The 57,671-nt window shown below is 50.4% G+C and carries 45 protein-coding genes (1 of these 45 running past the window's edge); 24 read left to right on the top strand and 21 right to left on the bottom strand.

Annotated elements, in window-relative coordinates; genetic code table 11:
- A protein-coding gene (locus tag JKP77_RS18035) for a Gfo/Idh/MocA family protein (RefSeq protein ID WP_218312563.1) crosses the window boundary here: on the top strand, positions 1–90 show its end. It extends 990 nt beyond the left edge of the window; 90 of the gene's 1,080 nt are visible here — the last part of the coding sequence; its start codon lies beyond the left edge, outside the window; its stop codon occupies positions 88–90.
- Between the two features lie 596 nt (positions 91–686).
- Entirely contained in the window at positions 687–2,594 is a 1,908-nt protein-coding gene (locus JKP77_RS18030; protein ID WP_218312562.1) for an extracellular catalytic domain type 1 short-chain-length polyhydroxyalkanoate depolymerase, read from the top strand.
- A gap of 252 nt (positions 2,595–2,846) precedes the next feature.
- Here the strand turns inward: JKP77_RS18030 and JKP77_RS18025 are convergent, their stop codons facing one another.
- Entirely contained in the window at positions 2,847–3,731 is an 885-nt protein-coding gene (locus JKP77_RS18025) for a LysR family transcriptional regulator (protein ID WP_218312561.1), read from the bottom strand.
- A 226-nt stretch (positions 3,732–3,957) separates the two neighbouring features.
- Between JKP77_RS18025 and JKP77_RS18020 the strand changes: the two genes are divergently transcribed.
- The 5 genes from JKP77_RS18020 (at position 3,958) to JKP77_RS18000 (ending at position 10,020) form a co-directional block, all read left to right on the top strand.
- Positions 3,958–4,983, top strand: a complete 1,026-nt coding sequence (locus JKP77_RS18020; RefSeq protein WP_218312560.1) for a PepSY-associated TM helix domain-containing protein — start codon at positions 3,958–3,960, stop codon at positions 4,981–4,983.
- Positions 4,980–5,801, top strand: coding sequence for a DUF4198 domain-containing protein (locus tag JKP77_RS18015; RefSeq protein ID WP_218312559.1), 822 nt, complete (start codon positions 4,980–4,982; stop codon positions 5,799–5,801). The genes JKP77_RS18020 and JKP77_RS18015 overlap by 4 nt, the downstream gene beginning before the upstream one ends.
- 126 nt (positions 5,802–5,927) lie before the next feature.
- On the top strand, positions 5,928–6,725 hold the full coding sequence (locus tag JKP77_RS18010; protein WP_218312558.1) for a tetratricopeptide repeat protein: 798 nt from the start codon (positions 5,928–5,930) through the stop codon (positions 6,723–6,725).
- A 394-nt stretch (positions 6,726–7,119) separates the two neighbouring features.
- Positions 7,120–7,734 carry a flavin reductase family protein gene (locus JKP77_RS18005; RefSeq protein WP_338024889.1) on the top strand — a complete coding sequence of 205 codons (615 nt, stop codon included), beginning with the start codon at positions 7,120–7,122 and terminating at the stop codon, positions 7,732–7,734.
- A gap of 411 nt (positions 7,735–8,145) precedes the next feature.
- Positions 8,146–10,020 carry a sugar phosphate isomerase/epimerase and 4-hydroxyphenylpyruvate domain-containing protein gene (locus JKP77_RS18000; RefSeq protein WP_218312556.1) on the top strand — a complete coding sequence of 625 codons (1,875 nt, stop codon included), beginning with the start codon at positions 8,146–8,148 and terminating at the stop codon, positions 10,018–10,020.
- A 175-nt stretch (positions 10,021–10,195) separates the two neighbouring features.
- Here JKP77_RS18000 and JKP77_RS17995 read toward each other — a convergent pair whose 3' ends face one another.
- The 5 genes from JKP77_RS17995 to pedF form a co-directional block, all read right to left on the bottom strand.
- Positions 10,196–10,642, bottom strand: a complete 447-nt coding sequence (locus JKP77_RS17995) for a DUF2721 domain-containing protein (protein ID WP_218312555.1) — start codon at positions 10,640–10,642, stop codon at positions 10,196–10,198.
- A 239-nt stretch (positions 10,643–10,881) separates the two neighbouring features.
- Positions 10,882–12,969: a NosR/NirI family protein gene (locus tag JKP77_RS17990; RefSeq protein ID WP_218312554.1), complete on the bottom strand. Its 2,088-nt coding sequence runs from the start codon at positions 12,967–12,969 to the stop codon at positions 10,882–10,884.
- A 108-nt stretch (positions 12,970–13,077) separates the two neighbouring features.
- A complete protein-coding gene (locus JKP77_RS17985; RefSeq protein WP_218312553.1) occupies positions 13,078–14,844 on the bottom strand; it encodes a PQQ-dependent methanol/ethanol family dehydrogenase in 1,767 nt (588 codons plus the stop codon).
- A 497-nt stretch (positions 14,845–15,341) separates the two neighbouring features.
- Positions 15,342–16,214: a substrate-binding periplasmic protein gene (locus JKP77_RS17980; RefSeq protein ID WP_246601270.1), complete on the bottom strand. Its 873-nt coding sequence runs from the start codon at positions 16,212–16,214 to the stop codon at positions 15,342–15,344.
- Positions 16,215–16,239: 25 nt separating this feature from the next.
- Positions 16,240–16,686 carry a cytochrome c-550 PedF gene (gene pedF / locus JKP77_RS17975; protein WP_218312551.1) on the bottom strand — a complete coding sequence of 149 codons (447 nt, stop codon included), beginning with the start codon at positions 16,684–16,686 and terminating at the stop codon, positions 16,240–16,242.
- A 234-nt stretch (positions 16,687–16,920) separates the two neighbouring features.
- Here pedF and JKP77_RS17970 point away from each other — a divergent pair, with 234 nt between their 5' ends.
- The 5 genes from JKP77_RS17970 (at position 16,921) to JKP77_RS17950 (ending at position 21,405) form a co-directional block, all read left to right on the top strand.
- Positions 16,921–18,159 (top strand): ABC transporter substrate-binding protein, encoded by a 1,239-nt coding sequence (locus JKP77_RS17970; protein ID WP_218312550.1) that lies wholly within the window; start codon positions 16,921–16,923, stop codon positions 18,157–18,159.
- Complete coding sequence (locus JKP77_RS17965; RefSeq protein WP_218312549.1) at positions 18,156–19,115, top strand: YVTN family beta-propeller repeat protein; 960 nt, start codon at positions 18,156–18,158, stop codon at positions 19,113–19,115. Before JKP77_RS17970 ends, JKP77_RS17965 begins: the two co-directional genes overlap by 4 nt.
- Positions 19,112–19,858: an ATP-binding cassette domain-containing protein gene (locus JKP77_RS17960; RefSeq protein ID WP_218312548.1), complete on the top strand. Its 747-nt coding sequence runs from the start codon at positions 19,112–19,114 to the stop codon at positions 19,856–19,858. The genes JKP77_RS17965 and JKP77_RS17960 overlap by 4 nt, the downstream gene beginning before the upstream one ends.
- Positions 19,855–20,655, top strand: a complete 801-nt coding sequence (locus JKP77_RS17955) for an ABC transporter permease (RefSeq protein WP_218312547.1) — start codon at positions 19,855–19,857, stop codon at positions 20,653–20,655. Before JKP77_RS17960 ends, JKP77_RS17955 begins: the two co-directional genes overlap by 4 nt.
- 84 nt (positions 20,656–20,739) lie before the next feature.
- The gene (locus JKP77_RS17950; protein ID WP_218312546.1) at positions 20,740–21,405 is read left to right on the top strand and encodes a response regulator; all 666 of its coding nucleotides are present in this window, start codon (positions 20,740–20,742) and stop codon (positions 21,403–21,405) included.
- 157 nt (positions 21,406–21,562) lie between these two features.
- On the opposite strand, the gene JKP77_RS17945 is transcribed toward JKP77_RS17950, so the two are convergent.
- The 8 genes from JKP77_RS17945 to JKP77_RS17910 all read right to left on the bottom strand — a co-directional run bounded on the left by JKP77_RS17945 (position 21,563) and on the right by JKP77_RS17910 (position 31,161).
- On the bottom strand, positions 21,563–24,256 hold the full coding sequence (locus tag JKP77_RS17945; RefSeq protein WP_218312545.1) for a NahK/ErcS family hybrid sensor histidine kinase/response regulator: 2,694 nt from the start codon (positions 24,254–24,256) through the stop codon (positions 21,563–21,565).
- Positions 24,222–25,433, bottom strand: a complete 1,212-nt coding sequence (nosP, locus tag JKP77_RS17940) for a nitric oxide-sensing protein NosP (RefSeq protein ID WP_218312544.1) — start codon at positions 25,431–25,433, stop codon at positions 24,222–24,224. Before nosP ends, JKP77_RS17945 begins: the two co-directional genes overlap by 35 nt.
- 61 nt (positions 25,434–25,494) lie before the next feature.
- Positions 25,495–26,241, bottom strand: coding sequence for an ABC transporter ATP-binding protein (locus tag JKP77_RS17935; protein WP_218312543.1), 747 nt, complete (start codon positions 26,239–26,241; stop codon positions 25,495–25,497).
- Complete coding sequence (locus tag JKP77_RS17930; protein ID WP_246601266.1) at positions 26,235–27,053, bottom strand: ABC transporter permease; 819 nt, start codon at positions 27,051–27,053, stop codon at positions 26,235–26,237. Before JKP77_RS17930 ends, JKP77_RS17935 begins: the two co-directional genes overlap by 7 nt.
- The gene (locus JKP77_RS17925; protein ID WP_218312542.1) at positions 27,019–27,993 is read right to left on the bottom strand and encodes an ABC transporter substrate-binding protein; all 975 of its coding nucleotides are present in this window, start codon (positions 27,991–27,993) and stop codon (positions 27,019–27,021) included. The genes JKP77_RS17930 and JKP77_RS17925 overlap by 35 nt, the downstream gene beginning before the upstream one ends.
- 6 nt (positions 27,994–27,999) lie before the next feature.
- Complete coding sequence (locus tag JKP77_RS17920; RefSeq protein ID WP_218312541.1) at positions 28,000–28,272, bottom strand: DUF4242 domain-containing protein; 273 nt, start codon at positions 28,270–28,272, stop codon at positions 28,000–28,002.
- A gap of 76 nt (positions 28,273–28,348) precedes the next feature.
- Positions 28,349–29,866 (bottom strand): acetaldehyde dehydrogenase ExaC, encoded by a 1,518-nt coding sequence (gene exaC, locus JKP77_RS17915; RefSeq protein WP_218312540.1) that lies wholly within the window; start codon positions 29,864–29,866, stop codon positions 28,349–28,351.
- 113 nt (positions 29,867–29,979) lie between these two features.
- Positions 29,980–31,161, bottom strand: coding sequence for a porin (locus tag JKP77_RS17910; RefSeq protein ID WP_218312539.1), 1,182 nt, complete (start codon positions 31,159–31,161; stop codon positions 29,980–29,982).
- A gap of 390 nt (positions 31,162–31,551) precedes the next feature.
- On the opposite strand from JKP77_RS17910, the gene JKP77_RS17905 reads away from it, so the two are divergent.
- From JKP77_RS17905 to JKP77_RS17895, 3 genes are all read left to right on the top strand, one after another.
- Entirely contained in the window at positions 31,552–33,666 is a 2,115-nt protein-coding gene (locus JKP77_RS17905; protein ID WP_218312538.1) for a TonB-dependent receptor family protein, read from the top strand.
- Between the two features lie 259 nt (positions 33,667–33,925).
- On the top strand, positions 33,926–35,218 hold the full coding sequence (locus JKP77_RS17900; RefSeq protein ID WP_218312537.1) for an NAD(P)/FAD-dependent oxidoreductase: 1,293 nt from the start codon (positions 33,926–33,928) through the stop codon (positions 35,216–35,218).
- Between the two features lie 164 nt (positions 35,219–35,382).
- Complete coding sequence (locus JKP77_RS17895; protein WP_476726941.1) at positions 35,383–35,793, top strand: DMT family transporter; 411 nt, start codon at positions 35,383–35,385, stop codon at positions 35,791–35,793.
- 160 nt (positions 35,794–35,953) lie between these two features.
- On the opposite strand, the gene JKP77_RS17890 is transcribed toward JKP77_RS17895, so the two are convergent.
- The gene (locus tag JKP77_RS17890; RefSeq protein WP_246601265.1) at positions 35,954–38,317 is read right to left on the bottom strand and encodes a TonB-dependent receptor; all 2,364 of its coding nucleotides are present in this window, start codon (positions 38,315–38,317) and stop codon (positions 35,954–35,956) included.
- Positions 38,318–38,614: 297 nt separating this feature from the next.
- Here JKP77_RS17890 and JKP77_RS17885 point away from each other — a divergent pair, with 297 nt between their 5' ends.
- The 7 genes from JKP77_RS17885 (at position 38,615) to JKP77_RS17855 (ending at position 48,022) form a co-directional block, all read left to right on the top strand.
- A complete protein-coding gene (locus JKP77_RS17885) occupies positions 38,615–38,920 on the top strand; it encodes a hypothetical protein (RefSeq protein ID WP_218312535.1) in 306 nt (101 codons plus the stop codon).
- Between the two features lie 58 nt (positions 38,921–38,978).
- Positions 38,979–39,542, top strand: coding sequence for a CBS domain-containing protein (locus JKP77_RS17880; protein ID WP_218312534.1), 564 nt, complete (start codon positions 38,979–38,981; stop codon positions 39,540–39,542).
- A 263-nt stretch (positions 39,543–39,805) separates the two neighbouring features.
- Positions 39,806–40,243 carry a hypothetical protein gene (locus tag JKP77_RS17875; protein WP_218312533.1) on the top strand — a complete coding sequence of 146 codons (438 nt, stop codon included), beginning with the start codon at positions 39,806–39,808 and terminating at the stop codon, positions 40,241–40,243.
- 150 nt (positions 40,244–40,393) lie between these two features.
- Positions 40,394–40,807 carry an antitoxin Xre/MbcA/ParS toxin-binding domain-containing protein gene (locus JKP77_RS17870; RefSeq protein WP_218312532.1) on the top strand — a complete coding sequence of 138 codons (414 nt, stop codon included), beginning with the start codon at positions 40,394–40,396 and terminating at the stop codon, positions 40,805–40,807.
- A gap of 137 nt (positions 40,808–40,944) precedes the next feature.
- Entirely contained in the window at positions 40,945–41,613 is a 669-nt protein-coding gene (locus JKP77_RS17865) for a cold shock and DUF1294 domain-containing protein (protein ID WP_218312531.1), read from the top strand.
- Between the two features lie 721 nt (positions 41,614–42,334).
- Positions 42,335–44,983, top strand: a complete 2,649-nt coding sequence (locus JKP77_RS17860) for a glycoside hydrolase family 16 protein (protein ID WP_218312530.1) — start codon at positions 42,335–42,337, stop codon at positions 44,981–44,983.
- A 75-nt stretch (positions 44,984–45,058) separates the two neighbouring features.
- Complete coding sequence (locus JKP77_RS17855; protein WP_218312529.1) at positions 45,059–48,022, top strand: TonB-dependent receptor; 2,964 nt, start codon at positions 45,059–45,061, stop codon at positions 48,020–48,022.
- A gap of 230 nt (positions 48,023–48,252) precedes the next feature.
- Here JKP77_RS17855 and JKP77_RS17850 read toward each other — a convergent pair whose 3' ends face one another.
- Positions 48,253–49,017, bottom strand: coding sequence for a hypothetical protein (locus JKP77_RS17850; protein WP_218312528.1), 765 nt, complete (start codon positions 49,015–49,017; stop codon positions 48,253–48,255).
- Between the two features lie 205 nt (positions 49,018–49,222).
- Positions 49,223–49,453 (bottom strand): hypothetical protein, encoded by a 231-nt coding sequence (locus tag JKP77_RS22785; protein WP_420840076.1) that lies wholly within the window; start codon positions 49,451–49,453, stop codon positions 49,223–49,225.
- A 480-nt stretch (positions 49,454–49,933) separates the two neighbouring features.
- Here JKP77_RS22785 and JKP77_RS17840 point away from each other — a divergent pair, with 480 nt between their 5' ends.
- Positions 49,934–51,910: an alpha/beta hydrolase family protein gene (locus tag JKP77_RS17840; RefSeq protein ID WP_218312527.1), complete on the top strand. Its 1,977-nt coding sequence runs from the start codon at positions 49,934–49,936 to the stop codon at positions 51,908–51,910.
- Positions 51,911–52,152: 242 nt separating this feature from the next.
- On the opposite strand, the gene JKP77_RS17835 is transcribed toward JKP77_RS17840, so the two are convergent.
- The 4 genes from JKP77_RS17835 to JKP77_RS17820 form a co-directional block, all read right to left on the bottom strand.
- Positions 52,153–53,226: a hypothetical protein gene (locus JKP77_RS17835; RefSeq protein WP_218312526.1), complete on the bottom strand. Its 1,074-nt coding sequence runs from the start codon at positions 53,224–53,226 to the stop codon at positions 52,153–52,155.
- Between the two features lie 344 nt (positions 53,227–53,570).
- Positions 53,571–54,383, bottom strand: a complete 813-nt coding sequence (locus JKP77_RS17830; RefSeq protein ID WP_218312525.1) for an SDR family NAD(P)-dependent oxidoreductase — start codon at positions 54,381–54,383, stop codon at positions 53,571–53,573.
- Positions 54,373–55,290, bottom strand: a complete 918-nt coding sequence (locus tag JKP77_RS17825) for an alpha/beta fold hydrolase (RefSeq protein ID WP_218312524.1) — start codon at positions 55,288–55,290, stop codon at positions 54,373–54,375. The genes JKP77_RS17830 and JKP77_RS17825 overlap by 11 nt, the downstream gene beginning before the upstream one ends.
- Positions 55,287–56,780: a flavin-containing monooxygenase gene (locus tag JKP77_RS17820; RefSeq protein WP_218312523.1), complete on the bottom strand. Its 1,494-nt coding sequence runs from the start codon at positions 56,778–56,780 to the stop codon at positions 55,287–55,289. Before JKP77_RS17820 ends, JKP77_RS17825 begins: the two co-directional genes overlap by 4 nt.
- Before the next feature lie 68 nt (positions 56,781–56,848).
- Here JKP77_RS17820 and JKP77_RS17815 point away from each other — a divergent pair, with 68 nt between their 5' ends.
- On the top strand, positions 56,849–57,520 hold the full coding sequence (locus tag JKP77_RS17815; RefSeq protein WP_218312522.1) for a TetR/AcrR family transcriptional regulator: 672 nt from the start codon (positions 56,849–56,851) through the stop codon (positions 57,518–57,520).
- Positions 57,521–57,671 lie beyond the last annotated feature (151 nt).

The raw sequence follows: 57,671 nt of genomic DNA, 5'->3' as shown, positions 1-57,671 counted from the left end.
CTGGTATCCGGTGAAGAAGGCATGCGAGATATTCGTATCGTAACGGCAATTTTCGATGCGGCAGCATCTGGTAAAACGGTAACGCTATAGAGAAGTTGAAAAGAAGTACAGGACCACTCAGCGAGTATTGACGCTGTCAGTATCGGCGTTAGTCTTTGCCAGACAACGCCAGCTAAGCGGCGTATTTCACTATATCCTGCGATACGGATGCTGTGATCACATGCCTAACATTAAACTTTATCGTGGCAGAATCTGATTAAAATTTGGTGGCGTAGAAAATAGCAGACTTTATCTGCGCAACAGGAACGCCACATGACCTATTCTACCCCCGTAACTCCCTCAAGCTATCGAAGGCGGCGACATGTTGAGGTGCGAAGGCCTTATCCACCGGCTACTGTGTCAGGGGCAAAAGAAGAACAGCCGCCTCAGGCGCGCAAGGAGTATCGCACCAAACCCAGGGGCAGACGCTCCGGTGCACTGGTTAAAAAAGTGATCGCCCCATTTTGCTGGTCGAGCGTCAGAGCCTGATCTACGCGCTGAGCTAAGCATGCTTTCTATTGGTCAGATCAGTGTTGCTAACTCGCGCGCAGCATGCCCTTAAGCGCTACATAGTACGATAGTACTAGAGCCAGAGTTGAACAAAAATACAACAATTCATTCACGTTTAATTAACGCGAGGGCGTGCAATGAAAAATGTAGTTCGAATGATCTCCCTGCTGTGGCTGGGCCTGATGGCACAGTCAACTTACGCAGGAAGCTGGCAGAATAATCAGTCTGTCGGCGGCTTCAACAACGTACATATCTATACCCCGGATGGCGTATCGTCAGTAGGAAACGGACGAGCTTTGCTGGTGGTGTTGCATGGATGCACTCAGTCGATTGATGCCTACCTTACGGCAAACCTGGAAGATGCTGCAGACGCTTATGGCATGGTAGTCGCGGTGCCGGACGCGATGAACAAAGCCGGGTTCAGCTGCTGGTCATACTGGCAGGGCACCAAATCCCGCAACAGCGGCGATTACCAAAACCTCATCTCTCTGGCCAACACCCTGAGTGCCGATTCAGCCTATAACATTGATTCTGACCAGGTATACATTGCCGGACTGTCATCCGGAGCCGCCTTTGCTAACACTACCGCGTGCATTGCGCCGGATGTATTTGCCGGTGTCGGTGTCAGCGCAGGTCCGAGTATCGGTACCAGCTCAAGCGGCGCTATCGGAAGTTGTGAATATGCAAATGTCGCCCAGCGATGTCAGCAGTACGCCGGCAGCTACAGTAGTGCGTTGAATACGCAAATAGCGTCGATCGCGCATGGCGACGCCGATACGACTGTGGATCAGTGCTACAACCGGCAAAACGCCGAAGGTATGGCTGCTGTTTATGGTGTGAATGAGCTGCCGGGCTCTACGGTAATTGGCAGTGGTAGCCGCACCGCTGATGAGTATCTTTGGGAAGACGGCCGGGTATCTATGATCTGGCTAAATGGAATTGATCATGCCTGGTCGGGAGGTCAGGGCGCGTCTGGCTCTTATATCAATGGTAATGGCATCAACTATGCGATGTATCTGGGTCAGTATTTTCTTGAAAATAATGCGAGAGTGAACAGAAATAACCCGCCGGAGGTTACAACATTATCGCTGTCTGAGACGAACAGTCAGGTCACTGTCTCCGGCCAGGTAAGTGACAGTGATGGTAGCGTGGATACGGTGTTTGTTCAGTTTCGCGATGATGCCGACAACCTGTATCAATACGATACCCAGAGCCTGAATAATGGTGCCTTTAGCCTGACCACGGCAACGCTGCCTGATGCGCTGTATTTTGTCAGCGTTAACGCGACTGACAATGAGGGTGCTACTTCAGAAACAGCAACGGACAGTATCCGGATCGGACCTCCACCGCCGGACACCGCGCCAACACTCAGCAACGTGCAGATAGTGGTGTCGGCACAATGTGCAGAGGTGAATGGTGAAGTTGTCGACATCAATCAAAACCTGTCATCTGTTACCGTGGCGTTCGCGACAGAAACGGTTAGCGGATTAGTCTCCGGAACCTTTTTTACCGCGTCGGCCTGCGGCCTGGCTGGCGGACAACAAAGCGTAACTGTTACCGCAACTGACGCTACGAACCTGTCTGCCTCAGAAACGCTGACGTTCACGGTAGATGCGGGTGTGACAGCCAACCTGGATGCCCATATTGCAGCTGGACGGCTTGATTATGTTAACTATTCCAACTGCTACCTTGAATATGCGTCGGACCCCTTCAAACTGAATGAAGTTGAGACTGGCTCCGGGCAATGTCAGTGGCAGGACAATGACAACAGCTGTGCAGGGCCCGTTCAGGCTTGCAGCGGATCAGCCGGTTCCGGCGGAGAACCAGGTAGTGGCGGCGATGATGGTGACAGCGATGATTGCGCCAGCTACACCACGGCCAATTACTACCATAAGGTAGCGGGGCGCGCGTACAGTACCGGGAATTACTATTTTCCTGATTACTTTGCGCAAGGCTCTGACGATCCGCTAAGTGGCTCAACGTGGGGTAACAGCACGTTGTCATCGCTTGACGGCGAAGTCTGGTTTGCAGGCAGTTGCCCCTGAATCAGCCGATAAGAAATGACTTTCGTTGAAATAAAAAAGCCCTGAGTGATCACTCAGGGCTTTATTTTTACGCTTTTCTGATGGCTGCAGTGAGTAAAGAGAGAGCCGCACCGGTCTATCGTCATTCGATTGGGTCTGAAGAGTTGCTATACCGGTTTAGCAGAAACTGCCGCTTCGCGCGCTACCTCATCTTCGTGGCTGGCCTTGCAATACCCTGCCTTAAGACTTTTAGCGAGTAGCGGATACCTACAATTAAATGGTCGAGAACCAGTCCTGCAGACAGCCAATCGCGGTCTGAATTTTTGCTGGAACGGAATCCTGTTTCGGCGTCACCGCATAAACGTTGTAGTTGGGCAGTTCCCACTCAGACAAAATCTGCACAAGGCTACCGTCCTCCAGACAATGTCTGATTTCCGGCTCTGGTAAAACAGCGTAACCGATACCGTCTTTGGTAAGCTGGATCATCGTCTGCATCGAATTCACGTCCAGGCGGGTTTTTGGCAGCGGCACTTCCCGCTTTTCCGGACCGCGAACCACATAGTCTTCAATGTGACGGTGCACGATATGGCAATGCGGATCTAAATCTTCAGGACTGTTTAGCTCAGCATCTGCCAACGGGTGACCTTTAGCCACGCACAGAACCCGCTCCCATGTTGCCAGATGCCAGGTTGTGTAGTTGGAATCAGACATGGGCTCAAAACAAATCAGCAAATCGGTACCCGACGCGATGATATCTGTAGGTTCGTCGGTGACAGTAAGTGAAATAGAGATTTTTGGAAAGTCGCGGGTCAGGGTTTGCAAAGGCTGGCTGAGCAAGCCGCCCCCGAACCCTTCAGGGGCAATGATTTTCAGCTCGCCGGTAGGCACCAGCTGAAGTTGCTCAATTTCTCTGTGCGCACGTTCGGCAGTGTTCAGCAGTTCGACGCTGGTACGGTAATAAATGCCACCGGCCTCGGTCAGACTGAGATTGCGGGTGTTTCTGTTAAACAAACTCAGGCCAATATCCTGCTCAAGCTTCCTTAACTGTTGAGAGATCGCCGACACAGTCATGTGTAACGATTTTGCCGCTACGCTCATATTGCCGGTGTCTGCGACTTTGACGAAAACCTGTAACGAGCGCAGTAATTTAACATTCATAATTATAAAGCCTGTTTGAATGTAATCTTAAGTAAAAAGCGTTTGTCCCTTCGCTCACTTAAGATTATCCTTAATAATAATTATTCGCATTTATTCTGTAATACTTTTCAGCCGCCTGTAAACCTCTTTCTATATTTTTCTCTCAGTTCGTACTGTGAAGGTGAAGATGAATACAGCGCGCGAAACACGGTGCAACCAGGTTATGCCCTCATTCAAAAGACACGTAATGAACATTCGAAACTGGCACTGGGTCAGTTCTGCCATCTGCCTGGCCGGCATGCTTCTTTTTGCCGCTACCGGGATTACTCTAAACCATGCGGAAAAAATTCCCAGTGAACCCGTCGTAAAAGAATGGGCATTGGTAGTACCTGACGACATACGGGCAACAGTGTTTGCGAATCAGGGGTTTACCCCAGCGTTTCGAGATTGGTATCAGGCCAGTACCGGACAATCTCTTCCCTCCCGCATGTCGGTAGAATGGAGCGAGTATGAGCTTTATGTGGCCATGCCTGGCCCTGGCGTTGACCGCTGGTTTTCGATAGATGCTGAGACCGGTGACTTTTTTATGGAGCGCGCCAACCGCGGCATGGTTGCGTATTTTAATGATCTTCACAAAGGGCGAAATACGCCGTTTTCCTGGAGCCTGTTTATGGATGTATTTTCTGTGGCCTGTATTGTTTTCAGCATTACCGGCTTTTTATTGCTTAAACGCTACGCAAAGGGGCGTAAGTCTACCTGGCCTCTGATTGCGCTGGGTATTGTGCTTCCGGTGTTGTTTATTTTACCTGCACATGCCAACGCCGCTACAACCCTTGAGATCAAACTGCCCCGCCTTGCCGTTGCGGAATATCACCCACCCTACGTGGCGGTGTGGATAGCGGATGAAAACCGGCAGCGGGTGAAAGATATTGCGCTGTGGTATGACACCGATTTGAAAAACAATGAAGGCGAGAAATGGCTTAAGGATTTGCGGACATGGTGGCGCAAAGGCGGGCGTAGGCTGTCGTTTCCGATAGATGGTGTCAGTGGCGCAACCCGACGCCCGGGAACCGAACTGCTGGATATCACGAACGCGCTGGCGTCGCTCGCACCTGGTACTTACCAACTGAATGTTGAAGCAGCCAGAGAACTGGGGGGACGTGAAGTGGTTCAGGTTGAATTTTCAATTCCTTTTACCGGTACACAAAACCTTAAAGTCCAGGGTACGTCAGAGATCAGTTTTGTAGCTTTAAACACGGAGACAGATAAATGAAAAAGATAATGATTCCGGCAATAGCGCTGGCGTTGATGACAAGTACCGCAAGTCATGCCCACAGAATGTGGATAAAGCCCTCTGTCACGGCAGTCTCGGGGCAGGACGAAACGGTCACGTTTGATGCGGCGATTGCGAATCAAATGTTTGTACCCGATCATTTCGCGATGCCGCTCTCGCGCATATCCGCCACAGCGCCCGACGGTACTGAGATGGAGCTTGAGTCAGCGCATAAGCTACGTTACCGCTCGGTGTTCGATTTGACACTGGCACAGAGTGGCACCTACCGGGTCGGGATGCAGTCGGCCTCGCTGCGGGCAAGCTGGAAAACCCCTGATGGTGAGTCGCATCGCTGGCCAGGACGAGGTGAAACGGGGGATGCTGCGTCCCTGAAAGCGGCACTGCCAGACAATGCTACCGATGTTGAGGTGGTTGATTATTACTCTCAGGCCAATGTGTTCGTGACATCGGGAGCGCCCAGTTTCGAACTGCTGCATACCAAAGGTAAAGGCCTGGTGTTGTCTGGTGGCACTCATCCGAACGATGTGTACACGGGCGAGCCTGCCACGTTTACCTTTACCATGGGCGACGATGTGGCGGCAGGTGCGACAGCCACGCTGGTGAAAGGGGGTGAACGCTATCGCGATACAGCGTCAGGAGACACTATGACAACCGATGCGGATGGGTCACTGACACTAACCTTTGACGATGCCGGCATGTACTTTCTGGAAGTCGAATACGAAGACAGCAATGCGGCGGCCCCAGCGCAACAGCGCCGGGGAAGTTACGTGCTGGTGTTTGAAGTATTGCCAGGCTAGTACGGCGGGCAGAGCCGGCGTGATACGCCGGCAATACATTGCAAGTCACATGGCGATCACGGTATTCAGTTGTGGTTAAGTTTCCATCTGCTAGGCTATCAATATTGAGTCAACCTATGGATGGCAATGATGATCTCAAAATCACTTATTTTCGCTTCTTTGATGCTTATTGCAGGTGCGGTCAGCGCTGCACCACAACTGGATTTTAAACCCTGTGATACGCAGGCGTGCAGAGATTACTTCATGGAATATAAGAAGTATGCCCGCAACCACTCCAACGCCGCCGGCATTTTAGGCACCATGTACCTGGTGGGCTATGGCACCGAAGTGAATAAAGAAGAAGCACTGCGTTATTTTAAATTCGGCGCCACATTTGACGATTCGGAATCGGCCCTGAAGGCTGGCCTTTTGCTCAGAGAAGCCGATCCTGAGCGCTCGCTGGAATACCTTAAGCAGGCCGCCTACCTTGATTCTGCCAATGCAGCGTATTTTCTCGCACGTCACTTCAGCGGATCTGACACGTCTTCAGCATCAATAGCGGATACCGATAAGTGGCTGGCAAAAGTAGTTGAACTGGAACACCCTCACGTTGATTCGCTGATTGAAAAGATTGCGGCAACAATGCCTGTCACACCAGAGTCCTTCCCTTCGACCTGGGAAGCGATGGAGGAAAATAAGTCTACGGTGCTGGCAGCGGAGAAGGACAATACCGTAACGCTGATAAAAGAGCGTGGTCCTGCGGAGATTGAACGTATCACCGTTACAGGAATGAGTCTGGCTGAGGCGATGGATGTAGGTATTTATAGTATGTACGGCAAGAACGGTGATACCTATGGCCGCGGTGGCAGAGCGCAGTGTCGCAGAAACGATCCTGGCTGTCGTAGTATCAGAGTGACTTCCACGGCGGACATCTCTTTTAATTAAACGCCAACAGACCCAGGTCGTCCCACCAAATGCGCGAACGACTTTAATGGGGTTCGCCTTTTCCCTGAACATCATAGTTTTGGCGTACACTTATCATCGCTTTGTCTCTTTATCTTTCTGACCGGCGTGGCAATCATGCTGGCTTTATCGTGTGCAGCGAGCACTCAGGCGACCTCTACAGCTGATCGCAAGTCCGTTCCATTCGGTATCTATTCACGAATAATCGATGAAGCCGAACAGGCCTTACGCAGCCCTGAGCTGCTTAACGCAGGAAGGCAAGGCAACTGGCTGCGTAATTAGCGTCTGTGAAAAAATCCGGGTAGACCTAGTCGGGGCGCGCCATTGGCGATGTGCCTCAACCGCCTGGCAAGCCCCTATATTTGAAGGAAAAGCTGTGAAATATCATTTTTATCAACCGGCGACTGGCCATAATTTACCGCACGATCCGTTTAACGCGATTATCGCCCCACGCCCGATTGGCTGGATATCGTCACAGGATGAACAAGGCAATGTGAACCTTGCACCCTACAGTTTTTTTAACGCATTCAATTACACGCCTCCTATCATTGGCTTTTCCAGCGTGGGCTACAAAGACAGCCTGAAAAATATCGAGCAAACCGGTGAGTTTTGCTGGAATCTGGTTACGGTGCCTTTGGCTGACGCCATGAATAAGACCAGCGCGATGGTCGAGGCGGGTGAAGACGAATTTACTCTTGCCGGACTGGAAAAACGCACCTCGTCGACCGTCAAGGTGCCACACGTGGCCAAAAGTCCGGTCGTGATGGAGTGCCGGAAGACGCAAATACTGCGGCTAACGGACAAAAACGGAAATGACTGTGATACCTGGATGGTGTTCGGTGAGGTAACCGGCGTGCACATCGATAAGGCGATGCTAAAAGAGGGTATCTATCAGACCGCGCAGGCTAAGCCACTGCTACGCGGCGGCGGTCCCGGAGATTATTTTACCGTCACGGAGGCGCAAAAATCGGTCATGATGCGCCCCGACTAACCGGTAGCTGGCAGGCATTTTCCGGCGTCATTTCACCGGTTGTTTACTATTTAAACATTGACAATGCCTGCATCACTGGCTTATTTTTGAACAGTGGAAGAGCTGATTCCCGCTCTTCTCACCGGCAGAGTTTAAGGACACAACGACTCTGCCAATCCCTTATCAGCCCGAAGTCCGACTGTTGGCGAGTAATTGGATAATACGACATATCAGGACAGACTCGGTTCAGGCGCTGGCGACAATAACATAACGTAAATCCGTTGCCTTGCATTCAACCTGTCTGAACGACAACAACACTACTAACACGTCGTCTGCCCTTTTCGTTTTAATTTTGACTACTACGTTTCAGGCGTGCGTGAAGCCACGATGTTATGCCTGATATACGACAGTTTTTTTAACAGGGTTGTTAATGTGAAACGGTCTATTGCGACGGTCTCCTTGTCTGAAAATTTGGAGAAAAAACTGGCGGCCATCGCCAGTGCAGGGTTTGAAGGTGTTGAGATTTTTGAAAATGACTTGCTGCTGTCGGGGTATTCGCCTGCGCAGGTCGGAAAAATTGCGCGGGATCTTCATCTGAAAATTATTGCGTTACAGCCGTTTCGCGATTTTGAAGCGATGCCTGTTTCACACCGCGAAAAAAACCTGGAGCGCGCCAAACGCAAGTTTGAGACCATGGCAGAGCTGGGAACCGATACGCTTCTGGTATGCTCCAATGTGTCTGAGTTAACTATTGATTCTCCCCGTCAGTCTGCAGACGATCTTGCGTCGCTGGCGGACATGGCAAGTCAGCAAGGCTTTAAGGTAGGTTATGAGGCGTTATCCTGGGGAAAACACGTTAATGATTACCAGGCCTCATGGGACATTGTTAAGCTTGCTGACCATCCTGCATTAGGCGTGGTACTGGACACGTTTCATATTCTTGCCTGTAAGAGCGAACTCAATACACTGCGTACCATTCCTAAAGAGAAGATCACGCTGGTTCAGCTGGCGGATGCACCATGGATGCAGATGGATCTGATTCAGTGGAGCCGTCATTACCGGTGTTTTCCCGGACAGGGGCAGTTGCCACTGAACGCATTTTTCGATGCACTGATGGCAACAGGCTACGATCAGTATGCATCGCTGGAAATATTTAATGATGAAATGCGCAACGCGTCCTGTGATCTGATTGCCTCTGATGGAGGCCGTTCGTTATTGTGGCTTGATGAGCAGCGGGTAGAAAGCCGCCCTGATGCATTGCCGCTATGGGACGATTCTCATCTGAGCATTTTGCCCAAACCCTGCGTGGAAGACATTGGCTTTATTGAGCTGGCTGTCGACCCCAGAGACACACGATTTTTACCGCTGCTGCGTGCGGTCGGATTCAGAAAAACCTTTCAGCATGTATCCAAAGACGTGGATGTTTATCAGCTCGATGGCATGTCGTTTGTTGTGAACAGCGAGCCAGACAGCTTTGCGCAGGCGTCCCATGTGACAACCGGTAATGACAGCTGTGCCATTGGCTATTTCTGTCGTGAACCCGAAGAGATGGTAGTGCGCGCCCGTCAGTATGGCTTCGTGCCGTATCAGGCCAATTTGCACGCTGGTGAGTTGCCGCTACCGGCAATAAAGAGTAATCGTGGCAAGCTGGTGTATTTTTCATCGAAAGATGAGTTTTTCAGTCTGCTCCATCGCTACTTTACACCGGTCCAGCCGCTAACCAGCAAGGTATCTTCTGGCGGTAAGCTGCATATCGATCATATGGCAGATTATGTGCCTTTCAGTGAGTTTCTTTCCACCAACCTGTTTTACAGAACGTTGCTGGGTTTTACGATTTCTGCGATGCCGGATATTAATGATCCAATGGGGATTGTGGTAGCCCGCACAGCGCAAAATGAAAACGGGCGGGTGACACATAACATTGTACTAAGTAAGTCAGTTCCTTCAGGATTTCCCGGTCTTTTTGGTGCGCAGCGCATTGCCGGTATGCAACACCTGGCTATTCTTTGTGATGATATTTTTGCCGTTGCGGGCGCGCTGGATAAGGATGTGATTTTACCTATTCCTGCTACCTATTACGAGAGTATCCGACGCCACGGCGACGTAGAGGAAGGCCTGCTGAATAAGCTGGAATCCGCAAATATACTTGTCGACCGAATGCGCGACGGTGTGTATTTTCACTGTTACACCCGCGAGGTAGATGGCGTATTTTTTGAATTTGTTCAGCGTAAGAATTATCACGGTTTTGGTGAAGTGAATGCGGCAACCCGACATCAGGCACAGCTCCTGTTACAAAATGTCGGATAACTGCGCTGATTTACAGAGAGAGCTGCTAAGCCCGTTTCCGATGGCGAAGTCTGACGCGATGGAGCCATCGCCGCGAAGGCAAGACATTACGTAGCCGACAGATGTCGGGCTCCCTGATTGAAGAGCCCGATGTTCTATGGTCTGACTATTGCGCGCGTTTCACGCAAACGTGACATTATCGAATGGTGCGAACGATATTGATAGTTCGCGTGGCCAGACGAACTTCTGCCAGAAATACCAGCAGGCTCATAATTAGCAGGCCCATTGCCAGAACAAAAAGTGTGACCACCAGTAAGCGCAGGTTTATGTGCCACAGTTCACCTGCAAAAAGGCTCATAATCACACTACATACCATCAGCCCTGATGATACGCACAATCCGATAGCCCAGTTAATGGCTTTCACCCGACGCCACAGCACCAGGATCTCTTCGCGACGCATTCGCTTTGCTTCATCATCATCAGTCAGCGTGTGAACATGACGCTCTGCTACCCGTACACGGTCTGATATGCGGCCCAGACGACCTGACATAACATTCAAAAATCCGGCGATACCAGCCAGCAAAAATACCGGCGCGACGGAAAGCTCTATCAGTGCAGACAGTGAAGTAATTAGTGACGACATGAGAAAACCAAAAACGCTTTTTTGGTTACAGTAATCCATTGGCAGTAAAAACGCATCTTATACCTGCCGGATTTTCCTACTAAAAACATCAGAGGTGGATACCGCTCACAGTGACAGTATGCTTTTCGTGAAAGACCGGTTCAGTGATATCTTCGTGGCCGAGTCTGACGCATTAACACAGGCTCGGCGGCCTCGTTATGTTGTGGATATACATGAACCGGACTGATGGATACCCGCCTTCAGGGGGCAGCATTTACCGGTATCACCTGCTGTTTGCGTCCGGTCTTTTTGGCCTTCTTAAGCGGCGGGCATAAATTGTCATTGTTGTAATAAACAATACATTCCAGGCACTGCACACATTCTGTGTAATTCACGTTTCCTTGCGGGGTGATCGCCTTGATGTCGCACTTGTGGTAGCACATCGTGCACGGCGAGCCACAGGCTTTGCGGCGGGTGAGCCATTCGCCAATGTGAAAATACCCCAGGATGCCAAGTCCCGCGCCCAGCGGACATACATAACGGCAGTAAAATTTATTCATATACAGGCCGGCAGCCAGCAACAGAACGGCGTAAACAACGAAAGGCCAGGTGCGAACAAATTGCAGAGTGATGGCTGTTTTGAACGGCTCTACTTCTGAGGCGACTTCGGCCAGTTGCAGGGAAAACACCGAGGTGATAGCCAGCCCGATCAGTATGGCGTACTTTATCCACCAAAGCCGGGAGTGTGTTTTATAGGATATTTTCAGTTGCCGGATACGCAGCTTTTTCGCCACCCAACCTACCATTTCCTGCATCGCGCCGAAGGGACAAAGCCAGCCACAGAACACACCTCTTCCAACGATAAACAGGCTGATAAAGACATAGCTCCACAGAATAAAAAGAATGGGATCCATCAAATACATGGTTAAATCGAAGCCATCTATGAGGCTTTGCAGAATAGGATAGATATTGACGACAGAAAGCTGCCCCTGCGCGTACCACCCTACAAAGAAGAGCGTATAGAACATCATGGCCCAGCGCAGGCTGTGAAACAGCTTTGTACGGGCTGACAGCGGATGCTGGAAAATAAAAATCAGGGTAATAACGACAAGACCCATGCTGAGAATGACAATCTCTGCTATTCGGGCTTTCCACACCCGAACCCAGGCAGGTTCAGGTATCATCTCTGCTATTGGCTCAGCTATGTCGAAAAGAGACTCCGGCAGTTGGTATTTATCAGAGAACGTTACCTGAACCTGAGACAAATGGTTCTTTGCAATATTCAGAGACAATGTGAACGTCATGGGCTGACCGGGGTTAAAGCCTGACTGCGTATTCACGACAAACAGCTGTGGGTTATCGAAGGATGGCATGTCAGGGGCCAGGGTTTGCTCGGCGTAGCTGAAAAAGTTCAGATCGCGCATAGAAAACGGCAGTGCGTCTTGAGTCAGGCTTATGGTGTCAGCAACGGTTCCGGGTTTGAAGTCGCTGCTGAGATACTGCATAAATCCGTCGGACATGACCAAAAAAGCCTGCTCGTTGGTTTTCAGCGTGTCCATTAACCGTTGATATTCTGACTCGCCAAGCAGGTTGCGGCCAATAGACGGCGCATTCAGGTACGCATAGTAAAGCGTCAGCTCGTCGTCTCGGGACGTGTCGAAAACACTACCGGGGAAGGTGTCTAAATCGCCGCCTAACGCCGACTCCATATCAGTGCGGGAAATCGTAAATTTGCTTACCAGCTGCTCAGATAACAACGTATCCCAGGTTTTTTCTGTAAAAATGTCTTTAGGCGTTGCCTGCGGCGCGACTGAAAAACCAGATAAGAGTTTACGCGCAACCTGCAGTGATGAAAGTAATATGGTATCGCTGATCACGATGACAGATACGGTCGCTTTGGTCACACCGTCAACGTGATAGACGTTGTCATCAGGGTTGGTGTCGTTAGCCGCATTATCGACAATCACCCTGCTGCTGACATTTTTGCCGGGGTACTGATCGATAAAAGCCTGCATAGGCGCCGGGCCCAAGCCATGCAAAAATATCGGCTCGTGGTGGTTTAACACGCTGATGCCGCGGATATTGCCGCTGGTATCAAGGCCAATTAAGAGGTTTACGCGCTCCCCTGAAAAGCCGGGGAAATCGACAAGATCGTTACTTTCGAAGACATAGCCAAGCAGCTCGTGCAACTGATACACCGGTGTCACTGGGTAGTTCGCATCAGGCGGACCAATCACAGTAGCCTTTGGGAAAATAGCTTTGATTTCGTCTTCACTGGCGCTGTTGGCGTCAGCGCTGACAAGCAGAGAAAGGGAGATGAGAATAAGTAACGTGCGTGTTAGAAGCATAATGAGCACACCGGCTTCATGGAAGCAGACGGGCCGGTATGGCCTCGTCTGTATGAATAAAAAAAACGCAGCAGGACGGCGGGACGGTCACCCTGCTGCGCTGCCACGTTAAGACCGGGGCAATTTGAAGGTCCAGACTGTGCCGCCCTGATTAAAGTCTTTTACCGTTTTGGCCACTTCACCACCCCAAAGCGGTACCGCGCCACCCCAGCCTGAAACCACGCTAAGGTATTGTTCGCCATCTTTTTCCCAGGTTATGGGTGAACCGACGATGCCCGAACCGGTATTGAATTTGTAAACCACTTCACCTGTTTTGGCGTCAAAGCCCATCAAATAGCCTTCCGGCGTACCGGTAAATACCAGGTTACCGGCTGTTGCCAGCACCCCACCCCAAAGCGGTGATTTGTTTTTGTATTCCCACACCGTTTCACCGGTTTTCGGATCGACCGCTTTCAGTGAACCAATGTGATCGTCAAAAATGGGTTTGATGGTGAAGCCCGATCCCAGATAAGCTGCGCCTTTTTTGTAACTGACAGGCTCATTCCATATATCCATGCCCCACTCATTTGAGGGAACATAGAACAGGCCGGTATCTTCACTGTACGCCATCGGCATCCAGTTTTTGCCCCCAAGGAAAGACGGGACAGAGAACACGGTCTCGCCTTTGTCGCCCCCTTCCGCTTCCGCCGGGTTACCGGGGCGTCCATTTGGTGCGAAAATAGGACGGCCGTTTTCATCCAGGCCTTCTGCCCAGGTGATCTCTTTTACAAAAGGAAAACCGCGAATGAACTTGCCGTTTTCACGGTTAAGCACGTAGAAAAAGCCATTACGGTCTGCTGTTGCTGCCGCTTTGACGGTTTTGCCGTTATCTTTGTAATCAAACGCAATCACTTCGTTCACACCATCAAAGTCCCAGCCGTCATGCGGTGTTGTCTGAAAGTGCCAGACAATTTTGCCGGTATCAGGGTCAATCGCCAGTCGTGATGAGCTGTAAAGGTTGTCGCCGGGGCGAAGGTGTGAGTTCCAGGGCGCCGGGTTACCGGTTCCCATGAAGATGAGGTCAGTGTCAGGATCATAGGTGCCACCGAGCCACGTTGCGGCACCGCCGGTCTTCCAGAGATCGCCCGTCCAGGTCTTGTTAGCCTCACCGCCGGTGATGCCGTTTTCTTTGCCGCGCAGATAGCCCATGTGGCCTTCTACTGTTGGACGGGTCCAGATCATTTCACCGGTTTTTGCATCACGGGCTTCCACTTTACCCACAATTCCAAACTCGCCGCCGGAAACGCCTGTCACTACCATGCCTTTAACAATCATGGGGGCAGCGGTATACGAGTAGCCTGCTTTGTAGTCACCTAACTTTTTACGCCATACGACTTTGCCGGTTTTCTGGTCGAGAGCGACAAGGATTGCATCCAATGTGCCGAAGATGACCAGATCATCATATAAGGCTGCGCCACGGTTGATGACGTCGCAGCAAGGCATAATGCCGTCAGGCAGACGCGCCTCGTATTGCCACAGCTCATCACCGGTTTCCAAATCAATGGCATAGATGCGTGAGTAAGAGCCGGTTACGTACATCACACCGTCTTTAACCAGCGGCTGCGATTCTTGTCCACGTTGCTTCTCACCACCCAATGAGAATGCCCAGACCGGGTGCATCTTCTTCACATTTTTGGTGTTAAGTGTATCCAGCGGGCTAAAGCGCTGCCCGCGCGGGCCAAGACCATAGCTCACAACATCATCTGTGCTGGACTGATCGTTGAGAATTTCTTTATCGGTAACGGCTGCCTGTGCGCTAAAGCTGACTGCGCCCAGGGACAAAGCCAGGCAAATCGCAGAGCTAAGCAATTGGCCTGTTACTGTTCGACTTTTCATCTGAGTTCTCCAGTGTTCAATCGGGGTCATTTATTATTTACCCTCGTTTACAAACCTCACTGAGCGGGGGGTTTGTGTGTATGTACCCGTGTGGCTGTGCGCGTGCCGCAGCAATGTCACCCACGTAAGGCGTCACGGTAAGTATCTGTTATCGTTTTTTTAACAACCATTAAACCTTGGAGTATCATTCTTAGTCCCTTGGTAGTAATACCCTGCCTCCAGTTGCACTTTCGCCTGTCAGGCTATCGTTTATTCCTATCGGGCTGGGGGGGCAGCTGACATTGCCAACATCTGGTTTATTCCAAACCAGAGATACTGAAGTGCTGCCACAGTAAGACACGGCAAGCTGCTGTCGAGGGCGTGAATCAGGCGTGTGTCTTCAGCGGAGAAAACGGGCTAGAGGGTGTTTTCCTGAAACCCGTTGCAACACGCACGACAAAAAAGCCCATCAAAAACCGGGCTTAATAAGTGTTAGCGTCTGCTAATGTCATACCTGCTCAGGGGACGTTCTGATAGATAGAGGGTTTCAGATAAACTATCTGGTATTTCTGGAAAATGGCCTGCATGCGTCCATCCTGGATCATAGGCTCGGTAACCCCTTCAATGGCGTAGGCAAGTTGGCGGTAGTCCTGTTTTACCGCCATCCCAATATCCCAGGATTTGATGCTCATGGCCGCGAGCCCGGTGGCATTAATCGTTGCAGTATCACTGGCGGGATTGGCCCACTGCAACTGGGAATGCATCCCCGCTACAGCTGCAACCTCGCCTTTTTTAAACTTGTCTACGGCATCAAAAATACTGTTGGTATGGATCAGATTGGGTTGCAGGCGCCCGCCGAGGGTCGCACCAAGAAAGGTGCCGGGGAGGGAATCAATTTCCACCGCCACTTTTTCATACTGGAAAATGGCCAGGGTCTCAATGCCCCCGGTTTTTTCCACGTTTCGCAACAAGGCCCATTTTTCGCGGTGATAGGGCCCGAACATCACTACCATCTCGTTGCGTGGCAAACCATAGCCATCTACGCCGTAACTGAATTTACGGTCATAAGGCACGCGCATCATCAGGTCAGCTTTTTGTTTGGTGATGATATGGCCTTTCCAGATTGCCTGGCGTAAGTCATCTTCAAGGTTTTCGTCGGCGTTAATCCACATCCACCGGGGCTCTACCCCCAAGCCCTGCGCAACCGCTTTAGCGACATCAATATCAATGCCTGCAGGCTCTCCTTCATCCAGATATGAGTAGGGTGGAAAATCGCTATACACCGCGATGGTAATAGTGCCCGACTCGATAATGTCATCATAGCTTCTGGCATGTACCGGGCAGGCAAATGCCAGTAGTATCAGCATAGTAAGAAGGTGTCTGGTTAACATCACAAGCTCTCCCCGGAAAGTCCGCTTATTCCGGAACTCCGCGGGTTTCAATATAGGCTTTAATTGCCCACATGGCTTCCTGGCTCAGGATTTCTTCAAATGGCGGCATGTAGACACGTCCGTCAATGACAGCGCCATTGCGAATTCGCATCATAAACCAGTCATCAGCTTCCTCTTCGCTGAAGAACTCGTTTGGATCATTCAGCTTTCGGAGATCAGGCGTAATGCCGCCGGATATCACTTCCAGGCCGTGACAGCGGGCACAGTTCTGGTTGTATGCAGAGTCACCCACTTTGATGGCTGTTTCATTGCCTGTGTACGGGTTTGTTGGAAGCCACTCGTCTCCCAGTTCCGGTAACGCGCTGACATCAACCGCTTGCGGTGTCACGTTGCCGTGAGCCAGTACCGCCGTTGACGCCATTGTCATCATGGCGAGCGAGATGCCTTTGGTAAGGGTAGTAAACTTCTTCATGATAGATCTCCCAAAAGTTGTCAAATATTGGCAATGCTGGTTTGAAGTGACAGACAACTTTCCACGTTTACCTGTTTTGATTCGACACAACCGAGCACGTTTAAAAAACGGTATGGGATATCAAAAATCCTTCCAATTGTACTTAGGTAGTAAAGCTTTCATCCTTTTTGCTCATACCTCTCGCCAGATTGTTGCACTAGTATGAGTTTCATAATGATAAAAAGGAGGTCGATCGTGTTCGCCATCAATCCGTTACGAGCGGCGAGAGAGGTCGGCAGCACTTACCTTGCACGGGACAGGTTTACCAGGGTGCGAGCGTGGGTGACAGGTGTCATGAGCTACCTGTTTGCCGGTACGATCTACGCGCAGGCCATGCCTGTGGATATACTTTATATTCAGGAGGTCTCTGCCGAACCGCCTGCAATCCCCGCCGTGTTTAAACGTGCAGAAGATGAAGGCGTGGCAGGGGCCAGGCTGGGAATTGAAGACAGCAACACCACAGGTCGGTTTCTCAAACATGACTACAGTCTGCATGTCATCAGTGATACAGATCCAAACGCATTATTCGATACCGCGCTTAGCTGGAAAGCGTTGCATAGCGGCGTTGTCGTTGCCGACGTGGGTGATGCCCTGCTGCGTAAACTGATACACGATGGAAGCATGGATGTCGTCATTAATGTTGGCAGTGCTACTGACAACTGGCGCTCTTCGCAATGTGAAACCGGTCTCCTGCATACGCTACCCAGCCACGCGATGCTGGCCGATGCGCTGGCCCAGTACTTAACCTACCGGCGCTGGGATCAGGTGCTGGCTGTGAGCGGAAAAGGGGTCGCGGACGAAGCGATACTTAACGCTTATAAACGTGCAGCTAAGCGCTTCGGGCTGAAAATACTGGATACACGAAAATGGACGTTTACAACCGATCTTCGTCGCGCTGCACAGCAGGAAGTGGCGCAATTTACCCGTTTGAAAAACTATGATGTGGTGCTGGTGGCCGATGCTGCCAATCAGTTTGGCTTTTATCTTCCCTACAATACCTATTTGCCCCGTCCCGTTGTGGGAACGCACGGACTGACGCCATCTGCCTGGCATGTCAGCGTAGAGCAATGGGGGGCACTTCAGTTACAAAACCGTTTTCGTGAGGATGTAGGGCGCGATATGCGAGGCAAAGACTATGCAGCTTGGGTGGCGGTAAGAGCGGTGTCAGAAGCCGTTACCCGTACATCCGATAATACGCCGAAAACGCTTTATAACTACATGATGAGTGACAGCTTTGAACTTGCCGCGTTTAAAGGGCGCAAGCTCACCTTCCGTCAGTATAACGGACAATTACGCCAGCCCATTCCGGTTGCCCATCCCCACGGGCTGGTAACCCAGTCGCCACAGGACGGCTTTCTGCATCAGGTTACGGAGTTAGACACGCTTGGCTACGACAAGCCTGAGGTGTCCTGTGATATGGAGACGACGCTATGAAAAGGATGCTCGCGATAGCCTGCCTGGCATCACTGAGTCAACTTTCACTGGCCGACACAATCTACGTGTCCAATGAAAAGGATGACACGTTGTCGGTCATCGACTCAGATACCCTTGAGGTCATTAAAACCATTGAAGTGGGTATGCGCCCCCGTGGCATTATATTTAATCAGGACTATACGCATTTGTATATTTGCGCCAGCGACTCTGACGCTGTTCAGGTTATGGACGTGGCCACCGGGCGGATTATTCACAACCTGCCATCCGGAGAAGATCCTGAGCAGTTCGCGCTTCATACCGACAATCGCCGGCTTTATATTGCTAATGAGGATGATGCGGTCGTAACTGTAGTGGATACACAGAAGCGTTCGGTAGACGCGCAAATTGATGTGGGTGTAGAGCCAGAAGGTATGGCGGTTTCGCCGGACGGAAAATGGGTGATCAACACATCGGAAACCACGAATATGCTGCACTGGATTGACGCAGCCACCAACGAACTTGTTGCTAATACTCTGGTGGGGCAGCGCCCCCGGCATGTGGAATTTACCAAAGACGGCAGCTTATTGTGGGCCTCTTCGGAAATTGGCGGTACGGTTTCCATCGTTGATGTGGAATCGCGTCGAATTATCAAAGAAATCTCGTTCAGGATCCCCGGCGTGCATCGCGATAAAGTGCAGCCGGTAGGCATTAAACTTACCGACAACGGAAAATATGCCTTTGTGGCATTAGGCCCCTCCAACCATGTCGCGGTTATCGATGCGAAAACCTATGAAGTGATCGACTACCTGCTGGTAGGTCGCCGCGTATGGCAACTGGCTTTTGCGAACGATCAAAAGCTGCTGTTCACCACAAATGGGGTTAGCGGCGATGTTTCTGTGATAGATACCGACGATCTCAAGGTGATTAAAACCTTACGCGTAGGACGCTACCCCTGGGGGCTGGCGGTAAAACCATGAGCACTGAATTCGCGATTGTAATGAAAGAGATTGGCTTTGGATATCACCGAAAGCCGGTGCTGCAGTCACTCAGTCTGAATCTGAAAAAGGGCCGTTACTATGCGTTATTAGGCCCCAACGGCGCAGGCAAAAGTACGTTGTTTGCATTATTGTGCCAGCTACTGCGCCCTCAAGCAGGAACTATCTCAATCGTTGGCGTTGATGCTGCGAAAACGCCGCGTCAGGCACTGGCAAAAACCGGCGTGGTATTTCAGCAAAGCACGCTGGATCTGGATTTAACGGTCGAGCAAAATCTCGGCTATCACGCCGCACTTCACGGAATGGGGGCGTTGCAAACCCGCACTGCTATTACCCGGGAACTATCCAGGCTGGATGTGGCAGATAAGCGAAAGGTGAAAGTGCGCGCACTGAATGGCGGGCACCGTCGCCGGGTGGAGATTGCCAGAGCCCTGTTACACGACCCGGAAGTGTTACTGCTGGACGAGGCTACGGTGGGGCTGGATATTCCTACCCGTCAGCAGATTAATCAGGATTTACGTGAGCTTTGTCGGCAGAAAGCATTAACCGTGCTGTCTTCAACACACCTTATTGATGACATTCAGCCGCAGGATCACCTGATTGTTTTACATAAGGGCACAGTGCAGTTAGATATGCCCTGCGCAGACGCAGTATCGCCGTATTCTTACCAGGGTTTGTCTGAACTGTATCAGCAACTCACCCTAAAAGAAGAGGTCGCAGCATGACTTTCTGGGTAGCGTTTCTGGGGATCACAAAACGTGAATTGCTGCGCTTTTTTCAACAACGAGCGCGGCTACTTAGCGCGTTGGTAAGACCCTTGCTCTGGCTGGTGGTTTTCGCGGCAGGTTTTCGCGCTGCGCTGGGTATCGCCATCATCGAGCCATACGATACCTACATTACTTACGATGTGTATATCGTTCCCGGGCTGGCAGGCATCATCATGCTGTTCAATGGTATGCAAAGCTCGCTGTCCATGGTGTATGACCGGGAAATGGGTAGCATGAAGGTGATGCTGATGAGCCCGCTGCCGCGTCCTTTTTTACTGATTGCCAGGCTCATGGCAGGTGCCATTATCTCTGTGCTTCAGGTGTATGCTTTTTTGTTGATTGCCTGGCTGCTGGATATTGAGATGACTGCTGTGGGGTATATCAGCGCTGTGCCAGCGATTTTCCTCGCTGCACTCATGCTTGGAGCGCTGGGGCTGTTTTTATCGTCTTTTATTAAGCAACTGGAAAATTTCGCGGGAGTCATGAACTTCGTAGTGTTTCCAATGTTTTTTCTTTCTTCTGCACTCTATCCGTTGTGGAAGATGCGTGAGTCCAGTGAGGTGCTTTACTGGATTTCCGAGTATAACCCGTTTACCCATGCCGTAGAGTTAGTTCGTTTTGCATTGTATGAACAGATGAATGCTGAAGCAGCTGTTGTCACCTTGATGACAGCGGTTGTTTTCAGTGCGCTGGCAATTTGGGGATACGATCCGAAAAAGGGCATGTTCAGGCGACAGGGAAAAGGCGCGGGCTGATGACAACTGACGATATCAGCAATCGCTCGACTTTTTTGCCGGAATTGCTCACTATGAAATCACTACAAAAACAGGTACATCATTATGGTTGAAATACTCGTTGCCGATGATCATCCACTGTTTCGCTACGCCATTACTGACTTTGTTGAGCGAAATATTCCTGACACACAAACCATTACCTGCACCGACCTGGATGCAGCATTGGAGCAGGCAGAGGAAAATCCCAATATTGATTTGGTGTTGCTCGATCTGAATATGCCGGGAATGGACGGACTGAACGGAATCGTACGGTTTAAGAATCAGTATCCGGAAATTCCTATTGTTATCGTGTCGGCGGAAGAAGAGAAAAGTGTGGTGCTGCAGGCCTTTACTTATGGTGCCGTTGGCTTTATCACAAAGTCTTCCAGCTGTGAGCAGATAGTTGCTGCGCTTCAGCAAGTGTTGTCCGGTCAGGTATATTTGCCGCCGGATATCATTCGTAACGGCGGCGCCTCTAAGCCGCGTAATGACGCTGCATCCCAACAAATTGATCCTAAGCTTATCGGCGCACTTACCCGCCGACAGTTGTTAGTATTTGAGTGCATTGCCAAAGGCAAGTCCAACAAGCAGATCGCCTACGAGCTGAATATTGCTGAAACCACAGTAAAAGCCCATGTGTCAGCCATACTGAGCAAATTAAATGTGCATAACCGCATTCAGGCAGCGTTGTGTGCTGCCAGCATCGACTTTAATCATTACTTGGTGCGCTAGACAGGCAGTGAGACGCATAGTCAGAGGTTGCCGACTCGGCACGTTCTCTCAACTGGCTTGAGAGAGGACTTGATGGCTGGCTGAACGTCAGCCAGATAGGGAGCAACTCGCTTTGAACGGTGCCGCTATCCTGTTTTAAGCAGGTGTTAAAGCCGTCTCAGCTCACAGCCGCTTTGCTTAACAAGTGCGATAGGGCCATTTTCATTTTGTGTGGCTTCACCGGCTTATTCAATAAAGAATAGCCCTTCTTACGTACCTGCTGGCGCAGCTCATTCGTATAATTAGCCGTGATCATAATGACCGGCACCTCTACACCCAGGGTGTCCTCGGTAATTTGCAACGCGTCAAATCCGGTATCGCCATCATCAAGGTGGTAATCCGCAACGATAAGGTCGGGCGACAGCGTTTTTAACCAGCGGGTATTCCGCAGTTCATCGAGAGTCTGCACAGTGGTGACATGACACCCCCATCCACCCAGTAACTGACGCATACCTGTGCAAATCGCTTCATCGTTATCAATAATTAATATCGAGGCACCTTCCAGGTTCTGGTTAAAGGTATCTTCAATGCTGGGTTTGGAGGGCATCTCCTCGCGGGAACGGATTTGTCCGTAGGGCAATAGCACGCTGAATGTCGAGCCCCGTTTTTCCTTTGAGTCAACGTGTATACGGTGGCTCATCACTGACGCCAGTTTGTCGACGATGGCCAGACCGAGACCGAGCCCCTGATCGTGACGGCGCTTTTTCGCTTCGACCCGGTTAAACTCCTGGAATATTTCGCCCAGTTTGTCCTGCGGTATACCGATGCCGGTATCGGTGATCTGAATCTCCAGGCCGTCTTTACGGTGTCTCACTCCCAGCAGTATGCTTCCGCGATTTGTGTAGCGAATCGCATTGCTGAGCAAATTACGAAGGATGCGGGCCAGCAGATATGCATCCGAATGCACCACTCTGGCTGATGTCTGAAAGCGGAACCTGAGACCCTTTGCCTCGGCCTGTGGACGAAACTCGTTTTGCAGGTTACTGAGCAGATCTTCAATTACAAAATCATCCAGCACAGGTTCAATCAACCCTGCCTCAAGCTTTGAAATATCCACCAGTGCTGTAATTAAAGACTCTAAATTCTCTAACGAATAACTTAATGAAGTCAGTAGTTTAGATGCATCGCCTGAAAGCGGTAATTCAGTAAGGGCGCCTGCAAACAGGCGCGCTGAGTTCATTGGTTGCAGCAAGTCATGACTGGTTGCCGCCAGAAATTTGCTCTTAGATTCGTTGGCTTTATCGGCTTCGCGCTTTGCTTCCAGTAAGCTGATCTCGGCCAGTTGTCTGTCTTCAATTTCTTTACGTAGTTGGTTATTAATTTCTGAAATCTTTTTCGTGCGCTGATTAACCCGCTGCTCCATATAATCATAGGCGTGCTTAAGGGCTTTCGCTGTGCGGCGTTGTTCGGTTACATCCTGCTCCAGCGCGAAAAAGCCAATGACGTTACGTTGCTGATCAAAGTGCGGAATAAAAGACTTATTGGAAATCCGGGTGTCGCCGCTATCATTAGCCTGCTCAATTTCAAAATTCACCGCCTGCCCGAGCATGGCGCGTTCAATATAAATATACAGATTGTTAAACGCATTCTCCCCCAGCACGTCACGCAAGTGATGACTGAGTATTTCAGCACGTGAACGGTGAAAGCAGCGCTCGAACTCTCGGTTGACGAATTCATAACACATTTCCTTATTCACGTAAGAAATCTGAGCCGGCATCGCATCTGTAATGAGACGAATGCGCTGCTCACTTTCTTTCAGTGCCTGCTGATGATGGCTGCGTTCAGTAATGTCGGTGTAAGTATTTAAAAAGCCGCCGCCGTTGAGCACATGGCGTTTAAGCAGAATCACTTTACCGCTTGCCAGCGTTTTTTCGATTTCGAACACCTCACCCTGTAACAGTGCCGGCATTTCGTATTCCGGCAGGCGTTCGTTGAGTTCACTTTCTTCTAGCAGTGACACATAGTTCACACCGCGTCGAACGTTACTCTCGTCGATATCGGCAATTTCCACAAAGCGCTGGTTCCAGGTTTCCAGTTCGCCATTAGCATTTACCAGCGCCACGCCTTCAGACATATTTTCCAGTGTTGCTTTGAGCAATGCTGCCTGTTCGGCCATTGCCTGTTCATAACGCAGCTCTTCGCTCTGTTTTATTGTGGTGATATCGGTATACACCACGACCAGCCCACCTTCTGCTGTTTTACGCTCGGACATCTGGATCCAGGTACCGTCCTTCAGTCGGAATATGGTTTGTGTGATAGGTTCGCGGGTGGTGGTGACTTTCTTCTGCGCTTTTGAAGCACGATCAACCAGAGGCAAGGAGGCGGCGGTAATTTCCTGAAAGGTGGTTTTACCCAGTTCAAAATCGATATGGTGCTGACGCCAGAATTCACTGCAGCGACTGTTTACCAGTACCATTTTCCTGTCACTATCAAACAGTGCGAACGATTCGGAAATACTCTCTATGGCGTCACTTAACCGTTGTCTGTCCTGATCGGAAGATAAGCGGCTTAGTTCGGCGTCACGGGTAGCTTTTTCTAACTGTTGATTAGACTCTTCCAGACGATGCAGCGCTTGCTGCAATTTGTAAGTACGCTCTTTGACTTTGTCTGCCAGCATTGCGGCATCTTCAAACGACTGATAGGCATCGCTATGGTTTCCCCAGCCCATTTCGACGCGGCGCATCAGTACGCTGTTTATCTTTTTCAGCTTTGCGTTTTCATAGCGAAGGCGCTCAAGCTCTTCACTGCCGGTTTCCTGCTCTGTCGGGGGAAACGAACTATGTAACGGGATAGGGGGCGTGTTTTCTTTCACGGGGATATCCTATGGCCACACCAGTAAAAGTGTGGTTCAAATGCAGTCCGTTAATCTGCTCACCATAGGTACTAAACCCGATGACGTTGTGTTTGCGATATAACGCAGACATGTCGTCTTCCAATGCATGGTTTTTAATTTCGATGCGTCGGTGAATGCAGTCAAAGCCAATCAGTAACTGCAGGTCACCCACCGATTCGGTAAGCAGATTAAAAATCATAGAAGTATGCGACAGCAAACCGGGGGATGACATCTTTGTCAGCACCACGCCCGAGTCGATAGCGCAGAAAAAGGTCAGGCTGAGATCATCGTTAACCTGCTGAATACTGCGGATGTAGAGATGGTCTCCTACCTGAACAGCGAGCGGGTACATGGCAAATGTTTCAGAATTAAGATCTTCCAGCTTCAGGCCATTTATCCGGCAGTACTCCAATGCAGCAGGCTCAGCGTTGAATTCCTGTACCACGCGAAGATCCGGGGCCACCTGTGTTACGACCAGCTTTTCCGTATGCGGAGCCAGATGGTGATAACTGAATACCTCAAACGGGTTAGCGGTGTTCACCAGCATAATAACCGCAGCATTGCCGTAAAATTTACCGTTGTAAAACACCTGCGTGTCGACAAAGTGTTGATCATCGCCGGCAGAGCCTCCAACCAGCGGAATGTCCTGCAAACTCATGCTCAATGCATTGATTACCAGCTCTTCACGAACCGACAAACCATCAAGCAGCGACAGCGCAAAGCTACTCTCCTGTAGCGACGCGTCTGAGACAGCTTTCTGGCGAAGTCTTTCAAGCATGCCGTTTACCAGATTATCGCTGTCTGCATCGGTAAACGCGACAAGGTTATCTATAAGTACGGTTTCAGTAGCAAATTGATTTTTGTCCAGTGCGAACGCACTGATGGACTGCTTACCATACCCCAGAGGCGTTATTTCCCCAGCTGATGTACAGCCAATCAGCGTGGTATTTGCAAAATACTGGTTAAGCTCTTTGGACAACACTTCCAGCGGGTAACTGACACAACAGTAAAATACTACACATTCCGGCTCACAATCTGCCAGTGCCTCGTATATTTCTTTTGCTGCTTTTACCGGGTCGGATTGGTCCGAGCCAGCACGGGCAACACCTGTCAGCGTCTGTGATTCAGAAGCTAACGCTACTTGTTCTCGGCCCATGTGTCCTCCTGAGGTATGGAGGAATAATATCGCTTTCACAATTGCTTAACAAGAAATGGTGTCATGTTTTAACAACTTGTCCGACCGTTGCAGGATGCTGCAATAAAGCACCGAAGCGGGCATACAGCGACTGGCTGGTTTGGGTAACGTTATCAGCAAAAACATGACGGGGGCGTGGAAGTGTTACCGGCACATCGTGAAGCACGGTCATAGGCGACTCGCTCAACAATAAAATACGATCAGCAATGCAAACGGCTTCTTTTAAATCATGGGTAACATACAGGATAGTGGATGTCGTTTGCTGATGTAGTGACAGCAGTAGCTGGCGAAGCCCTTCCGCCGCCGGGGCATCAAGTGAAGAAAAGGGCTCGTCCATTAACAGTAGCGCCGGGTTGTACATAAAGGCACGGGCCAGCGCAACGCGCTTGGCCATGCCACCTGACAGCTGACCGGGGTAAGCCTGAATGGCATGTCCAATGCCTACCTGGGTAAGCAATGTCTCTGCGTGACGGCGGGTGTCCGGTGTGTCTGTATTCGCAACCAGCATGACGTTATCAAGTACGGTAAGCCAGGGCATAAGTCTGGCTTCCTGAAACATAATGCCAACATCGTGTTCGGCTTCACTGTTAATGCGAATGGTGCCATCGAACGCGGCGTCCAGACCCGCTATCATCTGAAGCAGTGTGCTTTTCCCGGCACCAGAGGGACCAACCAGCGCAACGATTTCACCCTGCGCCGCCGCAATATTAAGGTCCGCGATGACGGTATTGCCATGGAAAGCTTTCTCACGAATATGGATGTTTAACATTGGCGCCATCCCGAGACTTTGCGTTCCCAGGGGCGTAATACCGCACCCTCAATAAAATAAATAACTGCCGCGAAGGCCAGGGTATAAGCGAGAATGCTGGTAATATCAAAGAACTGAAAAAATGTACTTAGCTGAAAACCCACCCCGTCGCTACAGCCGATAAGCTCTACCACCAGTACAATTTTCCAGACCAGCGCCAGCCCGCTTCTGGCTGAGGCCAACAGGTAAGGGTAAAGCTGTGGTAAATACACTTTGGTAAAAGTGCGAAACACGGAAAGGCGATACGCCCTGGCGACGTTCATGAGATTGGTATCGATAGCTTTCGCCCCTTCACGCAGGGTAACTGCCACGTTAGGCGCTTTGTTGATAATCACTGCCAGAATGGCCGAAAACTCGTTAAGGCCGAACCACATTAAACACAGGATAATAGTGACCAGCGCCGGAATATTCAGTGCCAGCGTTAAAATGCCGTCCAGCCATAAATCAACCCGGCGGAAGTGCCCCATAACCAGTCCCAGCAAAATACCCAGTGCCATTGCCAGCACAAAGCTAATGGCTACTCGTTGTAAGGTTATACCCAGATGATGCAGCAGTTCTCCACTTTGAATGGCTACGCCAAGATTTCTGAATACCGCCAGGGGGGATGGTAATAGGGCAGGTTCAAACCAAACCACACTCATCTGCCAGATAACCAACAGTATTGAGAGCGACAGGCATCTAACCATAAACGGTGTATGGCCGCTCCCTTTTGCCGGTTGCACTGTGTCAGACACAGGCTTAATGTGCTTCTGCACGAGTCCAGAAGATATCATCGGGTAAATCCGTAAGGGTGCCGGTCAATGCGTTACCATCCTGATTTGCACGTAAATGTAAAAACAGGCTCTGGAGTTGATATCGGTCGTCTTTCTCAAGTACATCCGCAATGCCATCGCGATAGGCCGAAATAAGATACGGCCTGACATCACCGGAGAACTTGCTGGTGAATGAAGGGATGCGTTGCCAAAGGGTGTCATCGTGTTTCATGCGCTTTCTGGCGCTCGCTGAGGTACTAAGAAAGGCCTGCAATGTGGCCTGATTATTATCAGCCCAATGCTGACTGAATACCCAGCCAATGACCGGAATATCACCTTTGATATTCAGTGAGTCGAGTACCGACGACATCGTTGTTAATGTGGTCATACCCTTTGCATTAAGTTGCGCTGCGTAATGCCAGAAGTTTATCACTGCATCCAGCTGGCCCTGCTCGATCAGCGCGTTTAGCATAGGTGGAGCGGCAAATTTCAGAGTGGTGTCGGCAGGCAGATCAATGCCTGTCCTGGCGTTAAGAAAGGCACGATAGAGCACGTAATTTTTATTGGCAGTACCGCCTGCAATGCCGATACGTTTGCCACGGAGATCTGCTAAAGAATGAATATTGGCGTCAGGACGCGCTACCAGCACGCCTGCCGCAGTAGAATAGGGATAGAAGTAATAATTGCGGCCGGCTTCTTTTTGACGTGCAACCCAAAGCCAGTCGTTAATAATCATGTCGACTTTTCCGCCCTGCAAGGCTACCAGTAATGCTTGTGGCGACCCTAAAAGGACGCGTTCAATGGTGAGCTCGCGCTCGTCGGCCAACTTCAGCTGTTCAATAACGTCCATCTCCCAGTTCAGGGTGCCGTACTGGAGCACACCAACGCGCACAGTATTCTGAGCCGTGGCGGAACAGGTCAGGAAGACACACGCAAAAACGAGCAGAATGCGGAACATCATGACAGCTTACTCTGCTGTGGTCGGGTCGATCATGCGCTGTACCTTGTTTACCCGGTTGGCCGGTAAACCGAGGCGTTCAGCATGATCAAGAATGTGTTGTTCGTCAGGCGCGATATACACGCAATAGACTTTGTTATCGGTCACGTAACTTTCAATCCATTGCACACCGGGGCCCAGTTGCCTGAGGATATCGCAGGATTGCTGTGAGGTGTCCTGAAGCTGCGCGTCTGTTAACTGGCCAGCGCCATCTATCTCGCGCTCAATGATGAATTTCGGCATGTCTTATACTCCTGTGATAAGGAAAAAGGTACCCACAACTGTGGGTACCGGACTTACGCCTTTTCAGGCAACGCTTTTAGAAAAAGCCAAGAGGGTTGATATCGTAGCTAACCAGCATGTTTTTGGTTTGCTGATAGTGGTTCAACATCATCTTATGATTTTCACGGCCAACACCGGATTTCTTGTAACCACCAAATGCCGCGTGTGCTGGGTAAGCGTGATAACAGTTCATCCATACACGACCGGCCTCAATGCCACGTCCCATGCGATAGGCTCGGTTGGTGTCACGGGTCCACAGGCCTGCACCCAGACCAAACTCGGTATTGTTTGCGAGAGCAAGGGCTTCTGCTTCATCTTTGAAGGTGGTTACACCGACAACTGGACCGAAAATCTCTTCCTGGAACACGCGCATGTCGTTGTTACCTTTCAGCAGGGTAGGTTCAACATAGAAACCTTTGCTGAAGCCTTCTACGCTGGCGGGACCGCCACCGATAAGCACTTCCGCACCTTCTTTCTTACCAATTTCCAGGTAGCCCAGGATTTTGTCATACTGTTCTGCAGACGCCTGAGCACCAACCTGGGTATCGGTATCCAGTGGATTACCGCGTTTAATTTGCTGCGTGCGTGCAATCACCAGAGAGATAAAGTCGTCGTACATGTCTTCCTGAATGAGAGCACGTGACGGACAAGTACAGACCTCACCCTGATTAAAGAAAGCCAGTACAGTCCCCTCAACACATTTGCTCAGGAATTCATCTTCGTGCTTCATCACGTCTGAGAAGTAGATGTTAGGTGACTTACCGCCCAGTTCTACCGTAGACGGAATGATGTTGTCGGCAGCACATTTAAGAATGTGTGCACCTACCGGCGTTGAGCCTGTGAAAGCGATTTTCGCAATACGCTTGCTGGTGGCCAGCGCCTCACCGGCTTCACGACCGTAGCCGTTGACGATGTTCAGTACACCTGGCGGCAACAGATCACCGACCAGCTCTGCAAACAGCAGGATAGTGGCGGGTGTTTGCTCTGCAGGCTTGAGTACCACACAGTTACCGGCTGCCAGTGCCGGTGCCAGTTTCCATGCGGCCATCAGAAGCGGGAAGTTCCAGGGGATAATCTGACCAACTACGCCTAATGGCTCGTGGAAATGATAGGCGATGGTGTTTTTATCAATTTCACTGATACCGCCTTCCTGTGCACGGATGCTACCGGCGAAATAGCGAAAGTGGTCAGCCGCAAGTGGTACGTCTGCGTTCAGGGTTTCACGTACGGCTTTGCCGTTGTCCCAGGTCTCAGCGACAGCCAGCATTTCCAGATTGGCTTCAATGCGATCGGCAATTTTCAGCAGAATGTTTGAGCGTTCGGTCACTGAGGTGGAACCCCATGCCGCTTTGGCTTTGTGTGCAGCGTCCAGTGCCAGCTCAATATCTTCCGCGCTTGAACGCGGGATTTGACAGAAAACTTCGTTGTTTACGGGAGACACGTTATCAAAGTACTGGCCTTTTACTGGGGCCACCCAGTCGCCGCCAATGTAATTGCTATAACGGTCTTTGAAAGAAACGACTGAATTTTCATGTCCAGGTTGTGCATAGATCATGTTGCTTACTCCGGTTTTCAAATATAAAAGCGTTGCCAGAATTGCCGGGGAAGCGATTTTAGGTCCGGCCCCGGCGGCCGGAAATGTCTGCTGCTATCTGGCGCTAAGCAGCATTAAAAGTTAATCACGGCGCCAAGGGCGATGGTGTCGACGTCTTCTGTTGCACCGCCAATGGAAATCTCGTTCATGTCGTACTCGGCAACAAACGTCACCGCACTGTTAAAGGTGTGGAACCAGGCCAGTTGCGTAGCATCCATTTCCCATGGCGTTTCGGTTTCCACTTCGGTGTTGCCGTAAGAAATTACGAAGCGGTTGTCACCGGCTTTGTAAGACCCCTGAACCAGATAGCCACTGCTGTCCACTTCATCACCGTTTTCGTACATCAATCCCTGCAAACCAAGCGCGTTATCCGTTGGCCCTAATAAAAAGCCGATAGCTTCGCCGCTGAAGCCGGATGCGTGCAGAGCAAATCCACCAACGTTAACTTTGGCGCCGTATGAAACGCCATTAGACTCAACATCACCAGCGACATCACTTTCCGTCGTCTGGTTCAGCATGCCGACAAAGGCGTTAAACATGCCGTTTTCAAATGTGGTGGTGTAAGTTAGTTCGGCTTCAATGCGCGGCATGCTCTCTTCACTGGTGCGGCCCGGGCCAGCATCAATTGAGGTGTTGGACGGGTCAATCAAACCGATGGCTAGTTTAAAGCCGCCGCCAAATTCAGGTGAGCGATAGGTAATTTGTGATGTCGGGAACGGGTAGGTATAGCCGCTGCCGATGTTACCGAACGACACGCCTTGTCCATCGATAAGACCCAGCGTGTCATTGACGTTGCCGTAGCCAATCAGAATTTCGTCTAAGAAAATGTTGGAGCGGTTGAACAGGGTAAAATCTTTGCCTACCAGGATCTGACCCCAGTCAAAATCCAGCGTGGCGTAAAACTGACGAACATCAATGCCAGTAGAAGTAACACCGGTGTTACTGTCGTTGATAGTGACCCAGAACGAAGAACGGCCACCCACTTTCACACCATTGATATCTTTGCTGAAGGTCATGCCGACCCAGTTAGGCAAAAAGCCCATTTTTACCCGCGACTGGTCGCGGTCAACGCCGCTGATGTCGTTTTCGGTACTGCTGTTTACGTAGAAGGTATTGAAGGAAGCATCCACAGAAACGGATGCCACTTCAGGATCGTCATAGATAGTTACTGCCGCATTTGCGGATGTCGCGGTCAGGCCCAGTATTGCAAAGGCCATGGGGGAGAGTCGCGTGCTTGCTTTCGTCAAATTGTTCATGTGTCACCTCTTTTAATTTTTAGTGTTATTGGTAGAGCAACATAAACGTCTCATCCCGGGTTACTCACACCCCAGGTACCTGTTCTGTGCAAGTACTCTTGTTATGCTTCGAGTATTGTGGGAGGAAGGAAAATTGGAAACTCGTCGTTAGGGTCTTTTGTGTTGCACTTTGGTCGGCAAATTGAACCCGTCCACAGAACTAGTTCGTTGGTCGTAGTCTTTCGTATTAGTTCGTACAAGGCTGTAAAGTAGGAAGAAAATCATCCTGAAATGGCAGCGTTGATTGCTTCTCAAGCGCTGCAAAGCCACCTAGTATTCTCAACACAACAATAAACGTTGTGTGATAAAGGCATGTGATGTCTTTATACCTGGCACGACGAAGAGGTATTTATGCAACTCGGACACGTTTTATCTAATGGGACAACCACTCGCCCGGCGAAAAGCCTGGTTTCTCTTGCGGTAGCGCTGTCGCTGTCCTGCGTAGGAAACGTGCAGGCTGGCAGCGATGATCTTGATGACATCGAACGCATTACGACAACTGGCTCGCGGTTTGCTGAATCTGACGACGCTATGCCGGTGGTGATCAGCCGGGTTGGCGAAGACGACATCAGGCTGGTTTCCCCGGCGCATATCGAAGAGGTACTGAAATTCGTTGCCGGTGCAGGCGTGCAACGGGGTAACGGGCAGGAATATCTGCCAGCTTTGCGTTCGCAGGTATTCACCGGGGCGGGCGCATGTGGTGGCTTGCTAACCGCAGAAGACGGCATTCCGCTTCGTGCTGCCGGCTTTTGTAATATCAATGAGCTGTTCGAGGCGCACTCTGAAATGGCGCAACGCATAGAAGTGTTAAAGGGGCCGGGTTCGGCGCTTTATGGCTCTAATGCGGTACACGGCGTAATCAATGTGATTACCCCCGATACCACCCGCGATATCGGCATGTTGGGATTTGATTATGGTTCCTATGGATATAAGCGGGCCAAGTTACGTCAGGGAAAAGACTTCGGGAACAGTGGGATTGGCATTAATGCCAGTGTCACGCATGACAGTGGTTACCGCGATGGTGAAGGCGTGCAGCAGGAAAAAGTCAATCTGCGTCATCGCTATGATGCTGAGGGGCTGACACTGACCACCGGCTTTACCTATACTAACCTGGATCAGGATACCGCGGGCTATGTCAGTGGGTTTGAAAGCTACAAAGATGCAGACCTGGCACAGGGTAACGAAAACCCGGACGCGTTCAGAAAAAACCGGGCAGTGCGCCTGTGGACGAATGCGAAATGGGACCTGGGTGAAGACAAACTGCTGTCTGTAACGCCGTATTTCCGTAACCAGAGCATGGATTTTCGCATGCACTTTTTGCCAGGCACGCCGCTTGAGAAAAATGATCAGCAAGGGTTCGGCTTACAGTCGCTTTATCAACAGCCGTTGAACGATAACTGGCGAGTGGATATGGGCGTGGATTATGAATATACCGAGGGTGGCCTGCAGCAGTTTCAGGACGGCCCGACACAGGGATCAGCGTTTCTGGTGGCGACCGTCCCTGAAGGTCAGCACTACGATTATCAGGTGGATGCCACGTTGTGGGCGCCGTTTGCCTCTTTAGTGTGGGAGCAGGACGCCTGGACCGTCACCCTTGGGGCGCGTTATGAATACATGAATTACGATTACACCAACAACATGATCGCAGGTCGCACCCGTGATGACGGTACCGAGTGTGGATTTGGCGGCTGCCGCTACTCTCGTCCTCCCAGCGGAAACGATCATTACAGCAATCTGAGCCCGAAGTTTGGAGTCAGCTACCAGTATTCAGATAATACGCGCTTTTACGCCAATGTTTCAAAAGGGTACCGGGCACCTCAGGCTACCGAACTGTACCGCCTGCAGCGCAACCAACAAACAGCGGATCTGGACAGTGAAACGGCCACCAACGTTGAGGTGGGTGTGAAAGGGTTCTACGAGAATCTGTCGTACGTGGTGTCGGCGTATAATATGAATAAAGATAACTTTATTTTCCGCGACAGTGACTTCTTCAATGTAAATGACGGTGAGAGTCGCCATCGCGGTATTGAGGTAGAACTGCGCTACCAGTTTTCCCCTGCCTGGGATCTTACCGTGGCAGCCACCCATGCGCGTCACACCTATGAGCACAGTCAGGTATTAAGTGACATTAACATCAAGGGTAATGATATTGATACCGCGCCACGTACGCTGGCAAATGCGCGCGTAGGTTGGAATGTAACCGCCAACTCACGGATTGAACTGGAATGGCAGCACGTGGATGAGTATTACACCGACCCGGAGAATTTGCATGAGTATGAGGGTCACGATCTTATGCATCTTCGCGCTTCAGTCAGCGTCACAGATAACCTCACAGTGTATGGCAGGGTGTTGAACCTGACGGACGAGGCGTATGCAGAACGCGCAGATTATTCAAGCTTTGGCGGTGATCGTTACTTCCCGGGGTTGCCTCGCCACCTCATGGTCAGCGCTGAATATCAGTGGTAAGCTAGCTCGCAGTATGGTCTGGCTGTTCAAGCAGGCCATACTGCTACATGATGCCTTTTGCACTCAACGATGCGCCTGACCCAGATCGTCATTTCAGACATGCACTTATGCGTGAGTCTATGTCTGAAATGATTGAGAAACCCCCCAGTTACTACAGGTAAATTATTGCGTTTGCCTGTACCACGGTTGTTCTTCTTCCCGTTGTGGCCGCCAGCCCAGCGCGATGCGTTACCTGTAATAATTGGTATTTGGAAATCTCATGAAAAAAATTATCGTAGTTGGTGGCGGCGCCGGCGGGTTGGAATGTGTGACCCGCTTAAGCCGAACGCTGGGAAAAAAAGGCCTGGCGGAAATAACACTGGTCGACAAAAGCCGCACGCATATCTGGAAACCGCTCCTTCACGAAGTGGCTGCAGGTGTCATCGACAAACATTCCGATGGCGTAGACTACGCCATGCATGCTGCCAGGCATCATTATCAGTTTCAGCTAGGATCATTGTGTAATATCGATTCGCAAACAAAAATGATTCAGCTGGAGGCGATTTATGATAGCGATGGCGAACAAATCCTGCCCGAAAGAAGCCTCCATTATGATCACCTGGTATTGTCCATAGGCAGTGTCTGCAATGACTTTGGCACCCCCGGAGTGCTGGACAACTGCTATTCACTAGACTCTCTGGATGGTGCCGAGCGGTTTCACCGGGCACTGCTTAATCAGCTGCTGCGTATCAATCAGGGCTGCGTAGATAAGCATGAATTGAAGGTAGCCATTGTTGGTGGCGGTGCCACCGGCACTGAGCTGGCTGCACAGCTGCATCACGTCGCCAATCTTGCCAAAGCTTATGGGATGCCGGAGATGTCTGCCGAGCGTCTGAAAGTGTCTATTATTGAAGCCGGTGAGCGCATTCTTCCAGCCCTGCCGGAGCGAATTGCGGCATCTGCACGTCAGGCGCTGACAAAGCTCGGGATCAGGGTAATGGAAGGTACGATGGTGTCTGAAGCCGATAAGGAGGGATTTATCACCAAGGATGGCAGCCGCATTGATGCGGATTTAATGGTGTGGTCGGCCGGTGTCAAAGCCCCGGACTTCTTAACGGAACTTGGCCTGTTTGAGACTAACCGTGCGAATCAAATCCTGGTGAAACCCACATTGCAAAGCACGGTTAGCGATTCAGTTTATGTGGTGGGGGACTGTTGCGGGATAAAACAGGAAGATGACAGCTGGGTACCCCCGCGGGCGCAATCTGCGCATCAAATGGCCTCAACAGCCGCGACTAATCTGGTTCGTGAGTTTCAGGGCAAAGCTCTGAAGTCTTTCCATTACAAAGATTATGGATCGTTGGTGCACTTAAGCAAATACAGCACCGTAGGCAGTCTGATGGGCGCGCTGGTGAATTCCAGTATGTTCATTGAAGGGCGATTAGCCAAACTGGTGTATGTGTCGCTCTATAATATGCATCAGTTCGCTGTGCACGGAAAATTACGCGGTGTGCTTGCTATCATCAACCGCAAGTTAAGCAGTGCGCTGAGCCCGAAATTGAAGCTGCACTGAGCGTTAGTCGACGTGGCAACGTAAGAACTCTGCAATGCGGCCGGTTATCCTGCCGGGCGGTGTTAGTGATTTTATGATTAGTGGGCACAGCAATGTCGACAGATAAGTTCGATACCGCGCTTTCATCGCGAAATGAGATTGCCTGCTGCCCCTAAAGCTGGCGAGTGTTGGTGATTGCGTCCCTGACCAGGCCTCTCACGCAAAGCACAGTCAGAAAGGTATTTTCGCCCTTTGGAGAATCCATGACTAAATACTGGGTGTTTCTGGCCATTGCTATCGTGGCTGAAGTGGCAGCAACCTCTGCGCTGAAATTAAGTGATGGCATGACAAAGTGGGTGCCGACCTTATTCGTTATTGTGGGGTATGGCGTTGCGTTTTATTGCCTAGCACAGGCTATTCAGGCAATCCCGGTGGGCATCAGTTATGCCGTATGGGCAGGTGTCGGAATTGTGCTTATCGCGTTACTGGGATGGGTGATGTTTGGTCAGAAGCTGGACATCGCCGCCATGTTGGGTATCGCCTTTATTATCACCGGCGTTGTACTCATTACGCTGGTCTCAAAAAGCGCAAACTAATAGTCCTTTCACTACTCCCCCGATCGCCAGTATGGGGGATAGGGTCGACATTCCTGATTTTCACGACATCATAAAGATACCCGGTCAATGCCGGGTATCTTTTTCCCGTCTGCCATAGACTGCGTTGACTACCTGTCGCCGCTATCGACAGAGCTTACCGTTAAAACGCGTAGCTCGCATAAATTCGCCACATGCGCGGCGCCCCCACACCAATGAACTCAGGAGACTCGATGTCCGGATAGAGATTCTCCAGAACTTCGTCGGCTTCACCGTAGGTGCCAAAGGTTTCGTAGTCTTTATCCAACAGGTTGTCGACTCTGGCGCCCACCTCCAGGTTGTCATTAACGTGATAGCGCACACCGATATCAACCAGCGTATAGCCAGCTAGCTCACGATTTTCGTTGGCTTCGTCGCCGCGAAAGTACTGACCAGACGTATAGTGAATGTTAGCAAATGTGCTAAAGGACTCCGTTACTTCGTACTCCAGGTTTAAGCCGGTCTGCCACTCGGGTTGTCCCGGAATGCGGTCGCCCGGCATTACCTGACGATCACCACCCAGTGGATTTTGCGGGCTGAACGATACAAACGGTGACTCGAACGTGGCATCCAGATAACTCACCTGGATTTGTGCGTTCAGTGCGCCCAGTTGTGTTGTTGCCTCAAACTCTGCGCCCTGACGCTGCGTTTCGTCGATGTTCACAAAGTAGCCGACTGAAGGGCGTCCGCCTGCTTGCTGAAAAATAATGTCATCACGACTTACGCTGCGGAAAATGGCAGCAGAGAGCGTACCGTTTTCAAATTCTCTGGCATATGTCACTTCCAGCGTATCGGTAACCACTTGATCAAGCGGAGGGTCGGCCACAAAGCCGTTAGGTAATTTGCATGGGTCGTCTTCATCAGCGCAGCTAAGTTCGGCAGGGCTGGGAGTGCGCGAAGACTGACTGTAGCCAACGGTCATCCGCCAGTCGTTTTGCTCATACACCAGCGTTGTTGCTGGGTTAAATCGCGTAAATCCGTGATTGCCGTTAAGCGAGCCTTCACCGGATTCAATGCCGTCGACCATATCAATATCAGAACGGTTGAACCTGCCCGACAACCTTAGTGACCAGTTCTCATTAAGCTGAATCATGTCACTGATAAACGCGTGCAGATGACGCACATCAGTTTGCAGGCGAACCCGTGATCCCATGTCGTAAATGCCGGTACCAGTAACCCCTCTGGTTGAATCTATGGTGTCGTTATCTAAAAGCGCAAATTCTGTATCGCTGCGAAAGTCGATGCTGGCTTCATCCCACCCTGCGCCTAATGTCCAGAAATGAGTGAGATTACCAGACTCATGCTTTCCGCTTAATTCAAAGGCAATACCGTAACTTTTATTATCGGTGAAGCTGGTGTTGGCCGTGCCATCCAGACTGTCGGGATCCACATCGCTAAAAGCATCAAGGGGGGTAAGCGGCGCATACCCGACAAACGCTACCGCATCGTCTTCTTCAAACTCTTCCTCTTTGTCTTCCCCCTCTTGTTCGCTATCATCATCCTCGCCCTCTTCCTCTTCGCAGAGCGTTTCCCCGAAGCCTACATCACATTCTTCATAATCGCTGTCATCGCCATTATAGGTTTCAATTTCATTTTCTCGGTAGTAACCGTTGATAGCGAGTGCTGTGGTATCACTGAGCGACATTTTATGTTGCGCGCTTAAGAAACTAAGCTGTGTAAATGTCTGGTCCGGGCGGGTGAAAATAGCGCGTCGGCCCTCTTCAGCAATAAGCTCCACAGGAATGGCACCGTTCCCTATCATGTTATTGTCTGTAAATAAGGAGGTGATCAGCGTTTCAGAATCTGCTGTTTTATACGACAGGTTGGCCATGGCCTGACGCAATGATGTTGGCGAGAACCGGCGCCAGCCATCTTCTTCATAGACGTTCGCATTGACGTAATAGCCCCAGTCTCCGTTATTGCCCCCCGATTGTAGATTCAGACCCTGCTGCCCGTAGCGCCCGCCCTGAAGCAGAATTTGGTTTTGCTCGAAGGTGAAACCGGTTTTGCTCTCCACAAGCAGTGCTCCGCCCAGAGTGTTTTGTCCGAAAACCGGGTTTGCGCCAGATGCCAGCGACACGCTTTCAATTGCCGTTACCGGAATAAGGTCCCAGTTCACCGTATCTCCAAACGGCTCGTTAAAACGCGTACCATTCAGGTAAACCGACAGGCCCTGAGGCATGCCTAACAAGGGAGATGCGGTAAAGCCACGGTACTGAACATCCGTTTGAAAGGGATTATTCTGGACATCATTGATGGTTACGCTGTTCAGGTTTGCATCCAGTACGCGGGCCAGTGATATTGCCTGAGATTTTTTCAACTTTTCAGCAGACAGCCGTTTTATCACATCCCCGTCGTGTTCAGAGAGCGGGGTTTGATTGTAAATAAGGATATTTTCTACCTCATCCCAGTTCGGCATCGCAGCCAGCGCGTTATTTGCCAGCAGCAGGCATCCCGGCAATATCAATGTTATGGGTGTCCTTTTCATCGGTATTCTTTATTCAGTGGTTATGCTGCAACAATAGAAAATGTTTTGAGATACCGATATTGGGTAAAAGCGTTGTGGTATTGGTACTTTGGTCGTAAATCTAAAGTGGTTAGGTGGTGACGGAGAGCCACCTGCATCAAAAGGCCGGACATTAAGCCGGTTATGCGCCGGATAACTGTTTTTATCGTTAAACGGTACTTCATAATTGGCAAAACAGTCGTATATTTGAACTATAAGCGTGGGTCCAGGCTCTTAATGACAGGAGTACGTTGGCACCACGCTTACCGGAGTATGTGAATGCGTCATATGAGTTGGTTAATTGTTCTGCTGCTGATACTGGCACCTGTGAAGGTGGCGGCGGCGGATGATCATGCCAGCGTCACTGCGCAATCTGATCTTAGTCTTATTAGTGCGGTACTGTCTGACGTTGCTGACAACACTGTCACTGTGGATGAAGAATCTGACGGCCCGGATTCAATAAGCCGCCGCCTGTTCACTGATGTCATGGTATATCATGGACATCAGCTAGCTCACAACCAACAAGCGATACAGCCTTCACGGTATGCCCTTAACGGCATTCGTGCTCCCCCGGTTACTCATTAACAACTTGCACTTGCGGTACAAGGCCGCGAATCAATTTATTGTTAATGAGGACTGTATTATGCACAGCTTACACTTATATCAGACTGAATCTGTAGACAAACTGGCGTGGCCTGTCGTTACGCACGCTATCACGCTGAAATCATCAGCGATGTTAATTTTCACCGATTTCAAACAGCACGTTCCCCATGTTGTCGATGTTGATACGCCGGCCATTGAGCTGGAAAGGCTGATGAAAAAATCGCACATAAAAATGCAGCTGGTGCTGAATGCCAAAGGCCAGTTTGTGGGTATCGTTTCACTAAATGATTTAACCGAACAGGCCATAATGCAAAAAGCCACCCAGCTGGGGCTTGCCCGTGAGGAGCTGCGCGCAGGAGATTTTCTGCGTTCAAAAACGTCACTGCAGTCATTCGACTTCGATGAGCTGACCCGCTCCAGCGTCGGTGACGTAGTGGAAACGCTTAAGGACAATGGTCAGCAACACTGCCTGGTGCTCGATCGTGATGCCCATGAAGTGCGTGGCGTGATCAGCGTTAGCGATGTGGCACGCACATTAAAGCTGCCGCTGGACATTCAGGCTCAACCCTCTTTTTCTTCACTTTCCAAGGTGATAGCTGCGTAACGCGTTTTAGAAAGAGCAAGCATGACGGGCCGGGAGGGTAACACCTTTCGGCCTGTCTTTTATTCTGCGTCTGGTCTGTACGCTAAATGCCACCGACAACTCGTCACACGCTGCTTCCGGGCAAACACTGATGCTTGGTACACGTCATTCTGGACCTCCCCATATGTCGCATTGACAAAATGCGTTTCACTGACGAAGATTCAGATAGCGATAAATGGATTTACTGTTGCGTTGGCGGCAATACGGGTGGAGAGAGCCTGCAAATGAAATATGTTCACGGTGAGTATCTGATAACCTTGTGTGGTGAGCACCTGCTGACACACGCTTACGGCCCATGGAACCGGGAATGTGTAAGCGCATTTAGCCGGGATTATCATCTGGAAGTCACCCCAATGATTGGAAAGCGGTGGGCAGATATCGTGGTGCTCATTGGTGAAAGTCTCCTTATCCCAGAAGCCGAGTCGTTGTTGGTGTCGCGAATAAATGCCGCGGCTGAGTTCGGCCTGGAAGCCGTTGCGTTGGTTATCGGGCGCTCATCGGTAAAAACCTCCACTCGCACTCAATTAGAAAGAATGTATGAAAAAACACCGCTGCCGGTGTCTTTTTTCAGTACATATAAAGAAGCCGCAGCATGGTTAGAATCGCAAGGATTTTCTTCGAGTACTGAACAAGCCGAGGCGCATTTTTCCCGCATTGCGTAAAAGCAATTCGCCGTCCTTGTTCAGAACTGCTGCCAGACAGACTGTCCTAACGTTTTTATTATAAGTGGAACGAAAATCGCATCTTTCAGAGCGTGATCACACTGCATTCACGAATTTATAGTAAAGTTTCACGCAGTAGAGGCAGCACGCATGACAGTTAACCAGCACGCAAGCCCACCGGCGGTGGTCGTAAAAGCCTTTACCTGGGCCTATGAAGAGCTTGGCTGGAGCCGCTTTCAGGCGGCTGAGTTACTGTCCGTCTCTGAGTCGGCGCTTGTGAACTCCCAAAGGACCGGGTTTGAGAGTGATTCTGAACAGTACCTCATTCAGCTGGCCTTTATCCGGATGTACCATTTACTCTATGCGTTGTCAGAAGGAGACAATGATGAGATGCAAGGCTGGCTAAAACAGCCTCATGCAGGATTGTCGGCTATACCAACCACGCTCTGTAACTCGCTGAACGGTCTGCAACGTGTTGTTGAATATCTCGAATCTGAGCAAAGCGTGGATATGGGTGAAAGCGCAAATCACGTTCTGCCAGTATCATTAGCTGACTGGGAATAGTGTTGCCAGAATGAAACGACCTCCAATGTGTATACGCTCATCTACGATCATTTGCTTTTAAATTTATAAAAAACTGCAGTCTCGACGCGAGACTATATGGAAGATAAATTAGAGAATTACGTCAGTTGCGGCACAGCATGCGTATGCCCCCTCTAATCGACAATCAGGAAGTGAAATCAGTGCGCCATCAGGGAACGTTATATCAATGGAACGATGAGAAAGGGTTTGGTTTTGTATTGGCGGATAAGCAAAGGAAGGTGTTTGTGCATATCTCTGCATTTCAACGCCCCGCGCGTCGGCCCAAAGAAGGAGACCATATTGCCTTTGACCTGGAAACGGACGACCGCCAGCGCTTACAGGCAGTACGTATTAAACTGATGGGAGTAAAATCCAGCGCTGCCGACAAGGCTGGCAGGCCACGAAGCGCCCACACCAGGTTTTCACGCGAACAGAAAAGCCCGGCAAGCGTACCGATAATTCCGCTGTTAATTCTGACAGCACTGCCAGTTGTCGCGTTGTTACTACCTGACCTGCGAAGCATTACGACGGCACTGGCAGGACTTAGTCTGTTCACTTTTCTGATGTACTGGAAGGATAAATCCGCCGCCAGAAAGCAGCGAAGTCGGGTTCCTGAAGCAAACCTTCATATTGCAGCGCTGTTAGGAGGATGGCCGGGTGCCTGGATGGCGCAACATATTTTTCGTCATAAAACAGTGAAATCATCGTTCCGTATTATTTTCTGGCTGACAGTGGTGTGTAATCTGGCCGGCACGCTGGTTTTACTGCGCCACTTTTCTTATATATGAAAATGAGTCAACGTTGCGAAAAATGAAACGCTAAGCGAACCTTACGTAGCCGAATCGCGTTGTTCACAGACTAACAGGGGGGCGCAATAGTAACCTCCGACTTGATCATTCTTTCGCCTCGTGAACAGTTGCGCTGATAATTATCCGCCATGGCATTTCCACTATATTTATTTTCATATGAATACTGCAATGTAGGTTGCTGCCGTCTGGCCGTGGCAGGTTTCCTTCCCGGGTACTAATGCCTCCGGCACTCGCGTGCCTGACCCCAGTATCAACTCCCCATGAGTCCTCAATTAAGAGCAGGCTTATGACATTGCAGATAGTATGGTCGTGAACAATATGTGAACGCAATCCGTGTAAAAATTATACGGGTTGTGCGATACAAAGCGAAAAATGTGGTTTGCTAAAAAATTCAAGATGCTTTTTAAGATCATGAGTTAATTGATTATTTTATTGTTCTGACCCCTCTCTTCTGTGGTTCTTGCGGCTGCGAGCGTTATCGCTCTGAGATACTTTGTAAATGATGTGTAATGTTGTTTGCCGCGTCTACCACCGGTCAAGGTAAATTTAATGTTAATTTGATTTTACTTTGTCAAAAATTTGAAATATCCTTTTGTAAGCGCTTACAGGATCTGTTGTCGACATTTATGTAAGCGCTTCCATATTTTAAAGATAGCTTTCACGAAGAAAGCGAGAGACTTTTATTATCGGGGCTGAACACATGAAACACGCAGCAACACAACTTTCCCGGCTTGTAACCGCTGTCGCCGCTGCCACTCTGGTAGGGTGCGGTGGTGGAAGCGCGGAAACTGAATCCGACTTTACCACTGTCGATCCTTCTGTACCTGTAACCGACTGGGAGCTGGTATGGAGTGACGAATTTGAAGGTGAATCCATTGACGAGAATAAGTGGACACACGAAGTTAATTGTCAGGGCGGCGGTAACAACGAGAAGCAATGCTATACAGACAGTGCAGAAAACTCATTCGTCTCTGACGGCAGTCTGCATATTGTTGCGATGCCTGCAGAAGAAGGCGCAGAAAAGCCTTACACGTCAGCCCGTCTGAATACCCGTTACAAAGCCGACTTTAAATACGGTCGCTTTGAAATGCGCGCAAAACTGCCTTCTGGCCAGGGTAGCTGGCCAGCATTTTGGATGCTGCCAACCGACTACGTATACGGTGAATGGCCGCGTTCCGGTGAAATTGACATCATGGAAGCCGTTAACCTGAAAGCCGCACGCGAAGACGGCACACCAGAAGCCTATGTTCACGGCACATTGCATTACGGTCAGGCATGGCCTGATAACGACAGCTCTGGCAAAGAATACTTGTTGCCGGAAGGTGCGAACCCGGCAGATGACTTTCACACTTATGCGATTGAGTGGCAGGAAGGCGAAATTCGCTGGTACGTAGATGACTACTTATACGCGACTCAGCGTCAGTCAGAACTGACCTACAACCGTGACGGCGATGCCCTTGGTTTGTCGCACCGTGGCTGGTATGCAGAATATTTTGATCAGGGCACAGGTGAGCTGACCACACACTGGGATACCGCGCCGTTTGATCAGGAATTTCACCTGTTGCTTAACCTGGCTGTAGGTGGAGACTGGCCTGAAAACGTAAATGAGCTGGGCATCGATGCCGAGGCATTTGCCAACGGCCAGACTTATGAAATTGATTATGTGCGCGTTTATCAGTGTGCATCTGACATGGACACCGGTAAAGGTTGTGAAACCGTTCGCCCTGGCTACGACAGCATGGACGATGCACTGGTTGAAGGTGCAGCGCCTACTCCGCCACCACCTGCAGGTGCGGTAGCAAAGAACCTGACGATCTTTGATGGTACGCCAAATCCGGATTGGCCAGCATGGGATTGCTGTGGTGGATCAACACCATTGCTGACTGCCGATGCCGATCGTGGTGACGTTTATGAATTCTATGTGAACGACACACCCACCGTTAACGGCTTTGTGACGCGCAGCGAGTTCATCACCGACCCTGAAGGTGAAGCGTCTCCTTTTGATGCCTCACCAATGGTTGAGAAAGGCAGCGTTAGCTTCGACATGAAGGTCGTAAGCGCGCCATCAAGCCCTGATGCGGTATGGATGTTCAAAGTTGAGAGCGACAACGCTGGCTCTGCGGCAGAAATACCGCTGGCAAGTAACCCGGCTGGCACAGTACCGGTAGTGGGTGAATGGGTGAGCTTTGACTTCCCGCTGCAGATGCTGGTGGATGCTGGTCTGAATCCTTCTGCAATTGACGTCATCATGGTGTTCCCATCATGGGGAGCAGGCGCGGGTGCGGTTTATCAGCTTGATGAAGTGAAAATTGCGCAGGAATTACCACAACTTGTGGTATTTGAAGACGAAGAGAACCTTGACTGGCCAATGTGGGACTGTTGCGGTGGCTCGACACCTATGGAAGTGATGGATGAAGATGCCGACCATGGTGTAGTTGCTGAGTTTACCGTAGGAGCAGAGCCAACTGTGAATGGCTTTAACTCCCGTACTGATGCCGGCGGCGCTGGTGTTCCATTTGATGCCAGCTCGATTGCCGAAGACGGCGTAATCCAGTTTGACATGAAAGTTATGAGCGCACCCGCAAGCCCAGATGCAAGCTGGTTGTTCAAAGTGGAAGCGGATAATAATTCTTCAGCCGTTGAGCTGCCACTGTCAGATAGTCTGGAAGGCGCTACGCCAGTCACCGGCGAGTGGCAGACGTATACCTATCGCCTTGCTGACCTGGTTGGCGCGGGCCTGGATCCTTCAGCGATTGACGTACTGATGATATTCCCTGCCTGGGGAACCGGTGAAGGTGCGCAATACCGCGTAGATAACGTGAAAATACAGGTACCACCTAAAGAAAACAGTGGTCCGGTCACGCTGTTCGGTAATACTGCGGCAGCAAACTGGTCAATCTGGGATTGTTGCGGTGGTTCTACACCGATGGAAGTGGAAGACGATGCGGAGCATGGCACGGTAGCGGAATTTGCAGTCGGTGCAACGCCAACTGTTATGGGGATTACTGCCGATGACGGGGTATACCATGACGCGTCTATGCTACTTGAAAATGGTGTAGTGCAGTTCGAAATGAAAATCGTATCGAATGCGAACAATCCAGACGCTCAATGGCTGTTTAAAATCGAAGCCAACGATGCTGGCTCCGCGGTTGAACTGCCGCTGTCCGACAGCATGGAAGGCGTCGCACCGGTAGTCGGTGAATGGCAGACCTACACGTTCAGCCTTCAGGCACTTGCATCAGCAGGTCTGGACACCAGTGCCATTGATGTCGTGATGATCTTCCCGGCATGGGGAGCGGGCGAAGGTGCCGTGTATCGCGTTGACAACGCAGTGATTGCTGAACAATAAAAATCGGCATGACAACAGGCCGGGGCCGCGTGAGGCCCCGACACGCGAACCGAATGTAGAATGAGAATTGCAACTATGACACAGCATACATTTAACAAAACCCGCTTAGCGGCAACCCTGGCAGTACTGCTGGGCGCGGGCGCGCACACGGCTGTTGCGCAGGAAAATGCCGATACTGACAATCTGGACACCCAGGAACAACCGGTAGAGGTGATTGAAGTTCAGGGTATTCGCGGTTCACTGATCCGCGCGATGGACATCAAACGCTCTAATAACGGGGTAATGGACGCGATCTCTGCTGAAGAGATGGGCCGTTTTCCTGACACCAACCTGGCAGAATCGCTGCAACGTATTACCGGTGTATCGGTAAGTCGCTCTAACGGTGAAGGCAGCCAGATCACCGTTCGTGGTTTTGGTCCTGAATTTAACCTGATCACTCTGAACGGCCGTCAAATGCCGGGCACAGGGTATACCCGATCTTACAGCCTGGAAAACCTGTCATCTGAAGGGGTATCTACCCTGGAAGTATACAAAACCGCACGTGCGGAATACCCGAGTGGTGGTTTAGGGGCAACGGTAAATATCGTTACTACCAAGCCGCTTAATAACCCGGGTCAGCGCTTCTCAGTGATGGGTAAAGCCATTCACGATACGTCAAATGAAGAAGGTGATGACGTCACGCCAGAAGTGGCTGCGGTTTACAGCAATACCTTTGCTGATGACAAGCTTGGCTTTGCGTTTTCTGTCTCTCACCAGCAGCGTGATTTTCAGCGTCAGCAAGCCAATATTCAGGGCTGGCAGGCAAACGTCGCACTTCCAGGTGACCCAAGCGGCACGGTAGTCGATCCGCGTGCGCTGGATGACGAAGGCAACCCTATCGGTAACCATTTCTTCCCCAAAGACATGAACTACGGCATCGACAACGTAGAGCGTGAGCGCACCAACGCTCAGGTTACGCTGCAGTATGCGCCGAACGATGATCTGACATTCACTGCCGACTATACCGGCAGTAATGCGACGACTGGCTTGAACAGCATCGGTTGGGGTATCTGGAACGAGTTTGGCGGTAACATCAACGCCTATGAGCTGGATGAAAATGGTACGGCTGTTTATGCCGATATCGGTGGTAACGACGGTTCCTTTACGGCTTTCCGTGAAACCACAGATGTAGAAGCGCGTTCGCTTGGCTTAAACATAGACTGGCGCTACAACGAAGACTTAAGCTTCACCTTCGATTACCACGACTCCAGTAACGAAGTGGACAACGGCGGTGACAGTGGTCTGGGCGGCAATGGCCAGATCATCCTGGGTTCTGACAAGCTAATCAGCAAAATTTATGACTACCGTACCGGTGAAGTGCCGCATGCCTATATCAACTGGCAGAACGGCTCAACGGTGCTGCAGCCAGGTGAAATTGACTCTAACTTCAGTCAGTTCATTTATAACCCCGGAAAGTCTGAAATTGAGCAGTTTCAGTTAGACGGTCAGTGGTACAACTCTGCCTTTGATATTCCCATGGTGGAAGTGAAGTTTGGTGTTGCCAGAACAGAACAAACCATGGGTGGATTCCAGGCCTGGAGTGGACTGCGTGGTGGCCCTGGCTTCAACCCTGCTTATCCTGAAATTTTCCCGGACAGCATGTTTACGCTGCATAGCACAGCGGGTCTGCTTGATCAGTTCGCCGGTGGTGGCAGCGACCTGATGCCGTCGTATTACTACACGTACGACTTTAACGAAGCGATTGCACGTCAGGCCGCGTTCCTGACACCAGAACTGATGGGCGACAACGCTTACGTCGTTGACCCATACTATGATGGCATCGACAGCGAAAGTTACGTTGAAGAAGTGACTAACAGTATTTATCTGCAAACCGACTGGGAGTTTGACGTAGCTGGTTATCCGGTAACGCTGAACGCCGGTGTTCGCTATGAAGAAACTGATGTCACCAGTACGGTTCGTCAGCGCGTTGAACAGCAGGTTAACTGGGTGAGTGCGTCTGAGTGGATCATGCAGTACGAGACAGGTGGCGCGGATAACTTCTTAGAGTCAGAAGGTAACCACGACGTATTCCTGCCTATGTTTGATGTTCGCGTAGACATTACTGATGACTTAATTGGTCGTTTCTCATGGGGCAAAACGATTTCTCGTGCGCCACTGGGTAATCTGGCTGGCGGTCGTTCACTGAGCGGAAGTCCTAAGCCTGGTTCACGTACCGGTGGTCAGGGTAATACTAATCTGCTGCCATTTGAATCGACTAACATCGATTTGGCGCTTGAGTACTACTACGATGAAGGCAGCTATGCCTCCATTGGGTACTTCAGAAAAGACGTAGATAACTTTATCCAGACGCAAATTACTGAAACTACAATTGATGGTCTGCGCGATATCTTTAACGGTCCGCGCTATCAGCAAGCGATTGCTGACATCGAAGCACGTGGCGAGCAGGCCGACAGCAACGCGATTTACGCGCAGATGCTGGCCAATGGTCACGGGAATGCAGACGGTGTGATTTCACCGGACTCTTCTGATCCGCTGATCACCTGGAACATCAGCCAGCCTACCAACACTGACAGCAAGTCGGTTGACGGTATTGAAATGGCGGTTCAGCACCTGTTCGGTGAGTCTGGTTTTGGTATTGGTGTGAACGCAACGTTTGTTGACGGAGACGTAGAGTTTGACGTTGACAGCCTGACGCAACAAGCGCCGCTGGTTGGTCTGAGTGACTCAGCTAACGCGCAGCTTTACTACGAAAAATATGGTTGGTCAGCAAAACTGACCTACGCGTGGCGTGACTCTTACCTGATTGGTGTGGGGCAGGCACAGGGCTCATCGGATGCGCCGCCGCAGTTTGCGCGTAGCTACGGTCAGTGGGATGTCAGTGTTCATTACGACGTGACAGAAGACCTGACTGTGTTCTTCGAAGGTATCAACCTGAACAACGAAACTGAAGAAGGTTACGGACGTTACGAAGAGCAATTCCTGTTTGCTCGCCAGTACGGCCCGCGCTACTCACTGGGTGTGCGTTACATCTTCGACTAAAGAAGACCATGGGAAAGGCGCAGGGTTGAATGTTCCTATGCCTTTCTTGCCGGCGAATATCACTGCCGGTCAGTGTGTCCCTTGGAGGGTTTAACCGGAGCGTTTGCTCCGGTTTTTTTATGTCTGCTGTTTTACATAGACAGAATCTGACCTGGGAATAAAAAGGGAGCGATATAACAACCTGTTGTAAGCAACGACTACAACATAGTGCAACCGGAATTATCAGGTACTTACATAGCAGGCCAGAAAGGCAGTATGCTGCGCTCAATATGGTTCGCGAAGGTCTGCCAGGCAGGATTGTCCCATGCCCAAAGGGTAAAACCTTTACCGACAATAATGATAGTGAGGCCTTTAACCGTTGCCGGGTGCAATCGCTTTTGCTGAGTCAGATCATAAACAATTAAAGGCGCAAAAAGCAGGCTGTGGTAAACGTGCGCCATCACCACACCATTCTCGAGAAAATTCAAACCAGGCAGGTACTGCATACGTGCAAATGCGGCTTCCAGAAACAGAATCGCCAGGGTCAACATGTACCGTTTATGTGCAGAAAGGTCCCGTCGGGTTGCAGAAATCGCTGCTGAATAAAGCATCAGCGCCAGCAAAACAGCGACAACCTGAAGTGAGAAAAGGTTGTTAATCAGTGCATTGATATGCGGAGGAACGGTTTTACTCAGGCTGTTAAGAGAAATAATGACGTCGGAGATAATCACCAGTGAAAACAATACGACGGACAGTCTGCCTATACGTTTATGCAGTCGCACTGAGTGACGCTGCACCAGTCGGGTTTGTTGTACAAACAGCAACAGCCACGCCATCATTACAGCGCCATGCAAATGAATACGAAGCGGTATTGCAGAAATGTCTGTGGTAACGGCGTGAATAAAGCCTGGACCGAAGCCAATGAGTGCAATGGTCAGGCACATTAATGAACAAGCGAAGAAAAAACGGTGCTCAAATTGCGGCGTTTGCACTTTTTGAGAGGAGATCTTTTTCATATCTCTCTTCAACCTGGAAGGTAGCAGTTGCTAGGATATGGTTTTAACTATAGTGCAACTGCAGCGATGAAAACGATCAATTTGGGAGGAAAAAGGAAAAATACGTACAGCATCTGTGAACATTAAGGCGTTGCTTTACGCTTTGATAAGTGCCGACAATCGTTGGCAGATAACGAATTCAAAGCGTTAATGGACAAACGCGTGTCTACCACAGTTTCTGCCTGTCCGTACGGTCTATCAATTTGCTTATCAGATAGGCCATGAGCAGCAATGCCGGTGTAGCAAACATGTCGGGCTTTATTACCCACGACAGGATTCCGGCCGTCAGTGCAATATAATCAACCTGAGCTAACGGCTTACGTTTTGAAAGACCCGTCATGGCCCATTGGTACCAGCGGGGTTGCTTGCGCCATGTTGAGGATGCTTTATCTATCACAGTGATCTCCGTGGTTAAGGTTTCAATACTCACTTCAAATACGGGGGCCAGTGCTTTTAATGACTCCAGACTGGCTTTGTTGCCACTTTCAATTCGTTGAATTGTTCTGGTACTCAGGCCCTAGAGTGTTGCAAGCTGTTCCTGAGACCAGTTTTCTCTTTCACGAAGCTTTTTTATCATTGTGTTACTCCAACTTCCGTATTTGCGTTAATCATGTAGAAAAAGCGGTGGTGGCGGTGACGAAATTTGCGCGACAGCAGCACGACATGGCTCTGATGCGTACCGATTGTTTACCACAGAAATTTAAGTAGGCCTCTGTTTTATTGGTAATTATCATCGTTTCAGCCAGCTTGGCTGTTGCGTGTGTCGTTGTGCAAAAGAAAATTAAAATTTTATTTGCCAATTGGCTTCACAAAGGTAAAACGGTACATTAATTACATAATAATTCTAAAGTCATACCGTAACATTAAGGAAGATGTGATGAAGTTTCTCGTACTTCTATGCGCACTTGCGCTCTCTCCATTCAGCGTTGCCCAGCAAGTTCCTCTTGAAGACTTTGTTCGCCACGGCGACTATCTGGATATGAAAATCTCGCCAGACGGAAAGCACCTGGTAGCGCGTGCACGCGCAGACGGGGTTGTAGGGATCCTGTTTTTAGAAGCGGAAACCATGAAGTTTATTGGTGGCGTGCGTCCCTCTCAAGGCGATCAAATTCATTCTGCGGACTGGATTAACAACGAGCGGGTGATATATCGCTACGCGGAAAAACACACTCGCTACGATCAGCCAATGCCTACCAGTGAAATATTCGCGACTAACATTGATGGCAGCAAAGCAGAGCTTCTGTATGGCTGGCGTGCAGGCACCAAGCATCAGGGGTCAAGGATCGCGCAGCGTGAGAGTAGTCGCGCCACGCCATACATCATTAGCCACCTTGAAGGTGACGACGACCATATTCTGATCATTGAACATCCATGGACACAGCGAGCGAACAAGCTTTACGACACCCGCGAGAAACATCCGATTATCAGCCGTCTGAATATTTATAACGGGCGTAAACGCGAAGTAGAAACGCTACCTAAGAAGGGCGCCACCGCGCTGGCGACCAGAGAGGGCGAGGTGAATTTCATCACCTGGGTTGACGATGAATTTGAATTCCATTCGGCTTATCGGAAGAGTGGCAGCGATGAATGGCTGGATATTAATACGGCCTTTAATACAGATCTGGACCTGACACCCGTCGCTATCTCTGATAACAGTACTAAAGCCTACTTATCAGGTCCGCTGGGCGAGAAAAAAATTAAAACCCTGTACGAGCTGAATTTGGCATCCGGGAAGCTGTCGCCGGTGTTTGATGAAGTCAAAACCGACATCATCTGGTGGACAGCCGATAGCGATACCAATCGTCCTATCATTGCATATACGCAGCCGGGGAAAACCGCTTATCACTATGCGGATACTGAGAACCAGCAGATCAAACTCCACCAGATGCTGGTGGATGCGTTCGGTAATCAGACCGTGTCAATCACCAGTCGTAGCGACGATGGTAAAACTATTCTGGTTCGTGTGAGCAGCGATATTAACCCGGGCGAGTACTACATCTTCGATACTGAAACCATGAATGCCAGATTTTTGTGGGCCAACCGTTCCTGGCTTGATCCCAGACAAATGCACGCCATGCAGCCGTTTACATTCACAACCAGCGATGACGTGAATGTCAGTGGTTATCTGACCATGCCGACATTAGCAGAGGGAGATAGCAAACCGCCAATGGTCGTGATGATTCACGGTGGACCACACGGCCCACGCGATCTCTGGTCTTTTGACTCGGAAGTACAGTTGCTGGCCAGTCGTGGTTACGCGGTGCTTCAGGTGAATTTCCGCGGAAGCGGCGGTTACGGTGAAGTGTTCGAGGAGATGGGCTACCTGCAATGGGGTGGCGATATGATCCGCGACATCAACGAGGCCGCTAAGCACATTATTGAGCTGGGCAAAGTCGACGGTGACCGGGTGTGTGCCTACGGAGGCAGCTACGGGGGATACGCTGCACTGATGACCGTGATCCGCGAGCCGGATATGTATAAATGCACAATTGGCTACGTGGGATTATACGACCTTCGCTATGGCTTTGATGAGAGCGACATTCTCACCCGGGAATGGGGAAAAAGCTATCTGAACAAAGTGCTGGGCACTGACATGAAGGTATTAACTGACTTTTCACCGGTGGAGCATGCGGACGAGATAAAGGCAAAAGTCATGCTGCTTCATGGAGAAAAAGACCAGCGTGTACCGGTGGAAAACTCAATCATTATGCAGGAGGCCTTAACGAAGGCAGGCAATCCGGCTATTTATTACAACTTTGCTAAAGCCGGTCATGGTGTTTACGATGAAACAGAACGTCAAGCCCTCTACAGCGCTTTGATAGATTTTCTGGACGAAAATATCGGCGAAAACTAACGCCAGAGGATGTCGGCGAAGAAGTGTCATCCAGGCGCAGACATAATATTGTTATCCCGGCGAAAGCCGGGACCTCCCACAGTGCAATTCTTGGGGGATAAGTCGTCATCCCGGCGAAAGCCGGGAGCTCCCACTATGCAATTCCTGGGGGGATAAGTCGTCATCCCGGCGAAAGCCGGGAGCTCCCGCAGTGCAATACCTGGCTGGATAAGTCGTCATCCCGGCGTAGCTGGGCTCTTCTGCTACTCACAAACAGCCAGCGGTTTGTTTTCATCGTAGCGTTGTACTTTGAATTGAAACAGCGCATTCTTTTTCACACTCTTGTCAGCGGCAAACATAACCACAACAGGGCAGTTTTCAGATTTATTGCCCACGGACACAGCGCCGTCAGTACTACTTTCCCTGATAGTATCGATACCGGGAACCTCCGGTGTTCTATCGGTTCCTTCCATATAGGCCTTAGCAAGCGTAACGGCATCTTCAACGCAGACTAACCTGCTGCGAAATTCTTCCGACTTTTCCTGCTTCAGCAGTAGCTCCAATGACTGCGACTGTTCTCCGTAAGGCCCAAAGAGCAGGAAGGTAGAAGGGGCTAAGTCGACGCTCTCGTAGGCTGACTTTTGCTGTTCTGACAGTTTATTAAATAAGGTATTTTTATCGGGTTGCCCTAACGATGAGTAAACGCGTCCTGAGCAAAAATCTATAGCGGCGCTAAAGCCTTCAGACATTTTATCTGTGAAGCGCTGTTCACCTTTACTGGCGAGCTTTTCATCTGCCTGCGTATCAGGTGATTGCCCTATCAATGTAGCAGCACCGGCAAGTGCAGTACCCCATAAGCTTTCTTTATCGACGTCCACATCACCTGACGCTTTAAATTCTACTTCCGGTGATTGTGTAGGCTTAAACCAGAACGCAAGGCGCTTTGTGCCCGGTTCATAACTGGCAACCACCTGCCCTTTTAAGACTACATCGACGCCGAATCTCGCAAACTCATCAGTACTGAAATCGGCTCCGAGCACACCTTTTTCTTTGTTAAGCCAGCGCCATCCCTTTATCCCCAGATCCAGCGTCATCGTGTCCTGCTGGTTATTATCGTAGGTAATCTGGCAAGAATGGATCCAGAGCGTACCAATGTAGGCTTTTTCTTTATCTTTCGTCTGATGCTGCAATCCACGAAAGCGGTTTTGCAGGCGGTCACATATTTTCTTTCCTGCAACGTCAGTTAGTGCAGCGGTGAGGTTTTCAGAGCCCGCATGTGCGGTCTGGCTGTAAAGACATATCCAGGTAATCCATAACATTGAAAAAACGAATTTCATTTGTGTTCCTTACATTATTGGCGTTTACAACTCTGATAACGGCAAGAGTATTGAGGCGTTTACGTGCCTGCTTAACGCACAGGTGATATTGCCTACGGTATTGCGTGTGTGAATAGTTCAGGAAAAAATAATTAAATAATCCAGCAGTGGCAGGTAAACAGAGTGAAAACAGTTAAATCCTCAGCCCGGCGAAGGCCAGGGACTCACTGCATGCGTGACGCAGGTGAAAGGTTGTTTTTGATCTCGTAATCATTAACGGGAGGTTGCAGCCTGCGCCGCAATGTCAGCGAGAGGGAATAGGCGGTTAGATAGCTCGCCATCCCGGCGAAGGCCGGGAACTCTCACTAACGGTTAGTCAGTTTTTCAATTACCTGCCAATAGTTAACGGGCATTAATCTTTCGATGACTGACACGACCAATGCATCAAAGCCAACAATAACCCGATGCTTATCTTTTCTTATCGCTTTGATTATCGTTTCAGCGGCTTTCTCTGGCGGCAGTCTCAGTAACTTATTCATTTGCTTTTTATGCAGGCGGACTTCCTCTGGCGATATCCCTTCAGGAGCTTTCGCACTATTCGCGATATCGGTGGCAACGCCACCTGGATGCACGACCAGTACGTCGACGTTTGAGCCGGAGAGCTCGTGGCGCAGTGCATTGCTAAAGCCGCGTACAGCAAACTTGCTGGCGCTGTACGCACTTTGGTGCGGAGGCGCGATGAGCCCGTAGAGGCTGGAAACATTAACGATTTTTGCCAGTGTGCCTGTATTTCTAAGGTGAGGTAAAAAACCCCTGCATGTATCCACCACAGCATGAAAATTAATCTGCATCAGCCAGTCAAAATCGTCAGCTGAAGCCTGCTCAAAGCTGCCGCCAATTGCCACGCCCGCATTGTTGATAAGCATGTTGACGGCGTCATGCTCTGACAATACTAAATCCGGCAGCGCCAGCACGGCGTCGCGAACTGCCAGGTCCACCACATGTACGCTGTAGCGCCGACCGATGTTGGGCAGCTCAGCAAGGGTGTGCTGTAAGCCGTCCTCGTTGCGATCGATTAACGCGAGGTGACATCCCTGCTTTGCCAGCTGCACTGCCAGCGCACGGCCAATTCCGCTGGCTGCGCCAGTCAGCACGACGGTTTGGTTATCAAGCTGCATCAGAAGTCTCTGTTTGAATATGATGAAGAATATGTTGAGCCAGCCGATGAGACAGCGCCGAATCAATTTGATGGCGCATACCTTCAATGACGATATGTTTCGCATGCTTAATGGCGCGCGCCGTTGCCTCTCCGCCGCTGGGATGCACCATATGATCTACATCACCATGTATGATCAGGGTCGGTGCTTTTACGTTTGCAAGGGCCGAAGTTCGATCGCCCGAGCGCATGATAGCCCCAATCTGGCGATGCAGCGCGCGGGTATCTGAGCGGGAGCCATTGCGTTGCCATGCAAGCTTTGCGTACTGTTGCCAGTGCAGGAGAGCCTGAGGCGCGTTTTTATCGCCGATGTGGTCCATCATCTCACAGTAGTTTTCAATGGCTTCCAGATGTGTTTTAGGAGATTTTGCACGGGCCAGACGCCACAGTGTGGATGCCGCAGGTTGTCCTACCCGGCGATTACCGGTTGTGGAAAAGATAGAGGTAAGCGATGCCACCTTTTCAGGATGACGGTAAGACAAGGTCTGCGCAATCATTCCACCCATTGACATACCCACAATGTGCGCCTGAGTGATATCGAGTTGGGTTAGCAGCAGGGCGGTATCGTCAGCCATGTGCTCAAGGCCGTAACAGGCTTTTGGTGCTCTTCCCAGTAGCTGTTGCAACACGGTGGGATGCGGGGTGTCACTACGTGATGAGCGACCGGCATCGCGATTATCAAAACAAATCACACGAAAACCTGCGGTTGTCAGTGCCTGAATAAACGAGGCGGGCCAGTACACCAACTGCAGACCGAGTCCGGCGATGAGAATAATCGCCGGGGCCTCTTTGTCACCGTGTTCTGAGTAACACAATCGTGTGCCATTACTTAAGTCGGCAAACTGTTCATTGTGGCTGGCGATGCTCATGGCGTGACGTCCTCATGGTGCGCGGTCTGAAACTGTAATGCCGGATCATCAATTTGGCCCTTACGTAAAATAGTGACGTCTGAGGCGTAGTTCCAGGACATCGTCCATGGAAACCTTGTGCCTTGCCGTGGCAGCTTGTCTAAAGAACGCTGTATGTAGCCGGCCCCAAAATTGAGCACCGGTTGGGTTTCCATATCGGGATCTGCCTGAGGGGTGCACTGGACATACTGATGTTGGCTCATGTAGTTCAGCAAGCGGGTAAAGTGCTCGCATAGCAATCCAATTTTCAGCGTCCAGGATGATGCCGTGTACCCTACCGCCATGGCAAAGTTAGGCACGCCACTGAGTAACATGCCTTTGTACGTGACACACTGGTTTAGTTTCACTTCCTGGCCATCAATTTGTGGCTTTATGCCACCGAGGGGTAACAAATTAAGGCCGGTAGCTTTCACGATGATGTCAGCGTCAATATGCTCACCTGAGCGCAGCATAATGCCGGAGGACGTTAGTTTCTCGATATGATCGGTGGCGACTGATGCTTTTCCAGAAGAGATAGTCTTGAATAAATCAGCCCCCGGAACGGCGCATAGCCGCTGCTCCCACGGGTCGTATGGCGGATTAAAATGCACGTCCACCGGATAGCCTTCTGGCAACAGTTTCTTGTTAAAATAGCGGATAATTTTTCTGGCGCGATCCGGAAAACGCTGACAAAAACTGTACACCCATCGTTGTTTGGCAATGTTAAACCGGCGAGCCAGTGCGAATGCGCGGTCTTCGCTTACCCAGCGTTTGCAGAATCTGGCGACCGGATCTTCAAGGGGAACCGGCAATATATAGGACGGTGTGCGCTGAAGCATGGTCACGTGAGATGCCCTTTCCGCCATCGCCGGTACCAGCGTAACTGCCGTGGCGCCGCTGCCGATCACCACCACCTTCTTGCCGCTGTAATCGAAGTCTTTTGGCCAGTGTTGCGGGTGCACGATAGTACCTTCAAAAGCAGATTCCTGAGGTAATGGCGGGTTATAGCCCTTATCGTACCGGTAATAACCGGAGGCGTTGAAGATCCACCGCGCACAAATAACCTTCGAGTCGCCACTGTCCTGATTGACTACCGTTACTTCCCAGTGCTGATGGTGTGAATTCCAGTTGGTGCCGGTTACTTTGTGCAAAAAGCGAATATGCTTGTCGATACCGTTTTCTTCAGCCGTTTCCCGGATATAAGCTTTGATAGACGCGCCGTCAGCAATGGCCTTTTTTTCTTTCCAGGGTTTAAAGTCGTAGCCAAAGGTAAACAAGTCAGAGTCGGAGCGTATGCCGGGATAATTGAACAAATCCCAGGTGCCGCCTAAATCTGAACGCGCTTCGATAATGGTATAACTGAGAGCTGGACAATCTTTACTGAGGTGACAAGCCGCACCAATGCCGGAGATACCGGCGCCGATAATGACAACGTCCACAGTGTCTTGGAGAGTAGGATCAGTCGTTTTCATGCTGACAACGTTTAAAAGTGATAACGCATGTTGTCACTTCAATGTATGCTGTGACAAGCACCTTGTCAATGCGTAATATACCGCCCATGAACGATACCGCATCACCTCAGACAACATCATCGGAACGTACGTATTCCGGTGTGGCAATCTCCGAGCGCGCCGCAGTGCGTCGACAACGCTTCATCCAGGCTGGCATCACGTTGTTTGTCAGCAACGGCTATCAGGCTACCACCATGCGTAAACTGACGGCCGAATCGGGACTTACCAACCGTTACTTTTATGAGTCTTTCCAAAGCATGGAAGACTTGCTGATTGCTTGCTATGAAAGCCTGATGAGCGATTTCCGTGACCAGCTTAAAACCGTTTTGGATAGCGCCAGCGGTGAGCCGGAGCAACGCATTCGAGCCGGACTCACCTGTTTTTTTCAGGCGATGTCAAAACCGGAATTTGCGCGCATCACGCACAGCGAAGTGCTGGGAGTCAGCCCGCGGGTAGAAGCCGTATACAGTCGCTATACCGCAGATTTTGCTGAGTTACTGATGGGGTATCTGAGTCCGGCAGCGGATGTTCCCTCATCAGAAAACAGCACACAGCGAGAATATGTAGGTGCCGCGCTTGCCGGGGCAGTGATTAATGCGGGGATCGTGTGGGTGCGAAGTCGCTACGCGGCATCACTGGAAGAAATCGTTGATGCTACGCTTACGGTGTTTCTGGGAACGGCAAACCAATTACAACGATAACGGCGCAAATAAACAATCTGCAAATGCTGTAAGAGTTTCATTGAAAAAATTGAATGAGTCTGACAGTCAGTTCAGTACGCAGGCTGTGTGAAAACTATTGATCACCTTTTGGTCTAAGTATGCGTTTTATATGATCAATCTGTCTTAGCTA

This window comes from Alteromonas antoniana (genome assembly GCF_019249295.1).
In the GTDB taxonomy this organism is placed as follows: Bacteria; Pseudomonadota; Gammaproteobacteria; order Enterobacterales; family Alteromonadaceae; genus Alteromonas; species Alteromonas antoniana.
The sequence above is the reverse complement of the archived record's forward strand: the minus strand, read 5'-3'. Positions and strand labels throughout refer to the sequence as shown.

Bases quoted from the DNA above. Each gene is read 5' to 3' on its own strand.
- JKP77_RS18030 (WP_218312562.1), top strand. From the start codon at position 687: ATGAAAAATGTAGTTCGAATGATCTCCCTGCTGTGGCTGGGCCTGATG.
- JKP77_RS18025 (WP_218312561.1), bottom strand. From the start codon at position 3,731: ATGAATGTTAAATTACTGCGCTCGTTACAGGTTTTCGTCAAAGTCGCA.
- JKP77_RS18020 (WP_218312560.1), top strand. From the start codon at position 3,958: ATGAACATTCGAAACTGGCACTGGGTCAGTTCTGCCATCTGCCTGGCC.
- JKP77_RS18015 (WP_218312559.1), top strand. From the start codon at position 4,980: ATGAAAAAGATAATGATTCCGGCAATAGCGCTGGCGTTGATGACAAGT.
- JKP77_RS18010 (WP_218312558.1), top strand. From the start codon at position 5,928: ATGATGATCTCAAAATCACTTATTTTCGCTTCTTTGATGCTTATTGCA.
- JKP77_RS17995 (WP_218312555.1), bottom strand. From the start codon at position 10,642: ATGTCGTCACTAATTACTTCACTGTCTGCACTGATAGAGCTTTCCGTC.
- JKP77_RS17990 (WP_218312554.1), bottom strand. From the start codon at position 12,969: ATGCTTCTAACACGCACGTTACTTATTCTCATCTCCCTTTCTCTGCTT.
- JKP77_RS17985 (WP_218312553.1), bottom strand. From the start codon at position 14,844: ATGAAAAGTCGAACAGTAACAGGCCAATTGCTTAGCTCTGCGATTTGC.
- JKP77_RS17980 (WP_246601270.1), bottom strand. From the start codon at position 16,214: ATGTTAACCAGACACCTTCTTACTATGCTGATACTACTGGCATTTGCC.
- pedF (WP_218312551.1), bottom strand. From the start codon at position 16,686: ATGAAGAAGTTTACTACCCTTACCAAAGGCATCTCGCTCGCCATGATG.
- JKP77_RS17965 (WP_218312549.1), top strand. From the start codon at position 18,156: ATGAAAAGGATGCTCGCGATAGCCTGCCTGGCATCACTGAGTCAACTT.
- JKP77_RS17960 (WP_218312548.1), top strand. From the start codon at position 19,112: ATGAGCACTGAATTCGCGATTGTAATGAAAGAGATTGGCTTTGGATAT.
- JKP77_RS17955 (WP_218312547.1), top strand. From the start codon at position 19,855: ATGACTTTCTGGGTAGCGTTTCTGGGGATCACAAAACGTGAATTGCTG.
- JKP77_RS17950 (WP_218312546.1), top strand. From the start codon at position 20,740: ATGGTTGAAATACTCGTTGCCGATGATCATCCACTGTTTCGCTACGCC.
- nosP (WP_218312544.1), bottom strand. From the start codon at position 25,433: ATGGGCCGAGAACAAGTAGCGTTAGCTTCTGAATCACAGACGCTGACA.
- JKP77_RS17935 (WP_218312543.1), bottom strand. From the start codon at position 26,241: ATGTTAAACATCCATATTCGTGAGAAAGCTTTCCATGGCAATACCGTC.
- JKP77_RS17930 (WP_246601266.1), bottom strand. From the start codon at position 27,053: ATGATATCTTCTGGACTCGTGCAGAAGCACATTAAGCCTGTGTCTGAC.
- JKP77_RS17925 (WP_218312542.1), bottom strand. From the start codon at position 27,993: ATGATGTTCCGCATTCTGCTCGTTTTTGCGTGTGTCTTCCTGACCTGT.
- JKP77_RS17920 (WP_218312541.1), bottom strand. From the start codon at position 28,272: ATGCCGAAATTCATCATTGAGCGCGAGATAGATGGCGCTGGCCAGTTA.
- exaC (WP_218312540.1), bottom strand. From the start codon at position 29,866: ATGATCTATGCACAACCTGGACATGAAAATTCAGTCGTTTCTTTCAAA.
- JKP77_RS17910 (WP_218312539.1), bottom strand. From the start codon at position 31,161: ATGAACAATTTGACGAAAGCAAGCACGCGACTCTCCCCCATGGCCTTT.
- JKP77_RS17905 (WP_218312538.1), top strand. From the start codon at position 31,552: ATGCAACTCGGACACGTTTTATCTAATGGGACAACCACTCGCCCGGCG.
- JKP77_RS17900 (WP_218312537.1), top strand. From the start codon at position 33,926: ATGAAAAAAATTATCGTAGTTGGTGGCGGCGCCGGCGGGTTGGAATGT.
- JKP77_RS17890 (WP_246601265.1), bottom strand. From the start codon at position 38,317: ATGAAAAGGACACCCATAACATTGATATTGCCGGGATGCCTGCTGCTG.
- JKP77_RS17885 (WP_218312535.1), top strand. From the start codon at position 38,615: ATGCGTCATATGAGTTGGTTAATTGTTCTGCTGCTGATACTGGCACCT.
- JKP77_RS17880 (WP_218312534.1), top strand. From the start codon at position 38,979: ATGCACAGCTTACACTTATATCAGACTGAATCTGTAGACAAACTGGCG.
- JKP77_RS17875 (WP_218312533.1), top strand. From the start codon at position 39,806: ATGAAATATGTTCACGGTGAGTATCTGATAACCTTGTGTGGTGAGCAC.
- JKP77_RS17870 (WP_218312532.1), top strand. From the start codon at position 40,394: ATGACAGTTAACCAGCACGCAAGCCCACCGGCGGTGGTCGTAAAAGCC.
- JKP77_RS17865 (WP_218312531.1), top strand. From the start codon at position 40,945: ATGCGTATGCCCCCTCTAATCGACAATCAGGAAGTGAAATCAGTGCGC.
- JKP77_RS17860 (WP_218312530.1), top strand. From the start codon at position 42,335: ATGAAACACGCAGCAACACAACTTTCCCGGCTTGTAACCGCTGTCGCC.
- JKP77_RS17855 (WP_218312529.1), top strand. From the start codon at position 45,059: ATGACACAGCATACATTTAACAAAACCCGCTTAGCGGCAACCCTGGCA.
- JKP77_RS17850 (WP_218312528.1), bottom strand. From the start codon at position 49,017: ATGAAAAAGATCTCCTCTCAAAAAGTGCAAACGCCGCAATTTGAGCAC.
- JKP77_RS17840 (WP_218312527.1), top strand. From the start codon at position 49,934: ATGAAGTTTCTCGTACTTCTATGCGCACTTGCGCTCTCTCCATTCAGC.
- JKP77_RS17835 (WP_218312526.1), bottom strand. From the start codon at position 53,226: ATGAAATTCGTTTTTTCAATGTTATGGATTACCTGGATATGTCTTTAC.
- JKP77_RS17830 (WP_218312525.1), bottom strand. From the start codon at position 54,383: ATGCAGCTTGATAACCAAACCGTCGTGCTGACTGGCGCAGCCAGCGGA.
- JKP77_RS17825 (WP_218312524.1), bottom strand. From the start codon at position 55,290: ATGAGCATCGCCAGCCACAATGAACAGTTTGCCGACTTAAGTAATGGC.
- JKP77_RS17820 (WP_218312523.1), bottom strand. From the start codon at position 56,780: ATGAAAACGACTGATCCTACTCTCCAAGACACTGTGGACGTTGTCATT.
- JKP77_RS17815 (WP_218312522.1), top strand. From the start codon at position 56,849: ATGCGTAATATACCGCCCATGAACGATACCGCATCACCTCAGACAACA.